41 protein-coding genes (2 of these 41 only partly in view) are annotated in these 57,671 nt (G+C 40.1%); 24 read left to right on the top strand and 17 right to left on the bottom strand.

Going from position 1 to position 57,671, the window contains the following annotated elements:
• Together I6J02_RS01005 and I6J02_RS01000 are read right to left on the bottom strand one after the other, a co-directional pair.
• A protein-coding gene (locus I6J02_RS01005) for a S9 family peptidase (RefSeq protein ID WP_201680000.1) crosses the window boundary here: on the bottom strand, window positions 1-633 show its start. Its footprint begins 1,545 nt before the window's first position; the window shows 633 of its 2,178 coding nt (coding positions 1-633); its start codon is at window positions 631-633; its stop codon lies beyond the left edge, outside the window.
• A gap of 78 nt (window positions 634-711) precedes the next feature.
• The gene (locus tag I6J02_RS01000; protein WP_201679999.1) at window positions 712-1,452 is read right to left on the bottom strand and encodes a DUF1080 domain-containing protein; all 741 of its coding nucleotides are present in this window, start codon (window positions 1,450-1,452) and stop codon (window positions 712-714) included.
• Window positions 1,453-1,535: 83 nt separating this feature from the next.
• Between I6J02_RS01000 and I6J02_RS00995 the strand changes: the two genes are divergently transcribed.
• Together I6J02_RS00995 and I6J02_RS00990 are read left to right on the top strand one after the other, a co-directional pair.
• Window positions 1,536-1,901: a dihydroneopterin aldolase gene (locus I6J02_RS00995; RefSeq protein ID WP_201679998.1), complete on the top strand. Its 366-nt coding sequence runs from the start codon at window positions 1,536-1,538 to the stop codon at window positions 1,899-1,901.
• 413 nt (window positions 1,902-2,314) lie between these two features.
• A complete protein-coding gene (locus I6J02_RS00990) occupies window positions 2,315-2,758 on the top strand; it encodes an Hsp20/alpha crystallin family protein (RefSeq protein WP_201679997.1) in 444 nt (147 codons plus the stop codon).
• Window positions 2,759-2,880: 122 nt separating this feature from the next.
• Here I6J02_RS00990 and I6J02_RS00985 read toward each other — a convergent pair whose 3' ends face one another.
• The 3 genes from I6J02_RS00985 to I6J02_RS00975 all read right to left on the bottom strand — a co-directional run bounded on the left by I6J02_RS00985 (window position 2,881) and on the right by I6J02_RS00975 (window position 4,082).
• Window positions 2,881-3,168: a hypothetical protein gene (locus I6J02_RS00985; RefSeq protein WP_201679996.1), complete on the bottom strand. Its 288-nt coding sequence runs from the start codon at window positions 3,166-3,168 to the stop codon at window positions 2,881-2,883.
• A 2-nt stretch (window positions 3,169-3,170) separates the two neighbouring features.
• Window positions 3,171-3,530, bottom strand: coding sequence for a DUF2085 domain-containing protein (locus tag I6J02_RS00980; RefSeq protein WP_201679995.1), 360 nt, complete (start codon window positions 3,528-3,530; stop codon window positions 3,171-3,173).
• A 108-nt stretch (window positions 3,531-3,638) separates the two neighbouring features.
• Window positions 3,639-4,082, bottom strand: a complete 444-nt coding sequence (locus tag I6J02_RS00975; RefSeq protein WP_201679994.1) for an acyl-CoA thioesterase — start codon at window positions 4,080-4,082, stop codon at window positions 3,639-3,641.
• A gap of 157 nt (window positions 4,083-4,239) precedes the next feature.
• Between I6J02_RS00975 and I6J02_RS00970 the strand changes: the two genes are divergently transcribed.
• Window positions 4,240-4,743, top strand: a complete 504-nt coding sequence (locus I6J02_RS00970) for an RNA polymerase sigma factor (protein WP_201679993.1) — start codon at window positions 4,240-4,242, stop codon at window positions 4,741-4,743.
• Window positions 4,727-5,371 (top strand): hypothetical protein, encoded by a 645-nt coding sequence (locus tag I6J02_RS00965; RefSeq protein ID WP_236582243.1) that lies wholly within the window; start codon window positions 4,727-4,729, stop codon window positions 5,369-5,371. Before I6J02_RS00970 ends, I6J02_RS00965 begins: the two co-directional genes overlap by 17 nt.
• A 107-nt stretch (window positions 5,372-5,478) precedes the next feature.
• Here the strand turns inward: I6J02_RS00965 and I6J02_RS00960 are convergent, their stop codons facing one another.
• The 6 genes from I6J02_RS00960 to I6J02_RS00935 all read right to left on the bottom strand — a co-directional run bounded on the left by I6J02_RS00960 (window position 5,479) and on the right by I6J02_RS00935 (window position 20,896).
• Window positions 5,479-5,907 (bottom strand): SRPBCC domain-containing protein, encoded by a 429-nt coding sequence (locus I6J02_RS00960; protein ID WP_201679992.1) that lies wholly within the window; start codon window positions 5,905-5,907, stop codon window positions 5,479-5,481.
• A 150-nt stretch (window positions 5,908-6,057) separates the two neighbouring features.
• Window positions 6,058-6,579, bottom strand: a complete 522-nt coding sequence (hemG, locus tag I6J02_RS00955) for a menaquinone-dependent protoporphyrinogen IX dehydrogenase (protein ID WP_201679991.1) — start codon at window positions 6,577-6,579, stop codon at window positions 6,058-6,060.
• A gap of 164 nt (window positions 6,580-6,743) precedes the next feature.
• The gene (locus tag I6J02_RS00950; RefSeq protein WP_201679990.1) at window positions 6,744-7,646 is read right to left on the bottom strand and encodes a PorP/SprF family type IX secretion system membrane protein; all 903 of its coding nucleotides are present in this window, start codon (window positions 7,644-7,646) and stop codon (window positions 6,744-6,746) included.
• A 106-nt stretch (window positions 7,647-7,752) separates the two neighbouring features.
• Window positions 7,753-9,096, bottom strand: coding sequence for an MBG domain-containing protein (locus I6J02_RS00945; RefSeq protein WP_201679989.1), 1,344 nt, complete (start codon window positions 9,094-9,096; stop codon window positions 7,753-7,755).
• Window positions 9,097-9,129: 33 nt separating this feature from the next.
• Window positions 9,130-18,717, bottom strand: a complete 9,588-nt coding sequence (locus tag I6J02_RS00940) for a BspA family leucine-rich repeat surface protein (RefSeq protein ID WP_201679988.1) — start codon at window positions 18,715-18,717, stop codon at window positions 9,130-9,132.
• A 922-nt stretch (window positions 18,718-19,639) separates the two neighbouring features.
• Window positions 19,640-20,896 (bottom strand): DEAD/DEAH box helicase, encoded by a 1,257-nt coding sequence (locus I6J02_RS00935; RefSeq protein ID WP_236582242.1) that lies wholly within the window; start codon window positions 20,894-20,896, stop codon window positions 19,640-19,642.
• 161 nt (window positions 20,897-21,057) lie between these two features.
• Here I6J02_RS00935 and I6J02_RS00930 point away from each other — a divergent pair, with 161 nt between their 5' ends.
• Window positions 21,058-22,365, top strand: a complete 1,308-nt coding sequence (locus I6J02_RS00930) for a putative oxidoreductase C-terminal domain-containing protein (protein WP_201679986.1) — start codon at window positions 21,058-21,060, stop codon at window positions 22,363-22,365.
• Window positions 22,366-22,431: 66 nt separating this feature from the next.
• Here I6J02_RS00930 and I6J02_RS00925 read toward each other — a convergent pair whose 3' ends face one another.
• A complete protein-coding gene (locus I6J02_RS00925) occupies window positions 22,432-23,703 on the bottom strand; it encodes a DUF819 domain-containing protein (protein ID WP_201679985.1) in 1,272 nt (423 codons plus the stop codon).
• A gap of 182 nt (window positions 23,704-23,885) precedes the next feature.
• Between I6J02_RS00925 and I6J02_RS00920 the strand changes: the two genes are divergently transcribed.
• From I6J02_RS00920 to I6J02_RS00910, 3 genes are all read left to right on the top strand, one after another.
• Window positions 23,886-25,166 (top strand): Gfo/Idh/MocA family protein, encoded by a 1,281-nt coding sequence (locus I6J02_RS00920; protein WP_201679984.1) that lies wholly within the window; start codon window positions 23,886-23,888, stop codon window positions 25,164-25,166.
• Window positions 25,167-25,183: 17 nt separating this feature from the next.
• Window positions 25,184-26,257, top strand: a complete 1,074-nt coding sequence (locus I6J02_RS00915) for a Gfo/Idh/MocA family protein (RefSeq protein WP_201679983.1) — start codon at window positions 25,184-25,186, stop codon at window positions 26,255-26,257.
• A 229-nt stretch (window positions 26,258-26,486) separates the two neighbouring features.
• The gene (locus I6J02_RS00910) at window positions 26,487-27,776 is read left to right on the top strand and encodes a WG repeat-containing protein (RefSeq protein WP_201679982.1); all 1,290 of its coding nucleotides are present in this window, start codon (window positions 26,487-26,489) and stop codon (window positions 27,774-27,776) included.
• 102 nt (window positions 27,777-27,878) lie between these two features.
• Here the strand turns inward: I6J02_RS00910 and I6J02_RS00905 are convergent, their stop codons facing one another.
• Window positions 27,879-29,765, bottom strand: coding sequence for an OmpA family protein (locus I6J02_RS00905; protein ID WP_201679981.1), 1,887 nt, complete (start codon window positions 29,763-29,765; stop codon window positions 27,879-27,881).
• 198 nt (window positions 29,766-29,963) lie between these two features.
• Here I6J02_RS00905 and I6J02_RS00900 point away from each other — a divergent pair, with 198 nt between their 5' ends.
• A complete protein-coding gene (locus I6J02_RS00900) occupies window positions 29,964-31,214 on the top strand; it encodes an MFS transporter (RefSeq protein WP_201679980.1) in 1,251 nt (416 codons plus the stop codon).
• Between the two features lie 356 nt (window positions 31,215-31,570).
• On the opposite strand, the gene I6J02_RS00895 is transcribed toward I6J02_RS00900, so the two are convergent.
• Window positions 31,571-32,170: a hypothetical protein gene (locus tag I6J02_RS00895; protein ID WP_201679979.1), complete on the bottom strand. Its 600-nt coding sequence runs from the start codon at window positions 32,168-32,170 to the stop codon at window positions 31,571-31,573.
• Window positions 32,171-32,562: 392 nt separating this feature from the next.
• On the opposite strand from I6J02_RS00895, the gene I6J02_RS00890 reads away from it, so the two are divergent.
• The 6 genes from I6J02_RS00890 (at window position 32,563) to I6J02_RS00865 (ending at window position 40,515) form a co-directional block, all read left to right on the top strand.
• On the top strand, window positions 32,563-33,204 hold the full coding sequence (locus I6J02_RS00890) for an RNA polymerase sigma factor (RefSeq protein WP_201679978.1): 642 nt from the start codon (window positions 32,563-32,565) through the stop codon (window positions 33,202-33,204).
• 93 nt (window positions 33,205-33,297) lie between these two features.
• Window positions 33,298-34,266 (top strand): FecR family protein, encoded by a 969-nt coding sequence (locus tag I6J02_RS00885; protein WP_201679977.1) that lies wholly within the window; start codon window positions 33,298-33,300, stop codon window positions 34,264-34,266.
• Between the two features lie 141 nt (window positions 34,267-34,407).
• On the top strand, window positions 34,408-37,695 hold the full coding sequence (locus tag I6J02_RS00880) for a TonB-dependent receptor (protein WP_236582241.1): 3,288 nt from the start codon (window positions 34,408-34,410) through the stop codon (window positions 37,693-37,695).
• 266 nt (window positions 37,696-37,961) lie between these two features.
• Window positions 37,962-39,326, top strand: coding sequence for a hypothetical protein (locus I6J02_RS00875; RefSeq protein WP_201679975.1), 1,365 nt, complete (start codon window positions 37,962-37,964; stop codon window positions 39,324-39,326).
• Between the two features lie 55 nt (window positions 39,327-39,381).
• The gene (locus I6J02_RS00870) at window positions 39,382-40,188 is read left to right on the top strand and encodes a hypothetical protein (RefSeq protein ID WP_201679974.1); all 807 of its coding nucleotides are present in this window, start codon (window positions 39,382-39,384) and stop codon (window positions 40,186-40,188) included.
• 12 nt (window positions 40,189-40,200) lie between these two features.
• Window positions 40,201-40,515 (top strand): hypothetical protein, encoded by a 315-nt coding sequence (locus I6J02_RS00865; protein WP_201679973.1) that lies wholly within the window; start codon window positions 40,201-40,203, stop codon window positions 40,513-40,515.
• Window positions 40,516-40,612: 97 nt separating this feature from the next.
• On the opposite strand, the gene I6J02_RS00860 is transcribed toward I6J02_RS00865, so the two are convergent.
• The 3 genes from I6J02_RS00860 to I6J02_RS00850 form a co-directional block, all read right to left on the bottom strand.
• Window positions 40,613-41,962 carry a S41 family peptidase gene (locus I6J02_RS00860; RefSeq protein WP_201679972.1) on the bottom strand — a complete coding sequence of 450 codons (1,350 nt, stop codon included), beginning with the start codon at window positions 41,960-41,962 and terminating at the stop codon, window positions 40,613-40,615.
• 61 nt (window positions 41,963-42,023) lie between these two features.
• On the bottom strand, window positions 42,024-42,461 hold the full coding sequence (locus I6J02_RS00855; RefSeq protein ID WP_201679971.1) for an RrF2 family transcriptional regulator: 438 nt from the start codon (window positions 42,459-42,461) through the stop codon (window positions 42,024-42,026).
• 24 nt (window positions 42,462-42,485) lie between these two features.
• Window positions 42,486-42,869: a cupin domain-containing protein gene (locus tag I6J02_RS00850; protein ID WP_201679970.1), complete on the bottom strand. Its 384-nt coding sequence runs from the start codon at window positions 42,867-42,869 to the stop codon at window positions 42,486-42,488.
• A gap of 129 nt (window positions 42,870-42,998) precedes the next feature.
• Between I6J02_RS00850 and I6J02_RS00845 the strand changes: the two genes are divergently transcribed.
• The 9 genes from I6J02_RS00845 to I6J02_RS00805 form a co-directional block, all read left to right on the top strand.
• On the top strand, window positions 42,999-43,391 hold the full coding sequence (locus tag I6J02_RS00845; RefSeq protein WP_201679969.1) for a group III truncated hemoglobin: 393 nt from the start codon (window positions 42,999-43,001) through the stop codon (window positions 43,389-43,391).
• Window positions 43,392-44,072: 681 nt separating this feature from the next.
• Window positions 44,073-47,945: a hypothetical protein gene (locus I6J02_RS00840; RefSeq protein WP_201679968.1), complete on the top strand. Its 3,873-nt coding sequence runs from the start codon at window positions 44,073-44,075 to the stop codon at window positions 47,943-47,945.
• A gap of 48 nt (window positions 47,946-47,993) precedes the next feature.
• On the top strand, window positions 47,994-49,070 hold the full coding sequence (locus I6J02_RS00835; RefSeq protein ID WP_201679967.1) for a hypothetical protein: 1,077 nt from the start codon (window positions 47,994-47,996) through the stop codon (window positions 49,068-49,070).
• Window positions 49,071-49,090: 20 nt separating this feature from the next.
• Window positions 49,091-50,035 (top strand): gliding motility-associated C-terminal domain-containing protein, encoded by a 945-nt coding sequence (locus I6J02_RS00830; RefSeq protein WP_201679966.1) that lies wholly within the window; start codon window positions 49,091-49,093, stop codon window positions 50,033-50,035.
• A gap of 655 nt (window positions 50,036-50,690) precedes the next feature.
• Entirely contained in the window at window positions 50,691-51,227 is a 537-nt protein-coding gene (locus I6J02_RS00825; protein WP_201679965.1) for a hypothetical protein, read from the top strand.
• Window positions 51,228-51,505: 278 nt separating this feature from the next.
• Complete coding sequence (locus I6J02_RS00820; protein WP_201679964.1) at window positions 51,506-52,108, top strand: RNA polymerase sigma factor; 603 nt, start codon at window positions 51,506-51,508, stop codon at window positions 52,106-52,108.
• Window positions 52,109-52,169: 61 nt separating this feature from the next.
• The gene (locus I6J02_RS00815; protein ID WP_201679963.1) at window positions 52,170-53,273 is read left to right on the top strand and encodes a FecR family protein; all 1,104 of its coding nucleotides are present in this window, start codon (window positions 52,170-52,172) and stop codon (window positions 53,271-53,273) included.
• An 86-nt stretch (window positions 53,274-53,359) separates the two neighbouring features.
• A complete protein-coding gene (locus tag I6J02_RS00810; RefSeq protein WP_201679962.1) occupies window positions 53,360-56,710 on the top strand; it encodes a SusC/RagA family TonB-linked outer membrane protein in 3,351 nt (1,116 codons plus the stop codon).
• An 11-nt stretch (window positions 56,711-56,721) separates the two neighbouring features.
• Window positions 56,722-57,671 carry the 5' portion of a RagB/SusD family nutrient uptake outer membrane protein gene (locus I6J02_RS00805; protein WP_201679961.1) on the top strand. It continues 634 nt past the right edge of the window, so the window shows 950 of its 1,584 coding nt (coding positions 1-950); the start codon lies at window positions 56,722-56,724; its stop codon lies beyond the right edge, outside the window.

Here is a 57,671-nt window from a genome sequence, read left to right as displayed (position 1 = left end):
CAGCAGGCTGGTGTTGTCAGGACTCCACCACATCCCTTTATTGATGCCAAATTCCTGACGATGGGTGTAGTCACTTCCGTTCACAATGCCGGCATCCTTATCGTTGGTTACTTCTGTTACCTTTCCGGCAGCATCCGAGATGACAATGTTGTTGTCAATCAGGTAAGCCACTTTCGAGCGATCAGCTGTAAGCTCCTTATTATTCCCTTTCGCATCACTCCCGATCAGCTTATCGATGCTTTTGGATTTGATATTATACGTCAGACTGTACGATTTTTCTTTACCGTCTACTTCCAGAGATAAAGTATTTTCATCCAGCCAGCTATAATTATAGGGAAACATTCTCAGCGCTATTGTTTCGTTTGGAAGCTTGCTTTTAAGTGCTTGCTCCAGATCAGATTTGGGTAATAATACCTGCTCTTTCCAGTTGTCGGACGCACTTTTGCTGATCAGATTCTGGTAGGTAGGATCGAGGTATGTAATGCTGTTTGTGTTGGGAATCCAACGGGGACTTACTATAGATGCAGGTGCATAGGTACGTGGACCAAAGACTGTTTCTTCTAAATTTAAATTCCTTTGGCCATATACCGCAGTGCTGCCGGCCAAAAGAAATAATAATGCAATTCTTCTCATTGATATGTGTTATGGAAGGTAAAATTATAGATTAAGGAAATAAAAACCTAAAGTTGTATAGAATTGTTGCAACAACTATTATAAGTTGCGTATCCATATATTACGATAGCTCACGAGATCACCATGATCTTGCAGCACGATAGGTCCTGCTCCGTGTGCCTTGAGTTTGGGAAGACCTATATATTCTGTCGTTCCTTCAATTTCTGTATTATTTTGGACCAGTATTCCATTTTGAAGTACAGTTACACGTGCTTTGCTGATCAGCATTCCGTCGTTATTAAACCGGGGTGCGGTATATATAATATCATAGCTGTGCCACTGACCTGCATCTACACGGGATTCTACCAGGGGGGGACGTTGCTTATAAATACTGCCGGCTTGTCCGTTGACATATGTCGGATTATCATTGTTGTCCAATACCTGGATTTCGTACAGCCCCTGTAAGAAAATTCCGCTATTTCCTCTTCCCTGACCTTTACCCTTAACAGTAAGCGGACTACGCCATTCTATATGCAGCTGGAAGTCATTGAACTTTTCTTTTGTCTGTATGTTTCCGGATGAAGGTTTTACTGTAAGTACATTGTTCTCAACAGACCATGTAGCTGTGCTTCCTGGTTTGTTTTCAGACTGCCACTGACTCAGGTCTTTGCCATTGAACAGGATTACAGCATCTGTGGGGATGCCGTTTTCAGAAGTAACTATTCTTGGTTTCGGATTATAGTATTCTGTGTCTTCAGGTTTGAATTGCGTCTGTGAAAATGCAGGCGGTAAGGAGAGACTTAAGCAACAGATGCTGAGAAGAACGGGATATTTTTTCATCAGTATAATTTGTTTTTATAATTTTTGGTAGAGCAATGATAAAGATATTTTTTCAAACGAATAAATATTTTTAGGTTTGCTACATGGCTACACGTATACAGACTATTGCGATCAATGATGCCCGGTTTTATGCTCCTGTTGGTTATTACGCAGAGGAAATTGTGACTGGAAACGAGTTTTTAGTCGATATTGAAGTGAGCTATCCTTATAAAGTACAGTCGGAAGATGAACTTGCAAATACATTGAACTATGAACAATTGTATGCTGTAGCTGCAAAGGTAATGAAGCAAAAAAGAAAGTTAATAGAGTCCGCAGTTGAGGAAATACTTGAAACGATAGTTTCTCAATTTGATTTTGTTGAGCAGGTGAATGTTTCGATTACCAAGGTTAATCCTCTTTTCGGCGGAGATCGGGCTAATTCCCGAATAGCACTCTCTTATTCCAAATAAAACGATACAATATTATCTTCAGGTGGCGCGAGTGCGTCTCAGTTGGTGAGGACACCAACTGACGCAAGTGTGGCTGGCGGGAGCGTGTCGCTCGTGTCCTCTATTAATCTATCACTTTCCAACCTCTCTGCCCTTCGGGCATCTCTCCTTAGAAAGGAGAGAAGTGGGATACCGAAGGCAATGCTGTTATTTTTTATAATCATTTAACTTTATCAACCTGAGCTGGTGCGAGCGTGTCGCTCGTGCCTTTTTTACACGGTTCAGCATTAATCAAAAGTGTTAAACGACAAAATGTCATTAAGTCGAGAGTTTAAAATGACATTTTGTCGTTAATTAAATTGATTTTCGAAGTGGTACAGCATTTGAATAAGTTGTAGAAAAACAAATAGAAAAATTAAAAGGAGGACAACATTATGGCATTATTAAAATTCCCTACAAAAGCAGTAAATACAGATGCAGTAAATCCATTTGTAAATTCAGTTTTCGATAATTTATTTAACGATTCCTTTATTACAGATCGATTGGTGACTCGCGTTCCGGCAGTGAATATTGCAGAAGCAGAAGATTCTTTTCAAATTGAACTGGCTGCTCCGGGATTGCAGAAGTCTGATTTTAAGATCAATGTAGATAAAAATATGATGACTATCTCTGCTGAAAAAACTTCAGAGACAGAAACAGAACAAAAATTATTCAGTAAAAGAGAATTTAACTATTCATCCTTTACACGTTCCTTTACATTACCTGATACTGTAGATTACAGCAACATTGACGCTTCTTATGAAAATGGTATTTTGGTTGTACGAGTGGGTAAGAAAGAAGAAGCAATTGTTGCTAAGAGATTGATTGAAGTAAAATAATAAGATTAGTTTTTTTAGGTTATGTGAGTGCCGTCATGCAAAATTTGCATGGCGGCTTTTTTAATGAAAAAAGACGGTTCATTTACTGAACCGTCTTTTTAATTTTTTGGATCCCAGTTCTACTATCCACCCATTACTGAACCTAAACCTCCAAGTACCATAGAGATAATGTTCAATATAATACCTACTACCACACCATAGATCGCAAATTTACATGCTGATTTTGCCTGAACAGGGGCTTCATCCTTCTTTATGAAATAATAAATGGCACCAAACAAAGGAATACAAAAAGACAGAATTTTTAATCCTGTAGACAAGTCTTCCTGATTTTGTTGGTTAAAAGGATTGTTAAACTGATTTGGGTTTTGACCTTGATTTGGGTCAAAATTTGGTGTGTTTTGATCTTCCATGGTTAATTATATTTAATGATTAATTTTATTCCTTCTAATATCAATGCTCCGATTGCTCTTCCAATAATGGCGCAGACAGCCATTGTTCCAACGCCGGCCATAATCCCGGTGATAAAGCGAAGCGTATTATTACTTTCTCTGTTGCAGTAGGCCTGAGTCAAACCGTCAATAATTGTCGGTAACATGCATAATACCGCAACCCAAAAATTCATGGTGATTACGCCAAATACAAATAAAAAAGTGGATAGATAACCGAGATGGATGCCCGTACAGCGTGCACAAACAGGAAATTGCTTGCCTTTCCAAAAAAAAGATCGCTCAGGTTTGCGATGGCAAAAAGTAAATTCCAGCTTGGTTTTCATGTTCAGTTTAGTTGTAAATGTATGTAGTGTGAATCAATTATACAGTGAATTTAATGAATTAATTTTCTTTTTAAGCCTTAAAAATAAATTTTTTTGATAAATAAGATATTATAACGGATCAATCTCCTCATAATCATCGGCTTTCGGTACATGTTGCATAAAAACGTACCATTCCTCAGGAATATTGACCAGTTTACGTGCTTTTATATCTAACCATGCACCATCTACGTTGACAGTAGCTGCTTTTGTTCCATCTTCCTTATAGACCTCATGTCTGAAGGAAAATCTTGCATTGGCCAGATTAAATCTGGTCAGTACTATTCTTACAGAGACATATTCATCCAGTCTGACTTCTCTGTGATAGATCAATTCTTCTCTGAACAGGATAGGACCAATGCCATTTGAGGCAAACTGATCCAGCGACAGACCTATTTTTTTGAGCATATTACTACGTGCCTGAGCGCAAATGTCGGCATATGCCGAATGGCGCATATGTCTGTTCGCATCTATCTGTGCCCATATTACCTGACCTTCATAAAATGTGTTTTCCATGTTTACACTAACTTGAAAAATGATTGTATTGTTTGCTAATTCCTGAAATTAAAGAAAAATAATCTTTTTTTTTAATTCTGTGTAACGTTTTTCAATTTGCGTTACTAATTGATTAAAATTGACTAATCGTTCAGTAAAGATTAAAAAGTATCCTAAAGTGAAAGAGAGAGAATCCGAATTTCTTACTTTGATTGAAAAAAACAAAGGCATCATCTATAAGGTGGCCAGAATGTATATGGATGATCCGGATGACAGGAGCGATCTTTCTCAGGAGATTATTTTTCAACTCTGGAAATCTTTTGATTCTTTCAAAAATGCAAGTCAGTTTTCAACCTGGATGTACAAAGTCGCTATTAATACGGCCTTGGTATATTTCAAAAAGGACAAACGCAAACAAGACCGTATACCTCTGGAGACTTACCATGACATAGCCGATGAGCAGGATCATGAGCAAAAGGAAGAGCAGCTGGCTATTTTTTACAAAGCTGTTCAGGAGTTAAATCAGGTTGAGAAAGCATTGATTTTTCTATTTCTGGAAGGGCAGAGCCACCGGGATATTGCAGACAATCTGGGGATATCGGAAGTCAATGCAAGGGTGAAACTGAATCGTACAAAAGAAAAAATACAGCAGATCATTAAAAAATATGAATATGAATTTTGATGAATTAAAAAAACAATGGGATGATCAGTCTTCTGAACAGGTGGAGATCAACCCAGATCTGAATCAATATAAAGCAGTCGATAATGTATTGGCTAAGGTCCGTAAAAATGTGAGGTATGAATTTATCACCTGGATTGTAGCCATGCTATTTTTACTTGTGGTACCTTTGATCGAACTTTATAAGATAGAGGGATATGCCCGGTTTGCATATTACCTTATCTTTTTTCAGATGCTCTTATCGAGTATGGTGTATTATCGTCGCTTTTTTTATTTCTACAAAAGTGCCAGTCAGTCGGAAGTGCTTAGCTCACGTGAAAACCTGCTGAAGATGTATTATGATCTTAAGTTTGCGATCGATTCATATAAGACGACTTCCTATGTCATGATACCGCAGGCACTTATTATGTATATGATTATGCTTTCCAACGGAAAATTTGAATTCTGGTTTAATAAATTATATCATATCGGTAGTACGTTGACTCAGGATACTAACTTTATTGTATGGTTTGTCCTTTCCGCAATCGTAAGTATTGCTTTAGTGATTTTTATAATCGAAATAATGAGCTATTCTTATTATGGTAAGCATCTGAAGGAGATCAAAAAAATACTGGATCAACTGGAGGACTGAGCTGAAGGATCAGATTTGTAGTTTTATTTTCAGGAGTAGCTCTAAAAAGTAAATGGCGGCTACCGTTCGAGATCTCCGCCATTAAAGTTTTGCATAGGTTATTGTGTTCAGATGTTATTCAAATATGATTTTAGCGATTTATGGAGGATTTCATGCCAACCTTTTTCGTAATTTACAGGAAGAAATGCCTCTCCGCCATCCGCAAAATTCTCAAGTCCCTCATGTGTAAGTGTTAACAGTGTACCTTGTTCTTTTTGTTCCAGCTCCCAGGTCAATATAGATATTCCTTTGCTATGGCTGGGATGAGTCCAGCTGTGCATTAGTTTTTTATAAGGTATTACCTGTTGTACTACAGCAAAATGATGAAACTCATTTTTACCTCCCGGTTCATAAAAATCAAAAGAACATCCTGGTTCTGCCTGAAAATCCGGGATATCAAAATACCAGATTTTCATAGCTTCCTTGTCTGTAATCGCATTCCATATCTGCTCAACAGATTGGGAATAAATGATTTGTATAACCACCTTAGCCTTCATCTCTATCTAATACCCTGAAAATGATATTTTGTTTGAGGCAGATGAAAATAAATTTATAATTAATGTGTTTAGGTTCTTACGCTATAACCGGAGTTGAGTTAGCAATAAATGTTGTTAATATGTAAAGGGTTAGATTATTTATCTGACTCTTTACATATCAGATAGCTTATTCCCAAATTTTGTAACTTCATTCCAGTCTGTATATTCTATATCAGTTTTTGAGCCAATCGGACCTTTTGTTATCAGCATGATTAACTTTATCATAAGACGATCCCCGAAGTTGTATAATTTATAATTTAGTCTTCCTGCAAAAACACCAGTTAATTGTGGTTTCCACGTTATAGAGTCAAGAAATTTGATAACATATGGATTGGTATCTGCTGTGCTTTTCTCTGTTTTTCGTGCTACAAGGTTTACCGAAATAAATGCTGTTTTTTTATTATTCAAAACCTGAGAATTGTTCTGAATAAAATCTATTATATGCTCATTATGCTTACCATATCTTATACTGGAAGCGATCACAATTTTATCATAAGTTGTAATACTTTCAGTCAGATCCTGAATTTGAAATAAATCTACCACGTGCTCTGCAGGTACTAATATATTCTTTAACGCATGACAAATCTTTTTTGTCTGCCCATCTACTGATGAATAAATAATTGCAGTCTTCACTGATTTTTTGAATTATCCCAAACAAGTGTTAGCAAGTCAGTACTTAAGTCTAATATCTAAGTGAATAAATATACAAATTACTTTAAAGCATCAATTATCAGTAGGCTGTTTAATCAATAAAAGGAAGATAATATGACGGGAAGACAGATCAGATTATTTTTAAATTACAATATGGAGAAATTATCTTTTCCAAAACGTATAGCAATTCCAAGTTCATGGGTGCTATTGGTAATATATCTGTTCAGATCTTTGTTTTTCAGATTTTGCTGATAACTGTATCCTATACGTAATTTGCCCAGATTGAACTCTGCCATACCCATCAGATCTCCGCGCTGGCGATAACCGGCACCAAGTCCGATCTTTGTATCAACATAGAACATCGCTGAAGCGTCAAACAGTAAGCCGGTCACCTCTCTGTAACTTACTAGCAGATTGGGACGAAGCTGAAATCCTTCATTCAGCGCAATTATCAACCCGCCGGAAAGGTAAAATGTATTATCTTTTCCAAACTGACGAACATATTGCGAATCTTTGGCTCCAAAGATTGCTTTTGGCATCGAAAATCCAAAATAGTACCGATCAGGAGATATTAATGTAGCGGAAAGTCCATATAATAATGTTCCGTATTGTACATTCTGAAAAGCAGGATCTCCTGGATCCAGAGGATTGAAGTTCCCCTGCTGATGAGTATACCCCAGATTGGCTCCTAATCCGATATACTCTGACTCTGAGATCTGTAACCGTTTGGTGAAACTGGCTGACATTTCGCTATTGCGTTCTACCCCAATACGAGATTGTTTTGCGTTGATCCCCATGATTACTCCTGCGTTTCCTACGCCGATATTACCACTGAACCAAAGGCTCTTGGGAGCGCCTTCGAATCCAACCCATTGATAGCGGTATAACATCATAGCGTCACCTTCTCCTTTTTCTAATAAAACATTGTTTGATGGATTAAGGACCTTTCCAAAACTCCCGAATAGGGCAGGGTCGATATATTGTTGTCCTGAGGACAGATTAATAAACAGCAATATAGTTACCACTGTTAGGATATGTTTTAATTTCATATTTCTTTTTTTTGATTTTTTGTTTTTAGATATTCCCAGTCAGAAATTTCAATGCAGATGGAATAAAAAACCGGAAGAACAGTGTATGCTCTTCCGGTTTTGAAGGCTAATAGCGGACAACAAAGTATCCTTTTTCATGTTGCCACTTGTTATCTATTTTGACTTCCAATACATAGAAGTAAGTGCCGGACGGAACTTTTCGGCTTTCTTTTACTCCGTCAAAACAGTTAGTTCCGTTAATGTATCCTTTTATTTTCTGAATCAGATTGCCGTTGACATCAAAGATTACGATCTGATTTTCGGGATATTCGTTGATTCCTTCTATACGCAGGTATTCATTGATACCATCTCCGTTTGGAGAGACTGCTTTGTGCACACGTACAGGAAGTTTTGCTCCGTTTTCATTACGTACTCTGAGTTCACGGATTACAGGATCTGCAGCAATGTAATTGTTATCTCCAGACTGTTCTGCCCTGATAAGTGCAACACCTACACCTTTTACTGTTACTTCCCGGCGACCTGTTACTTCAGCGACTAGTGTATTGTCACTGTAGATTTGTATAGGAAGCGGACTGTTGCTGCTGATATCCAACGTTAATGTGCCGGCATTCCGGTAAACAGGAGAGATTTCATTGAACGTAATAACCTGTTTTGCCTTATTAATATTCAATGTAGCTTGTTGTGAAAAACTATTATAGTTTTCCCCACCGTCTATATTGGCTGTGACAGTATAACGACCTGCAGCGGTCTGTGTATTGCCGGTATAGCTAACTCTGACTCCAGCTGGAAGTGTGCCCGTTATCTGTATGGATTTTGCTGATCCATCATAGGTGAAGGTTTCATCATGAAGAGAAATATTAAATAGCGTCATTTTACCTATGATAAGATCCGCTTTAGTAAAATCGATGTTATAATTTTCACCTGCGTTCAAAGTTCCCTGATCAATTGCATAAGTACCTACATCTTCACCTGCTGTCCGGGTCAGTGTACCAGTGATAATGGATTGATCATCACCGTTTACAAATCCGGTTACAATATAGGTGAGGGCAGGATCAGTTGTTCCATAGAATTTTGTTTTATTGTCTGCAACGATGTTTAAGGTTGCTTTGGTAATGGTAAAAGGAGCTTCTTTATAAGTAATGTCATAGCCTTTTCCATTTAAAGTTCCCTGCTTAATAGCATAAGTACCGACATCTTCGCCTGCTGTTCTGGTCAATGCACCAGTAATAATACTTAAATCATCCCCGTTTTCGAATCCGGTTACAGTATAGGTCAGTACCGGACTGGCTGTACCATATACTTTTGTTATAGCATCAGCAACAATAGTTAATATCCCTTTGGTAATGGTGAAATCCGCACTGGTGTAACTAATATTATAATTTACTGTTGTTGCTAAAGTTCCTTCTGTGATGGCATAAGTACCTGCAGCTTCACCTGCCGTTCTTGTCAATGAGCCTGTAATAATGGATTGGCCATCCCCGTTTTAAAAACCGGTTACGGTGTAGGTGAGTGCAGGATCTGCAGTACCGTATCGTTTGGTTTTAGCATCTGCAATGATATTCAGTGTTGCTTTTGTTATGGTCAGGTCAGCACCGGTGTACACGATGTCATAGTCCGCTGTTGTTGACAACGTTCCTTGTTGAATCACATATTTCCCTACATCTTCACCTGCTATTCTGGTCAATGAGCCTGTGATAATGGATTGGTCATCCCCGTTTTCAAAACCGGTTATGGTGTAGGTGAGTGTAGGATCTGCAGTACCGTATCGTTTGGTTTTGGCATCTGCTGTGATATTCAGTGTTGCTTTTGTTATGGTCAGGTCAGCACCGGTGTACACGATGTCATAGTCCGCTGTTGTTGACAACGTTCCTTGTTGAATTGTATATGTACCGACATCTTCACCTGCTGTTCTGGTCAATGCTCCTGTGATAATAGATTGATCATCACCATTCTCCAATCCGGTTACGGTGTAGGTGAGTGCAGGATCTGCAGTACCATATCGTTTGGTTTTAGCATTTGCAATGATGTTCAGCGTTGCTTTTGTTATGGTCAGGTCAGCATCGGTGTACACGATGTCATAGTCCGCTGTTGTTGACAACGTACCTTGTTGAATTGTATATGTACCTACGGCTTCACCTGCTGTTCTGGTTAATGAGCCTGTGACAATGCTCATATCATCACCATTCTCCAATCCGGTTATGGTGTAGGTGAGTGCAGGATCTGCAGTACCGTATCGTTTGGTTTTAGCATCTGCAATGATATTCAGTGTTGCTTTTGTTATGGTCAGGTCAGCACCGGTGTACACGATGTCATAGTCCGCTGTTGTTGACAACGTTCCTTGTTGAATCACATAATTACCTACATCTTCACCTGCTATTCTGGTCAATGAGCCTGTGATAATGGATTGGTCATCCCCGTTTTCAAAACCGGTTACGGTGTAGGTGAGTGCAGGATCCGCGGTACCGTATCGTTTGGTTTTAGCATCTGCAATGATATTCAGCGTTGCTTTAGTAATTGTGAAATCAGCACCTGTATAAGCAATATCATAGTTGTTACTTATTCCCAACGCTCCTTGTTGAATCGCATAATTACCTACATCTTCACCTGCTGTTCTGGTCAATGAGCCTGTGATAATGGATTGGTCATCCCCGTTTTCAAAACCGGTTACGGTGTAGGTAAGTGCAGGATCGGCGGTGCCGTATCGTTTGGTTTTAGCATCTGCAATGATATTCAGTGTTGCTTTTGTTATGGTCAGGTCAGCACCGGTGTACACGATGTCATAGTCCGCTGTTGTTGACAACGTTCCTTGTTGAATCGCATATTTCCCTACATCTTCACCTGCTGTTCTGGTCAATGAGCCTGTGATAATGGATTGGTCATCCCCGTTTTCAAAACCGGTTATGGTGTAGGTGAGTGTAGGATCTGCAGTACCGTATCGTTTGGTTTTGGCATCTGCTGTGATATTCAGTGTTGCTTTTGTTATGGTCAGGTCAGCACCGGTGTACACGATGTCATAGTCCGCTGTTGTTGACAACGTTCCTTGTTGAATCGCATAATTACCTACATCTTCACCTGCTGTTCTGGTCAATGAGCCTGTGATAATGGATTGGTCATCCCCGTTTTCAAAACCGGTTACGGTGTAGGTGAGTGCAGGATCGGCGGTACCGTATCGTTTGGTTTTAGCATCGGCAATAATATTCAGCGTTGCTTTAGTAATTGTGAAATCAGCACCTGTATAAGCAATATCATAGTTGTTACTTATTCCCAACTTTCCTTGTTGAATCGCATATTTTCCTACATCTTCACCTGCTGTTCTGGTCAATGCTCCTGTGATAATAGATTGATCATCTCCGTTTTGGAATCCGGTTACAGTATAGGTTAATACCGGATCAGTAGTACCATAGACTTTGGATTTGGCATCAGCAACGATGTTTAGCGTTGCTTTGGTAATGATAAAATCCGCGCTGTTGTAGGTAATGTTATAATTTTCAGCATTTAATGTTCCCTGATTGATCGGATAAGTTCCCACTGCTTCGCCTGTTGCTCTTGACAATGTGCCTGTCAGTACCGTTTGGTCATTAGTATATACAAATCCTGTAGCAGTATAGGTCAATAACGGATCTGCGGTTCCATATACTTTTGATAAGGCATTGGCTGTGACGGTTAAGTCTGCCTTATTGATGGTCAGTTTAAAGATAACGTCCATTGCCGGGTCATATGTTGCATCTCCGGCTTGTTTGGCTGTAATATTGACTTGTCCTGCTTTGTTGATTCTGATTTTCCATTTATTACCATCTGTTGCATCCTGAAAAGCTTCTGCTATGCTTTTGTCAGCAGAGACATAACTTACCTCAAGACCTGAACTTGCTGTTACATTGGGTATAAAGGGCGTATCTCCGTAGGTTTTGACTATATCATTTGCCGTAATGGTCTGTGGTAGTCCACAGCTTTGTCCGCTTGGACTGTCTCCGGTAATGGTCCATCCTTTGGTGCCAGTAAGCAATGTTCTTGCTGCTTCGGCATTGGTACCGTATTGTATGCCCTGTGCTCCCAGATTACGCCCTGAAGGTGTGTTTGCATTATTTGCCCAGCCCACAAGGGTCAGGGAGTAGTTCTGGCAATCTAATGCGGAATTATCGAACATATTGGCCATATTTACAGCAGCATTTAGTTTCCATTTGCCAAGATTTTGGTTGAATATAGCCGCTCCGTTAAACATGTAACGCATATCAGTTACATTGTGGGTGTCCCAGTTATTGATATCCTGATTGAACATAGAACTATTGCGAAACATCCAGCTCATATTGATTACATTTTGGATGTTCCAACTGCCAATGTTTTGATTGAATTCCCAGGCATCGCTAAACATAAAACTCATATTAGTTACATTTTGCGTATTCCATCCGCTGATATTCTGGTTAAAAGCCTGTGCATTGGAAAACATAAAACTCATATCGGTGACCTTTGCTGTATTCCAGCTGCCTATATTCTGGTTAAAAGCCCGTGCATTGGAAAACATGCTGTTCATATTGGTCACATTAGCTGTATTCCAGTTGCCTATATCTTGATTAAAGACTTTTGCTTCCTCAAACATGCTGTACATGCTAGTTACATTAGCTGTATTCCAGTTGCCTATATCCTGATTAAAAAGGCTTGCAGAATCAAACATTGCTGCCATATCGGTTACATTTTCCGTATTCCAGTTGCTGATGTTTTGGTTAAAGGCGCGGGCATTGTTAAACATAGTGGACATATCGGTTACATTAGCGGTATTCCAGCTGCCTACATTTTGATTGAATGCTCTGGCACCTTGAAACATGCCGCTCATATTAGTGACCTTCGCTGTATTCCAGCCGCCTACATCTTGGTTAAAAATGGTTGCTTCATTAAACAGATAGAACATATCCGTAACATTCACTGTGTTCCAGCTACCTATATTGACAGGACCATTGAGTGAGGAACATGATTGAAACATACGGGACATATCGACAACGTTGCTGAAATCGGGTACATCTGTTGCGGTAATATTTAGATTATGACAGTCGAGAAATGCATATCTCATTGTACTCCATTGTGCCGTACCCCATTGGCTTATATCAATTAATTTTAATCGCTCAGGGTTCAGTTGCAGGTCCCTGATTTTAATAGCTTTGAGATGCGCAGGCTTTAGGTTAAGGGTGACAATTTCGTTTGCCGGCAAGTTTGAAATAGCAACTTCGAAAGTGCCTGCTGCAATTGTTCCGCCGCCTGTACTGCCTCCTGATGCCATCCAAAAATAGTCTATTGACCCGCCCGGAGATGTGGTTGGATAAAATTTGATTGTATTAGTGCCGGAACCAGGTTTACTCATATCCCAAACGGTAACAAAATCTCCCGTTGTATCAGTAATAGTAAAGTCTGCTCCTGTATAGGCAATGGTGTAATTGTCATTACTTACTGTTCCCTGTTCAATGACATAAGTTCCTACAGCTTCGCCTGTTGTTCTCTTTAATAAACCATTAAGCACTTTCTGGTCATCACCGTTTACAAATCCTGTAGCGGTATAAGTCAATACAGGGTCTGCTGTGCCGTATTCTTTTGATTGGGCATTGGCAGTAACAGTAAGTTTTGCCTTGTTGATGGTCAGTTTAAAGATGACATCCGATGCCGGATTATAAGTCGCATCTCCGACTTGTTTTGCCGTGATATTAACTAGTCCTGCTTTGTTGATTTTGATTTTCCATTTATTGCCATCTGTTGCATCCTGAAAAGCTTCGGCTATGCTGTTGTCAGCGGAGACATAGCTTACCTCAAGACCTGAACTTGCTGTTGCGTCAGGCCCAAAAGGCGCATCTCCGTAGATTTTGACTATATCATTTGCCGTAATGGTCTGTGGTAGTCCACAGCTTTGTCCGCTTGGACTGTCTCCGGTAATGGTCCAGCCTTTGGAAGTGGTAAGCAATGTTCTTGCCGTTGCGGCATTAGTACCATATTCTTTGAGGGACGCTCCCAGATTACGTCCTGAAGGCGTATTGGGGTTGTTTGCCCAACCTTGTAGTGTAAACGAATAGTTTTGGCAATCCAATCCGGAATTGTCCAGCATATTGGTCATATTAACTGCAGGGTTGAGCTGCCATTTACCGAGGTTTTGGTTGAATACGCCCGCTCCGTTAAACATGGAACGCATATCAGTTACCTTGCCTGTATTCCAACTGCTTATATCCCGGTTGAAAGAAGTTGCATTAGTAAACATCTCAGACATGGAAGTTACATTTGCTGTATTCCAACTGCTTATATCCCGGTTGAAAGAAGTTGCATTAGTAAACATCTCGGACATGGAAGTTACATTTGCTGTATTCCAGTTATTAATATCCTGATTAAAAACGGGAGCTAGGAAAAACATCCTATACATGGTGGTTACCTTCGCCGTATTCCAGTTGCTAATGGGCTGGTTAAAAGCAGCGGCATCGTAGAACATAAAACTCATGTCTGTTACGTTTCCGGTATCCCAGTTTCCGATAGGCTGGTTAAATACTTTGGTCAGATAGAACATATAACTCATATTGGTCACCTTTGCCGTATTCCAGTTGCTAATGGGCTGGTTAAAAGCAGATGCACCGAAGAACATAGCACTCATGTTGGTTACATTTCCGGTATTCCAGCTTCCAATAGGTTGGTTAAATACTTTGGCACTACTGAACATATTCATCATATTGGTCACTTTTTCCGTATTCCAGCTGCTAATATTCTGGTCAAAAGCCATCGCTCTCTGAAACATATTTGACATATTGGTTACATTTGCCGTATTCCAGTTGCTGATGTTTTGGTTAAATACTTTAGTATCACTGAACATATAACTCATATCGGTTACTTTTTCTGTATTCCAGCCTCCAATGTCCTGGTTAAAGGCAGATGCACTTCTAAACGTGCCATTCATATTGGTTACCTTTTCTGTATTCCAACCTCCTATGTTTTGATTAAAAGCATCAGCTCTGTGAAACATATTCGACATATTGGTTACGTTTGCCGTATTCCAACCTCCAATGTCCTGGTTAAAGGCAGACGCTATGTTAAACATGCTCCTCATATTGGTTACGTTTGTGGTATTCCAATTGCCAATATTTGCAGGGCCGTTCAGGGTTTTACATCCAGTAAACATCTCACTCATATCGGTCACGCTGCTGAGATCGGGCTGGTCGGTCGCCGTGATGTTGAGATTTTCACAGCCTGAAAAAGCACGTTTCGTGGTTTCCAGTTTGCTAGTACCCCACTGCACTACTTCTATAAGTCGTATTGCATCAGGAAGGCTATTAGCACTGGGACTGGATAATGAAATTGCCATGCTAAACGCTTTGAGATACGTTGGATCTATACGCAGTGTGATGATCTCGCCTGCCGGTAATCCGGTTATGGAGGCGGCGGCTGTTACGGTACCACTACCACTACTACCACCTGATGACGTCCAGGTATAAGGTACCAGAGAACCGGAAGTATTTATATAGAATTCTAACTTGTTATTACCACTACCAGACTTGCTCATGTCCCATTTGGTGACAAAATCTCTTTTTGCAGCAGTAATGGTAAAGTCTGCTCCTGTATAGGCTATGCTGTAATTATCATTACTTAATGTTCCTTGTCCAATGGCATACGTTCCTATAGTTTCTCCTGTGGTTCTCGTTAATAAACCGTTAAGCACTGTCTGATCATCACTGTTTACAAATCCAGTTGCAGTATAAGTCAATACAGGGTCTGCCGTGCCGTATTCTTTGGACAGGGCATTGGCTGTAATGGTTAATGGTGCTTTACCAATGGTGAGCTTAAAGATGACATCCGATGCCGGATCGTTAGTCGCATCTCCGGCTTGTTTTGCCGTAATGTTGACTTGTCCTGCTTTGTTGATTTTCAGTTTCCATTTGTTACCGTCTGCGCTGTCCTGAAAGGCTTCTGCAATGCTGTTGTCTGCTGATAAATAGCTTACCTCAAGACCTGAACTTGCTGTTGCATTAGGTATAAAAGACGCATCGCCGTAGGTTTTGACCATATCGGTAGCTGTAAGGGTTTGTGATAGTCCACAGCTTTGTGTACCCGCCATGTCTCCGGTAATGGTCCATCCTTTACTATTGGTAAGCAATATTCTTGTTGCTTCGGCATTAGTACCGTATGTTTTTCCGGCTGCTCCCAGATTACGTCCTGAAGGTGTATTGGGATTGTTTGCCCAACCGTTTAGTGTAAACGAGTAGTTCTGGCAATCCAATCCGGAATTGTCCAGCATATTGGCCATATTGACGTCAGGTTTAAGCTGCCAGGCGCCAAGATTTTGGTTGAACGCACTTGCTCCGTTGAACATCGATCTCATAGCGTATACCCTTTGCGTATTCCATCCGCTGATGTTCTGATTAAAGGATGTTGCATTCTCAAACATCATAGTCATAGAACCTACATTTGCTGTATTCCAGTTGCTGATATCCTGGTTAAAAGAGGTCGCATTCCTAAACATAGCGCCCATATTGTGGGCCTGGCTGAGATTCCAATTGCTGATGTCCTGATTGAATTCTGTTGCATCCTGAAACATAAAATCCATCATGACTAACTTTGAGGTGTTCCAACTACTGATGTCCTGATTAAATTTTGTTGCGCCTAAAAACATAGCTTGCATATTGTTTACGTTTGCTATATTCCAGGTGCCGATGTTTTGATTGAAGATTTTTGCTCCGTAGAACATATAGGACATTCCAATCACATTCGACATATTCCAACTGCCTATATTAGCAGGGCCGTTTAGTGAGATACATCCTTCAAACATCCAGCTCATATCGGTAACTTCGCTGAAATCTGGTATATCGGTAGCTGTGATATTGAGATTTTGAGCAGTTTTAAATGCAGCGTACATTGTACTCCAGGTTGCGGTACCCCACTGTGCAACATCAATAAGACGCATATTATCTCCTCCAGAAATGGAAAAGGCCTTGAGGTTGTCTGGTTTAAGGTTTAAGGTAATTTTCTCGTTTGCCGGTAAACCACTAATGACAACATTCTTACTGTCTGCCGGAATTGTCCCGCTACCAGTACTGCCTCCTGATGCTCTCCAGAAATAGTCTATTGATCCACCTGTAGAGGTATTGATGTAAAACCTGATAGCAGTACTACCAAATTCAGACCATACGGTGACAAAATCTCTTTTTGCAGCAGTAATGGTAAAGTCTGCTCCTGTATAGGCTATGCTGTAATTATCATTACTTAATGTTCCTTGTCCAATGGCATACGTTCCTATAGTTTCTCCTGTGGTTCTCGTTAATAAACCGTTAAGCACTGTCTGATCATCACTGTTTACAAATCCAGTTGCAGTATAAGTCAATACAGGGTCTGCCGTGCCGTATTCTTTGGATAGAGCATTGGCTGTGACGATTAATGGTGCTTTACCAATGGTCAACTTGAAAATTACATCTGTAGCCGGATCGTTAGTCGCATCTCCGGCTTGTTTTGCCGTAATGTTGACTTGTCCTGCTTTGTTGATTTTCAGTTTCCATTTGTTACCGTCTGCGCTGTCCTGAAAGGCTTCTGCAATGCTGTTGTCTGCTGATAAATAGCTTACCTCAAGACCTGAACTTGCTGTTGCATTAGGTATAAAAGACGCATCGCCGTAGGTTTTGACTATATCGGTAGCTGTAAGGGTTTGTGATAGTCCACAGCTTTGTCCGCTTTGTCTGTCTCCGGTAATGGTCCAACCTTTGGTTGTAGTCAGTCGTATTCGGGCTGCTTCGGCATTGGTACCGTATTGTCTGCCCTGTGCTCCCAAATTACGTCCAGAAGGAGTGTTTGTATTGTTTGCCCATCCGTTTAGTGTAGATGAATAATTTATACAATTCATTCCTGAATTGATTAACATTTCAGTCATATCCACATTTGGATTTAACTGCCAATTGCCTATATTCTGATTAAAAGCAGAGGCTTCTGTAAACATATAACCTAAACGGATTACTGAGGAAACATCCCAACGGCTTATATCCTGATTAAAAGACCTGGCAAGATTAAACATGCCATGCATATTGGTGACTGCTGCAGTATTCCAATTACCTATAGGTTTGTTAAAAGATGTTGCTGAGTCAAACGTCCCCAGCATGTTGGTTACAGATGAGGTATTCCAATTGCCAATATCCTGATTAAAATTTTTGGCACCGGCAAACATAATATACATATTAGTTACTGCAGCAGTATTCCAGTTGCCAATGGGTTGATTAAATGCTGTGCTATAACAAAACATTCCACTCATATCTGTCACTTTATGTGTATCCCAACTGCTGATGTTTTGGTTAAAGGCTTCTGCATTTCTAAACATGTAGCTCATATTGGTTACATTTGATGTACGCCAATTGCTGATATCTTTATTGAAAATCAATGCATTAGCAAACATTCCGCTCATATCGGTAACATTTTGTGTATTCCAGTTTCCTATGTTTTGATTGAATGTGCGGGCATCCTGAAACATTGACTCCATATTGGTCACGTTTGTCGTATTCCAATTGCTTATATTTTGATTGAATGATCTGGCAAGACCAAACATATAACTCATATTGGTCACGTTTGCCGTATTCCAGCTGCTAATATCCTGATTAAAAGCAAGGGCAACTTCAAACATGCCCTGCATATTACGGACACTTGTTGTATTCCAACTACCAATGTTCGCAGGACCGGTCAGCGATTGACAGTTTCTAAACATATTTCGCATAGAAGTTACTGCGCTCAAATCAGGCGTGTCAGTAGCGGTAACGTTGAGATTGACACAATCGTTAAAGGCATTTTCCATTGTGGTCCAGGTTGCATCACCCCATTGGGTAATGTCGACAAGACGTCGTATGTCATTGCCTCTGTTGGCAGCAATAGAAATGGCCTCTATTTCAGAATCGATGCTTAATGTGATGATTTCGCCGGAGGGCAGACCTGTAATCAAGGCTGAGTTATCTGTTGCCAATGTTCCACTGTCACTACTGCCATCCGATGCTGTCCAGGTATAACTGACCGGTTTATTCTGCCAGGTAGTAATCCCAAAACGCAGGCTGGTTGAAGTACTTGGGCTTCCGGAAGATTTGCTCATATCCCAAACGGTAATAAAATTCTCCGTTCCACCGGCCAGGGTTTGCGTTCTACCTTGTGTTGCAGGAAAACTTGTGGTTTTGGTCTGTATGTCTGCGTTAATTAATGTTAGAGGTGTTCCAAAACTTTTTATGCTTGTAAGAAGTAAAAGGAAGAATACTGCTTTTTTAATATTGAAAATAGTCATAAAGTATACAGATATCTTTGGTTGCTCCCATCGTTCAGATAAGGAAAATGGAATGAAGTGAAATGAATATTTTTTTTGAGTGCACTAAAAATGACCGTGATTTTAATGCGGTATTTTCTATGTAATAATAGTGTAGCTTTATCTGAAAAGACTTGCTTTGCTTTTGAAAATGTAATGCTTCCCTAACGTTTTTCGTATGACTTATCTCCTTGTGTTTTTCAGATTTTCTATTTGAATTGGGATTTATATCCGAGTGAATACAACTGCCTTTAACAAATGGTATACTGTTATATGAAAGAGCATCCGGTTTCCCTTTTTTTAAACTATATTTTGTATGTCTTTCCATATGTTTCGAAGAGGCTAAACCTGATTTTTTTTCTGTTAGGTAAGCAACAAAAGTTATATCGATCGATACCTTAGACAGAAGAGATAGTTTTATACCTAAATATGATGCTGTATTTTGTTAGTGAAGATCATTTTAGCGTATATTAAATACACTTTTGTTTTGCAAAAATAGGGTGGTGAGGATTTTTATAATATTCGAATTGATTGTTGTATTGTTCTTTAAGTACAAAATTTGGATAATCGAATGCGAAGTCAACAGACTTTTATTCGTTTCAATCTAGCTGTTGAGTACAGATAAAAATACCGTTGTATAGGTGTGGCGTAAACATAAAAAAAAGAAGCCCGACCAATTTTTACGATTGGTCGGGCTTCTGTTATGGCGTATGAATTCTTAGTCTTTTGTTTTAAATTTTCCTCTTCTGAAGGGTTTTTTACTGGCTCCGGATCTGGCTTTGCTTCTGTTTTTGTCTGTAGCTGGTTTCTTAGCTGCTTGTCCTGGTTTCTTCGGAGAGATATGTAAGCTGTAAGGATGCTCTTCCACTCTTGGTATTTCCATCCGAATGGATTTTTCAATATCCAATAAGTATGCGTATTCCTCATCATCACAGAATGAAATTGCCTTGCCATCCTTTCCGGCACGTCCTGTACGTCCTATCCGGTGTACATAAGATTCCGGGATATTTGGAAGATCAAAGTTAATCACATAAGACAGATCATCGATATCAATCCCTCTTGCTGCGATATCTGTCGCTACCAGTACGCGAAGTTTGCGATCTTTGAAATTAGTCAGTGCATTTTGTCTGGCTGATTGCGATTTGTTACCATGGATAGCTGCGGCTTGTATGCCCTGTTTTGCCAGATCTTTGGCAATTCGGTCAGCACCATGTTTTGTTCTGGAGAATACCAGCGTATGTTCAATATTTTCGGATTTGAGCAGATGCGTAAGCAGATGACGTTTGTCTGATTTGCTGACAAAATAAACCGACTGCTGTATTTTTTCTGCTGTGGTAGATTCCGGAGTTACTTCTACTTTGCTTGGATCTTCCAGAATATGAGATGCCAGTTTCTGAATCTCTGCAGGCATTGTTGCTGAAAACAACAGTGTCTGTCTCTTTTTAGGAATGATAGAAATCACCTTTTTAACGTCATGGATAAATCCCATGTCCAGCATTCTGTCGGCTTCATCCAGTACAAAATACTCCAGTTGTTTGAGATCAATAAACCTTTGATTGTACAGGTCGAGCAGGCGCCCTGGAGTCGCAATGAGGATATCAATTCCTTTTTTTAAGGCATCACGCTGCGGCTGTTGTCCCACACCACCATATATGACCAGATTACGAATAGGTAATTCTTTGGAGTATGCATCAAAATTTTCTTTGATCTGTATGGCTAATTCACGTGTAGGTGTCAGCACCAGCGTGCGTATTCTTTTTTGAGCAGTCTTTTCTTTGGAATAGGTCAGCATCTGCAGGATAGGAATGGCAAAAGCCGCTGTTTTTCCAGTTCCTGTCTGTGCGCAGGCCAGGAGATCTTTACGTTGAAAGATGATAGGGATTGCTTGTTCCTGAATAGGTGTCGGATTCTGATATCCTGAAGCTTCCAATGCCTTCAGGATAGGTGCTATAAGTTTTAAATCTTTGAATTGCAAATTGTTGAATTTTATAATGCTGACTTTTTTGTCAGTATCAATCAGCTGCAAAGGTAGTTAAAAGAATAACTGTTTTTTGTTTTAAATAAAAATGTAATTTTGGTTCAATTTTTTTGAGACTAATAATCAGCAACATTGATGTCTTTCGCCAGACGGTAATTATGAAACATTTTTTTAAAAATATAGCTTTACTTGTTCTTTTGACCGGAATGATGTCTTGTCAGGAACAGTCACATATCGCACTTGTTGTCATCAATCCTGTGGACAGCACCGTAAATTCGGTAGTCAGTGCTATGGCAGATCAGCTCGATACACTGGTGACAGTCTTTAACCCTTCTCATTCTTCTTCTCTGACAGCGAATCCGGCCTTCCGTGTAGCAGAGATACAGACTACAGATATAATGGGAAAATTGCTATCCGGAACTAAGGCTAATGTTTCCTATTTGGGCGGATTCAATACAGAAAGAGGTGCAATAGGAGAACGATTAACAGCAAATGGCATTGCTGTACTTGCGCAGCAGCCCCTTGTGGCTGGAAAGCAGAGTATGCAACACCTGCAAAATATGTATCGTACTGCCGCTGAGACAAAAGCACTGATTTATGATCTGGTACCTGCACGGTTTTATGAGGAAGCTGTTATTGTCAAAGCATTAGTCGCACAGCAGGAGTTTTCAGGAGGCCTGATTGCAGGTTCTGAAGAGGCTCCGGCAATTGTAATCAACAGACACTTTAATTTTGTAGAGTGGAAACAGGGTGATATGATCCAGAAACCGCTCTCATTTTTTGATGTAAATAAACAGGGAGACGGTTTTGCAGGTCTTGCATCCTATCTTGATCTGGTGAACTGGATTACATTGCCGGAACAAAAACTGGATTATGCTGCGGATGTCAGACTAGTCAAGGCCCGAAAATGGCCTGCCTTATTGAACAGGTATCAGTTTGCGAATCTGACCGGACAACAATCTTATCCTGATGAACTGAAAGCTTATGTAAATCCATATAATGAGCTTGCTGTTTCTTCGAATGCAGAAATTCGTTATCTGCTTCGGGGGAAGTCTGTTGCAGTAACTGTTGCCTGGGATTATGATTCTGAAGAAAGTAAAGGTGATACTTTTGAAGGCGTTCTTCAAACCATTAATTTTACTGTTGAAGTCCGATCCGAAGATCGCCGTAATATCATTTATATAACAGCAAAAGAATCGGCAGATAAGCAGGGTTTTGAGAAAAAACTTCAGGAAACTCTTGCTAAGACCGGTATTCAGGCTGTTAATTTTGAATTAACAGCAGACGGCAAATATAAGATAGTATTACCGGAGGGAAATAACAGAAATCCGGATAAGTATCTCGCAGGTTCTGTAAAGACTTTTGTTAATTATTATCAAAAGGGTGCTGTTCCGGAGTGGGAAACATCTTTTATAAAGGCTAAATATCAATTGATATCTGATGCTGCAAAACTGGTAACTCCTTAAATAAATATAGCGCAGAGCTTAAGTTCTGCACTATATTTATTGAAAACATTCTTATCGAAAATATGGTTACTGAAATAATCCGGAGACATATTGCATCAGTAGTCCGCAGATGTAACCTCCGTATGTGCCTACTGCATACCCTAATACCGCAAGTAATACCCCTACAGGAGCTAAGTATTTGTTAAATGCTGCAGCTACAACAGGAGCAGATGCGGCTCCGCCGATATTTGCCTGACTGGCAACAGCTACATAAAAGAAAGGTGCCTTTATAATTTTTGCCACTCCCAGCATAAGGATAATATGGATCAATATCCACACGATACCTACTAAAAAGAATACAGGATTGTCCAGTAAAGCTTTTATATCCATTTTCATTCCGATTGTAGCGACCAGGATATACAGTAATATAGAGCCCATATTGGACGCTCCGTAATTTTCAAGTTTCCGTACTCTGGTAAAGGAAAGAACCATTCCTATCGTAGTCGCAATAATAATAACCCAGAACGTAATACTTGTCAGGGAATATTGTTCCGAAGCCGGCCAGATTTCTTTAAACCAGGGTCCGATAAAATTACCCATAAGGTGAGCAAGTCCAGTTCCGGCAAAGCCGACGCCTAATACGGTAAACCATTGGGCTACGGATACATCTTTGACTCTTTCTGCAAGGTGAATGGATTCCAGTCTTTGTTCCAGATTTTTGAGAGACGAAGTATCGGCCTTGAAAAAAGCATCTATTTTTTCAGATTTTTGAGCACCGTAGATCAATAATCCCATCCAGATACTGGATATAAGTACATCTACAGCTACCATTTGACCAAACAGAGATTCTGAAGAACCGAAAACTTTGAACATAGCGGCCTGATTGGCGCTTCCTCCGATCCAACTGCCTGCAATAGCCGCAAAACCTCTCCATGTCTCTTCACCGTTAAAATGAAGAATGGACGGAAATATACTGCCAATCAAAGCAATTGCAATAGGACCACCGATAATAATACCGATAGCTCCTGTGAAAAACATGATTAACGATTTGCTGCCCAGTTGTTTAAGTCCCTGAATATCGATACCAATGGTAAAGAAAATCAAACTGGTAGGAAGCAGGTATGTGGAAGCCATCTCATCCAGTTGTGACACCTCTCCATTGATGATATTAAAAGAATTCAAAAGTGCAGGAACAAAGTAGCACAGTACAAGGGAAGGACAATATTTATAAAACTTGGCCCAAAAGCCTTCCTTTTTACTGGAAGTATAAAAGATAAAACCAAGAATTCCCATTAATAAGCCGAATACAACAGCATCATTGGTAATAAGTGGTTGTACAATTGGTAATTTTTCTTCCATGTTGTTTAAAATTGATGATTAGTGGGGTGAAGTTATGTATTATTTGTAACTTATTCATTGATTTAATCTAAAAAATGCATAAAAACGCATGGTTAATTTGTAAAAATATAGTGATGGATATTTGAAATATAGAGTTGTTATTTTTAATGTAACTCTAATTTGTTAATTTTAGAGTTCTATAAATGAATGAAATGAACCAGGACAGAAGAACCTTTATCAAACAAAGTGCGGTCGTGGCTGCATCACTGGCCGCAATTCCACATCTGGGATATGCTACTTCCGCAAAAAAGATCAAAGTAGGTTTGATCGGATGTGGCGGAAGAGGAACAGGAGCTGCTTCTCAGGCTTTAGCGGCAGATCCTCAGGTAGAAATAACGGCATTGGCCGATATTTTCCCGGATCAGTTAGAACATGCACTTACGACACTTCGTGAAATAGATGCTGCGCGTGTACAGGTTGATGATAAAAATAAATTTGTAGGGTTTGATGCATATAGAAGACTTATAAACTCGGGTGTAGATGTTGTATTGCTCTGTTCACCGCCGAATTTCCGTCCTGATCATCTGGAAGAGGCCGTCAAGGCTGGTAAACATATCTTCTGTGAGAAACCTGTAGCCGTTGATATTCCGGGTATTCACCGCGTAAGTAAAGCAGTAGAGCTGGCAAAACTGAAAAAGCTCAATATTGTTTGTGGTTTTTGCTTTCGCTATTCCACACCAAACCGGGAGATTATCAAACAAGTAAGAGCGGGTAGTATTGGAGATGTAAAGGGATTGTCTACTTTTCGTTACGGCGGAGAACTTACATTCAAAGACAGACAGCCCGCGTGGAGTGATCTTGAATTTCAGCTTCGGAACTGGTTGTTCTATACCCGTTATTCGGGAGATATGCTGGTGGAACAAGCCATACACAGTGTGGACTTTATGTCATGGGTGATGAATGACGAACTGCCTAAACTGGTAACAGGTACCGGAGGAAGACAGGCTAAGCCGTGGGATAAATTTGGAAATGTATATGATCATTATGCTGTAGAATATGCTTATTCCGGAGGATTGAAATCTTACCATTTCAGCAGACAGCAGAATGGCACTACATCACGTAATAGTGTCGATGTAATGGGCACACAGGGACAGGTAGATGTCAAACTGATGTCCAGTTACGAAGTGATGGGTGAACATCCGTGGAAATTTACGGGAAGACTCAATAACATGTACCAGACACAACATGATGAACTGTTTGCAGCTATTCGCAACGGACAAGTTATTAATGACGGAGATTCAATGACTAAGTCAACGCTGTTGGGTATCTGGGGAAGAACTGCTGCTTATACCGGAAAAGCGATCAGCTATGATGAAATCATGAATTCACAAGTCGTATTGGGCCCGCATTCTGATGAATTTGACTGGAATATGAAAGTAGATCAATTACCAATTCCACGTCCGGGATTAACAACTTTTGGATAATATCTGAACAGATTTTCATGCGAAAAATCAAAATATTAGTAGTAGGATGCGGTAATATGGGAGCTTCCCATGCACAAGCGTATCATGAGCTTCCTGAGTTTGAGATTGTGGGACTGGTATCCCGTGGAGAGAGTAAATCCGAACTGAATAGCCGCCTGAATGCAAGCTATCCTTTATATGAAGATTATGCAGAAGCTCTTGCTATTTCTCATCCTGATGCAGTTTGTATTGCTACCTATCCTGATACACACGAAACATATGCAATCATGGCTTTTGACTCCGGAGCGCATGTATTTATAGAAAAACCATTGGCCGATACGGTTGCCGGTGCGGAAAATGTCATTGCTGCAGCAGAACGTTCCGGTAAAAAACTGGTTGTCGGTTATATTCTCCGTCATCATCCGTCATGGACAAGGTTTATTGAAACAGGCAGACAGATGGGATATCCACTGGTTATGCGCATGAATCTTAACCAGCAAAGTCAGGGCTATATGTGGGATGTGCATCGTAACCTTATGAAAAGTCTCAGCCCGATAGTGGACTGTGGTGTTCACTATATAGATGTGATGTGTCAGCTTACCGATGCCAGACCATTACAGGTGTCTGCGATTGGGGCAAGGCTTACAGATGATATTCCCGACAATAATTATAATTACGGACAGTTGCAGATTCGTTTTGATGATGGCAGTGTAGGTTGGTACGAAGCAGGCTGGGGGCCGATGATGAGTGAAACAGCCTTTTTTGTGAAGGATGTGATCGGGCCTCTGGGTTGTGTGTCCATTGTAGCTAATGAAGCATCCGGTAACGGACATTCGGATAGTGTAGCCTCCCATACACGCACCGAGTCCCTGCGTGTTCACTATGCCGCTATTGATGATCAAAATAAATTCGTGCGTAAAGATGAATGGATCCACCTGGAAGACGAGCCTGATCATCAGGAACTTTGTAATAGAGAACAGCTTTTCTTTTTAAAGGCTATACAGGATAATCTCGACCTGAGCAAATCTATGCAGGATGCATTGAATAGTTTGCGTATTGCTATTGCCTGTGATGAATCTGTCAAGACGGGGAAGATCGTTAGTTTATCCTAAGAATCTTTGCATTTTCCACTGCTTTCTTCTGCAATAATTTTATGAAATGATGGGTATAGTCTCTTGATTTTCATTTATCAGCATAAGTTTTATAGCCTATACTTAAGACTGATTAAATGAGACTTTAGGATTCTTTCCTGTCTTCATCATTGCTATTTTTCCACAATGTAATTTTTTTTGATCAATTGGTCTGTAATTTGATGAAGAAAGATTGTATTAACTTGTTTTGATGATGAAAATTTCCATTTCTGTATTATTTCTCCTTTTCTTATCCCAAATAAACACGCAGGCACAGACTGATGTGTGGAAAATTCATCTTGAAGCAAAAGGTGCAAAACCTGCTGAATGGTGGACAGAGCGTACAGGACAGTATGTTGCCGAATTTGAACAGAATATTGCAGAAGCATTTTATCCTGAATCAAAACATGCAGATTTTGAAGAAAAAATCTGGATATCAAAAGACAAATCCAGAGTACTAAAGGGAAAGGACGAAGCTCAGTTTATGTATGTGTATCCTAAAAAAGAAGTATACGCTTACCAAAAAGGGGATGATATCATTACAAAAGATATTATATCCGATCCATATCGTATCATTAATGCTTCGGATGTGAAGAATGTAGGAGATGATGTCAGCTACCTGATTATTTCCCCTACAGATGAAGTGAGAGATATTCAGGGATACACCTGCCATAAATATAAGTTAAACTTTGGACAACACGGATTCGGAGAGGTAAACTATCAGGTGTGGTGTGCCAAAGATATTCCTGCATATGGGAGTGATAATCTTCCTTTTGCTAATCATTTACCGGGAGCCGTCCTTCAGTTTGATCTGGATACACAGGATTCTACAGTAGGATTTGCGGCAACTAAAGTTGAAAAAATGAGTGCTGACCCTTCGTATTTTGAATTGCCATCCGAAATGGAAATCGTGGATGTACAGGATACTGGCGACGGACTGTCTTCCGGAGGAGAACTGCTGGCCGTCTTCAACAGCGGTCTTCAGCTACAAGACGGTGTACAGTGGTTTCCGGATAACCGGGACGGAAATGTAGTCATAGGATTAAAGAAGAAAAGCGGAGAAATTCTGTTACCGGCAAATTACCAGACCATAGAAAATATTACAGATGAAGTTGCAGCCGTGACCGATCTGGACCAGAAATACTGGTTGGTACGTAATGATGGCAAGATGCTGAATACATCCGGGTACAATCACTTTCAACCTGTCAATGATCAGGTCTATTCTTATCAGATTGATACTAATTTCGGATTGGCAGATATTGAAGGTAAAATACGTGTTGACAGTCTGGAAGATATGCAACCTCTAAATTCGGAATATGTATTTGCAAAGAAAGACGGTCAGTATGGTGTCATAGATCTGGAAGGAAAGTTTGTCGTTAAACCTTCTTATCAGTCCGTGAAATGGAATGCGGCAGGTGAGCTGAATCTTGTTGAAAAAGAAGGCCAAAATAAGACTACAACTATCTCTGCATCGGACTTTATTGGGAGCTTTACAAAATAGTAGTTTTTGCTTCTGAAGACTGTAGGCATCTATAAAAACTGTAATTGCTTCCTTAATACTTGTTTTAGAAAAAAGGCAGAGCAAATGCTATGCGGATTAATATTATCTTATAATCTTAAATTCAGTTCGTCTGTTCAAGGCTTTCCCTTCTTCAGTATCATTTGTAGCTATGGGTTGATTTGAACCATATCCTTTTGCCAGAAGACGGGTGGCTGAAATACCCTTTACAATTAAATAATCGACCACAGCCTTTGCTCTGTTGTCCGAGAGCGTCTTATTCAGCTGATCATTCCCTGTGTGGTCTGTATGTCCTCCTATTTCTATGCGTACCTGCGGATTCTCCTGTAAAAAAAGAACGAGTGTATTCAGATCACTGGTGGAGGAAGGTAAAAGATCGTATTTGTTTAATGCAAAGAAGATATTGTTCAGTACTACATTTTTGTCCACTTCTATGGGTTTTAATAAGATTCTGGCTTCAAACTCTTCATTCGTATGGCGGGGATCATCCAAAGCGTAGGGTATCGATTCAAACAGATAACCTTTTTCGCGTACATGTACTGCATAGTGATTGCCAATGGGTAAGGTCGCCAGAAACTCTCCGTCGGTGATGTCACTCTGGTCTTCAAATACCAACTGATTTGTGGCGGTATTTGTGACGCTGATACTGGCTTTTACCGGTACTAAAGTTTTTGCATCCAGTACCAGTCCTTTTATAAATGCTACGGGATGCGGACGGTTATGTGCAGGAATCTCAAAACTATAGATGTCCAGCTGTTGTTGTCCGTCTATTTGTGTAGAAAGAAATCCCATTTTGCCATTCATGCTTACATAAAGCGCATTTTGTTCATAATAATTATTTATGGGATGTCCGAGATTAACAGGAGTGGACCACTTATTCAGGGAATCTGATTTGCTTACAAAAATATCTTTACGGCCGAACCCGGGCCATCCGTTGGAAGCAAAGAATAAACTGGTATTATCTGCGTGGATATAGGGTGCACTTTCATCAAAGATCGTATTGATCTTCGGCCCCAGATTAACAGGCGCAGACCATTCCTCTTTTGTATTCAGTGTGCTTTTCCATATGTCATACCCACCAACTCCGCCTGGTCTGTTGCTGACAAAATAAAGGGTACGTCCGTCCGCACTAATTGCAGGTTGAGATTCCCATCCTTTGGAATTGATCGGCGCACCGAGGTTATATGGCTCGCCCCAGATTCCGTTTTCTTTTTTTGATATGTAGATGTCACAGCTACCCATTCCGTTTGGCCAGTTACAACCCGTGAAAAACAAGTATTTACCATCAGGTGAAATACAGTGTGCCCCTTCATTAAATTGATCTGAGTTAATGTGGCCTGTTAATTTTTTAGCCTGAGACCATAGTTTTCCATCGTACTGACTTTCGTAAAAGTTTTCCTGATTGGCTGTTTTACGCGTGAAAATAATAGTTTTGTTATCGGCAGTCAGCTTAGGAAAATATTCATCATCTGTAGAGTTGATCGCATCGGATAATTTATTCATAACAAAGGTTTCCGGAGAAGAATAAGAGAGGCTAAAATTACAGTCTGCTATGTATTTATTCACTAACAAAGCACTTCTGTCGGCTAGTTTTACTTTAGTTTTATAGGTTTCCAGGTAGTTCAGAGCTTCCTTGTAATGGCCTGTGAAAAGGCTGGACTCGCCAATTCCAAAGTAGGTCAGCGGAGTTAGTTCAGGATCTGTCTGCAACACTTTTTCATACATCTGGCGGGCTTCTTCATACTGATCTGCTTTGCGATAGAGATCTCCGAGAGTCTGATAAGCAGATGCAAAATTACCATCAATTTTTACAGCTTCCTTCAGGAGTTCTATTGCCGGAGGATATTCTCCTTTTTGCAGGTGTCTGTTAGCAGATGTATAGAGTTGTTGTGCTTTTGCATTTCCGGAAGGTTTTTGAGCAAAAGTATATCCAAAGACACATATAAAAATCAGGACAAGACTGTAACGCATATATAACTCTATTCAATCTGTTAAAGATAATTAAATTTTGCTGATTGATAAGGGGGTGTATTTTGATAACCGCATGGGTGATAACTTTAGCGTCTATAGTTTGTACTGTTGAATCAATCCTGTTACAATTTGTGAAACCATCCTTTAAAGGCTATCTTAGATGTATAAACCTTAATCATCTGCAGTTCTCTTTTTCTTATGGATATTTCATTGCGTATTCGTCTTTCGGTCATGATGTTCTTAGAATATGTGATAAAAGGTGCATGGTTTGTTACTTTAGGGACGTATCTGGCCAAAAATCTGCAGGCTACAGGGCTTGAGGTTGCGAATATTTTTTCTACACAATCGCTGGGAGCCGTTCTTGCACCTTTCTTTATAGGATTTGTGGCAGATCGTTATTTTAATGCAGAACGCGTACTGTCTATATTACATTTAATTGGTGCGGTACTGTTATTTATGATGTATAAGTCGTCAAGTGCAGCTGAGTTTTATCCATATGTATTTGTTTACTTTATCGCTTATATGTCTTCTCTGGCATTGACTAATTCTATTTCTTTCAGGCATCTGAAAGACGCAAAAAAGCAATTTCCGGGTATTCGGGTTTGGGGTACGGTGGGCTGGGTGATTTCGGGGGTAATCATAAGTTATATTTTTCACTGGGATAGTCCTGATGCGATAGCAAGTGGAGCATTGAGTTATACCTTTCTGCTGGCGTCTTGCTGTTCACTACTCTTATCTGTGTTTAGCTGGACATTACCTAAAACACCTCCTGTAGCAAAAAATAAGGATAAATCATTCCGTATAACAGATGCTATGGGACTGGAAGCTTTAGGATTACTGAAGAATAAAGGTTTTCTGATATTTTTCTTAACAGCAGTTGTGATATGTATCCCGATATCTTTCTATTATCAGAATACAAATCCTTATCTGGTAAGTGTAGGATTGCCCAATCCTACGGCTAAGATGGCTTTGGGGCAATTGTCGGAAGCGCTTTGTCTTTTACTTATTCCTTTCTTTTTTGCCAGGTTTGGTTACAAAAAGATGATTCTGATTGGTATTTCTGCCTGGATACTGCGTTATCTGTTGTTTGCTTTCGGAAACGGAGATGATTTGTCTTATATGTTGATCATCGGCATTGTACTTCATGGTGTATGTTATGATTTTATGTTTGTAGTGGGGCAGATTTATACGGATACAATTGCCGGTGAACGTTACAAATCCTCAGCTCAGGGATTGATCACAGTCGCAATGTATGGAATAGGGATGTTGATTGGCTTTTGGGTTGCGGGTTATATTTCAGATTACCTTAAAGCTGTATATGTATCTGATTTCTGGTGGTATTTGTGGATTACCCCTGCGGCAATAGCTGCAGGATGTCTTTTGATTTTCGCCGTCTTCTTTAAAGAAAAAATGGGAGTCGCTAAAGATGAAGCTGCCGAAGTTGTATAATATTGTTTAACAGTTTTAACCGCATCATAAGGCAATCCTTCACTGCGTCAGTTGGCGTCCCTGCTGACTTTTTTATTAATTAACGTGAATTTTGGGTCTTATTTTAAAATATAGGGTAGCACTAAGTAGTAGAAGCATATGCTTGTCATATCAGTCTTTAACCTCTCTCCCGGTAAACCGGGATCTCTCCTTAAAAAAGAGAGAAGAACTTGTTCCTGAACCGATAAAAGTAGCAGGCACAAGCGGACGCTTGCGCCAGAAATGGGGTATCCCCGCTGACTATTTCTGTTATACTGATTTACATAAGTATTATAATAAGGAGTTGCTGAAACAGCTCCTAAAAGAATTATCTTTTCTTAGTTCTTTTCGATTTCATTTTCCAATAAATCAAACAGAGGCTGAACCATCTGTGTAATATGTGAACCGTTGAAAATTAAAAACGGAATTTTATTACTTAGTTTTGATAAGGTGGTGGAGCTTTCCGGATAGGGATGGCGTTCGTTCCACTTGATAATATCACTCAGATGTAACAATACCTGTCTTAAATTTTCATAATCTGTGAAACGTTGAAAATCCATTCTGTTTTTATTGAACAATCCGATTTCGTCTGCAAGTTGAAGCAGATTCTGAGTTTTCTGCTTGAGTGAAGCTCCTTGTACCCTTTGACTTCTGGGATAAGAAATTGTGTTGTGTGCATTGTCAATCATACCATTCAGCCCTATTTCAAGAGCTATACCGAGATGATAATAGGCATTGATAGATGTCTTTACAAATGCAGTATTGTTAATGTCCATATGTACCCCTGAATCATAATTATCCATCCTGAGCTTTTCCAAAAGCATATATGCAACAAGTTTTGATATGCGGTAATACTCCCGCCAATGAACGGGCTGGTCTAAAGATACAACGCTGTTGAAATATTGTTTTAAGGTTGAATGTTGGTTATATGTATCCATAGGTCATATAATTTTTTACATATGTAAGTTACGTATAAATTCTTTAAAATGAAAAAAATATACAATTAATATTTTTTTTTATTTGTAGCTAAGTTTGAGCACAGCTTTAACATATGGAGAACAAGTTAAATCATACAGACAGATCAATTTTAAGCGTTAGATATCATAGGTGGGATTACTGCGCTTTGATGGGGGATAGTAAGCGAGCTTAATTAGTTATGAAATTACTAAAATAATGCATACTGACAAGATATTTTAATGATTGAAACAAGTATGTTACAATGTGTCGCTGTGTTTTTTTCTTGTTATTTTCTTCTGTCCTTATCTTCATATCGTCTTCGTCCTGACTGCTATATAATGTATACGGTATGATTTTTTAATATTGGCTTAATATGAATATTTTACATTTGGAGCATATGCCTGAAACAAGACGTTTACATCAGCAATGGTTGGTCTCCGTCAGAGAACAAGACGACAGATCTGCATTTGCCGAAATCTACCATTGTTATTGGAGAGAACTGTATATCCATGCTGTAAAACGTCTTCGCGATGAGCAGCAGGCAGAAGACATTCTTCAGGAGTTGTTTGTTCAGTTCTGGGAGCGACGGTCTGCTTTAGATACCGAAATGAATCTGCGTGCATATCTCTATGGTATGCTGAAATTTAAACTCATAGATTTTTTTAACTCCAATAAAGCTCAGCAAAAGTTGTTGGATGGACTAGCTGCGCATATGTTTGATTATGTACAGCAGCATCCGGAGGAAATGGAGACTTATCTTGCCATGGAAAAACTATTGGAGGAGGAGCTGGAAGCAATGCCTAATAATATGCAGCAGGCCGTATTGTTACGCTGGGAACATTATAGCATTAAAGAAATTGCCAGAAGACTTAATCTATCTGAGCAAACCGTAAAAAACAATTTAACCGAAGCTACCAAACGTCTTCAGAGGGGACTGACTGCCCGGTCAAAAGATGTATACGGCCCTCTTTTTTTACTTTTTGTGCAATCCTTGCAAGAATGGCTCAAACCTTAGGTAGCTGTTCATAATTCTTTCATATAACCTTAATGATTTATTGAAGTACTTTTTATCCTTTTTGCTGACATACAGATAAAAGGGACAAAAAAAGTGAAAACTAAAATATTCAACTTATTGATACAACGGTATCGGGACGGAAGTGCCACGGCTGACGAACGTCAGTTTGTCGATCGTTGGTATGATCAGCTTGACCGGGAAAAATTTTCGGAACATAGCATATCTGAAAATCTTCAACATCGTATATACGGAGAAATCTGTAGTCATATTGACGGTGCTACTGTACGTCAGGTAGGATCTATGATCTCCTGGAAATTTGTTGTCAGTATTGCAGCCAGCGTCCTCCTCTGTCTCGGTATTGTGTGGTGGATGACAGCTCAGGATCAAACTCCTTCACATTATATTGCGACCACTCCGGAAATAAGAGTTTTTGAAACTATAGCGGGCGAGCGGAAGCAGGTATTGCTTCCGGACAGTTCAGTCATCACCCTAAACAGTATGACCCGGGTTAAGCTGGATGTAGCAAGTTTCAATAGAACAAACAGAAAGCTCGAACTTTCATATGGAGAAGCATTTTTCGAGGTGAGGCGTGATACATTAAGACCTTTTATTGTTACTTCAGGAGCGCTGCAGACTCAGGTACTGGGTACTTCTTTTACGATCAGGTCTTATACAGATTTGCCGGAGCAGACTGTAGCTGTATTTTCAGGCAGAGTGCAGGTAAAGCATCATGATCAGATGCTTGGGGTATTAACCAAAGGTCAGCAGATCCGTTACGATAAATCAAATGACAACAGTACAACAGAATCATTTGACCTGGAAAACAGAAACGCCTGGATTACGGGTAAAACATATCTGAACAAGGCTTCATTCGAAGAGCTTGCGCTTACCATCCGAAATAATTACGGAGTAACCTTGCAGACTACAAATCCTCGTATAGCGGATCAGCAGTACACACTGTCCATTCAGAAACAAATCTCTCTGGACGATCTCTTGGAGGTCATCACGACTGTACACCATAATAAATTCAGGAAGGAGGGCGATATCGTGATGGTTTATTAAATCAAAAAAGAGTCAACGACTGCCATCGTTAACCCTTTTCGCACAGGATCGCTCCTGATTTTAAAACTGTACTAAAAACCGTGAAGTCATTAATACATAATCAAATTTATGCAATTTAATTTATACTACCTCAAATTTATAATGAGAACCCTATTACTCTCAGGCCTGATGATGGTATTCCTTATGGAAATGTTACTGGCCAACAGCGTAAATGCCCAATTACTAAAAAAGAAAATTACGATTTCTGTGCCGGCAAAGAATATGTCCGAAGCATTAAAACATCTGGAAGGTCAGCAGATATTTATTGCCTATGATCCCGGTAAATTGAATCTGGATCAAAAAGTTACCCGTAGCCGAAAATTTGTAAACAGTACAGTAGAGGAAGTGCTGAAGCATATCCTGTCAGGGGCCGGAGTCGGCTATAAGGAGGTAGGGAGCTATATTATGCTTGAGCCGTTGGTTATTCAACAACCGGGACGAGTATCGGGACGTATTCTTGATGAAAGGGGATTGGGCTTGCCAAATGCGACAATCAGAATAGTTGAATTAAACCGTAATGCACAGAGTGCAGTAGACGGAAGTTATTCGTTAAGAATTCCATCAGGAAAGTATACCTTGGAAGTGAGTTACATTTCCTACCAGACACAGCGTATCAGTAATGTGCAAGTGCAATCGGGTGAAATTACAGCCTTAAATATCGCTATGGTGGCGCAGACTGCTCAATTGGCAGAGGCTGTCGTGAATACTTCATTCAAGAAGGCATCAGTGGCCGGACTCTATGCTGCACAAAAAAATGCAGCATCGGTTACGGACGGTATTTCAGCAGAACAGATTGCCCGCACTCCTGACAATGATATGGGGCAGGTGCTGAAACGTGTGACAGGTCTGACCACAGTAGACAATAAAAATGTCGTGGTAAGGGGGATGTCTGAGCGGTATAATCAGGCGATGCTTGACGGAGTAGTGATACCGAGCACATCCATGAATAAGCGTAATTTTTCTTTCGATATCATTCCGACAGAAATGGTAAGTAATGTAGTTGTAAACAAGACTGCTACACCGGATATGTCATCTGAATTTTCGGGTGGTCAGGTATCCGTAAATACGCTGGATATTCCGACGCAAAATTTTACTTCTATTCAGGTGGGAACAGGAACGAATTCGCAAACACTGGGTAAGGATTTTTATCATCTCGGAAAGCGCTATAACAGTGAATATATCGGGTTTTACAACTCTTCTGTCAAGCTGCCTGACGGAATGACTCCCTGGTACTGGACCTCGGGTGTAGAAGTACCTCCTCCGGGTATTCCGGGGCAGACAGATGACCTCACATTATTACCTAATGATCCACGTCCGTACAGTTCACTTGATGCTATTGCACAGTCCAAGCGTTTGAGTGCTGAACCTCTCAGGCTGAATAAATATAAGGGAATGCCCAATCAGAACTACCGCTTTTCATTAGGGCGTGTATATGATTTGAATAACGGAATGAAACTTGGCTTTGCGGCAAGTGCTAATATCCGAAATGAGCAGAATATTGTAAAGTTCAACAATATAAGAAGCTCAAACCGCGGCGGATTTCATTTTATAGATAGTGTAGGACTGGGGCAGAACGGTGCCGGTACTTCCTATCGTTTCAACAGCAGCAGCGGTCTTGTTGCTAACATTGGATTACAAGGGAATGATTTCAAAATATCTTCCAAGAATATGTATGCCCGTACCTACAATTCGAACTATAATGAGGCTATCCGATTGAATTATGAGGATCTTATGCAAGCCCCGTTTAAAGAGCAGTATCAGTTGCCTGAAGCGATGTCTTTGCAACAACATCAGCTGAATATAGAATATCTCTTGCCCTGGTCTGTCAAAATGGAAGCGATGGGAGCTGTCAATAAGATCGAACAGCAGATTCTGGATGAGCGTAAGTTAAGATACAGATTGACAACTATTATTGACGGTCAGCCTTATTTTCAAACTCCAAATGTACGCTTGTCCTCAGAAGTAGGAGGAGATAATCTGTCCAGAGATTCACGTATGTGGACAAATGTAGATGAGACGGATTACAACTGGAAGTTTGATTTCTCGAAAAAATTCGCCTCTGGAGGAAACATCAGTACCTTGGTTAAATTAGGGTATCAGGGCTGGTCGAAAAACAGATCTCTGGATGTATTCCGAATGCTGCCTGCTGCTGCAAGGGGCAGTGTTATTGAACAACCTTATGAAGTCATCCTGGATCCTCAAAATATAGGTAAAGAAATCAATCAGGCGTACTACTGGGCGGAGAATATTAATGGCCGGATTTTCAACGGAGATATGAAAAATCATGCCGGTTATATCATGGCTGATCAGAAGTTATGGCAAAAATTGCGTCTTGTATATGGCGTACGTATGGAGTATTACCGTCTGAATAATCAGCAGGCCGAATATTGGGACAGAACTTCAGGTATAGTCAATAAATATCTGGAGTACAGGGATCTGGTTGAAGATAAAAATTGGAGAGCATTGCCTTCTGTTAATGCAACATATAGCGTGACGGATGATTTCAATGTCCGTGCAAGTTACTCGCGGACAGCCATACGTCCCGATTTCAGAGAAACTTCCTTCTTTGGTTTTTATGATTATGAACTGGATGCGAATATCTCAGGCGGACTCATGACTTCATCGTTAGTAGATAATACCGATATCCGGTTGGAGTGGTATCCGGGTGCCGGAGAAATTATCTCGCTGACAGGATATTATAAACATCTGGACAAACCTGTGGAGCTGGTGATGGATCCGAGACTGAATACACAGAAATACTTCGTCTTTGTCAATATGGAATCTGCACGCAATCTGGGTGTTGAAATGGAGGTACGTAAAAATCTAAGCTTTGTGTCTTCTCAGGAATGGTTATCTAAATTTTTTGTATATGCCAACGGTACCCTGCTGAAATCTTCTGTTAAGACACTTAGTCCGTGGTACATAGATGCTAATCAGGATAATGCATTAGTACAGGCCAAAGGTGCGGATCAGGATCGTCCGTTAATGGGGCAGTCTCCATGGTTGTTGAATCTGGGATTGAGTTATTGGGGAGACTATTATGGTGCTACCGCCAGTTATAATCAAAGAGGGCCTCGTACCAATCTGGCTAATACCAGTCCGAATCTGGTTGAATACGAACTTGCTCCGCGTCAGCTGGATTTTCAGATATATGCCCGCTTATTCAAAAAGAAAGCAGAAATCAAATTTAATATGGCTAACCTGCTTAACGAATGGACACGATTCTATACGAATACCGAAGCCTATGAAATGATAACGCCTGGAAAAGAAGCTGATGGTTTTCGTTTGATTAAAGGAGATAATAATTATAACAAAGATGACGGAGATACCATTACCTACCGTAAACAGGATGGTCGTCGTTTTAATTTGTCTTTTACCTACAATTTTTAGGAATAAATATGAAGGCCATCTTGAAAGGTGGTTAGAAATAAAAAACAGGCTTGCGCGAGGCAGGCAAAAAATAATAATCCTGTGATCCTCCTATGAAGAATAAGTTCCGCGAATTGTCAAACACACAATCGGGAAGATAAGTAAAAACTAAAAAAGGGTGAAGGGATTATGCAAGCTATACTACTGAACGTTATTTGCTGTCCGGCTCAGTAGCATAGTTCACAAATTGTCTATAGGCAGCAAAGTTATTAAATTATTAACAAAGCATGAAAAAGTTTTTATTCGCGGCATCTGTATGCGCAATCGCATTAGCCTCATGTAACAAAGACAACCTGGCTCCACAGGCAGACTTCAAAGCGGGTCTACCGGCTAAACCTCAGGCACACGTTCCTGTAGATGTAAATGGTTTGATCACTAAATCATTTCTGTCAAAAGATACGGTATGGTTGATCGATGGTGTTTCTTTTGTAGCACCCGGACAAACGCTTACAATTGAAGCAGGTACTTTTCTTACTTCAGGTAATGTGAAATCTTATAATGACGAGGTATACGGTGCTCAAAATATCCGTGGGGTATTAGTTGTACCTAAAACAGCTAAGTTGAATGCTATCGGTACTGCTGCTGCTCCGATTGTATTTACGTCTCCTAATGCTTCGGGTAGCCGCAATCCGGGCGATTTTGGTGGTGTGATTATGTTGGGTAATGCGACAACTAACCAACCGGCTACTACACGTATCGAAGGTGTACCTGCGCCTATAGGTGTAGATGTAACTTACGGAGGAAGTAATCCTGCTGACAATTCCGGTACCTTGAAATATGTGCGTATTGAGTTTGCAGGTTATAACCTGACTGAAAACAATGAGATCAACGGTCTGACTTTAGGTGGTGTCGGTAACGGAACTACTTTGGAAAACATTCAGGTATCTTGGGGTAAAGATGACGGTTTTGAGTTTTTCGGAGGTACTGTTAATGCGAAATATTTAGTAGCTTCTTCAAATGACGATGATGATTATGATTTTGATTTCGGATATACCGGAACTATTGAGTATGCATTGTCTCTGAAAGATCCTAACTCTACTAACAGTACTTCAAGTGGAAATTCTGATTCTAATGGTTTAGAGTCTGATAACAATGGAGCAGGTGATGCTACAAGATTGCCATTGACTAATCCTAAATTGAGAAACTTTACATTCCTGGGTATTAAAGACGCAGCTGTTGCTACTACTAAACTTAAGTATGGTAACCGTTGGAGAAGAGCTTCTTCACTGGATATCGAAAATTCAATCATCGCCGGTTATGCTACAGGAGCTAGTTTCGAGAGCATTTCAGGAGGTAATTTCAGTAACAACGTCGTACACGGATATGCAGCTGCATTCAATGGCACTGCTCCGGGATCAGGCAACTCGACAACAGTTTCTTCTGATGCAACGTCTTATCTGGCATTAGCAGGTGGAACTAATATTTTCTACCCTGTATCAGGCGGATTTAATCCTTTTGTTTTACGTCCTACAGCTACTTCACCAGCTTACGGTACCGGAACTTCATACAAAGGAGCTATCGATCCTGCTGTGACGAATCCTTCTCAGGTGTGGACATTCGGATGGACTCAGTTTTCTCCGAAAACATATTAATCATAATCTATATAGCCTGTCGAAAACTGCTTCGGCAGGCTTTATTTAACTGTATATGAATAGAAAAATAGTTTGCTTTTTATTACTGATCTCTGTATTAGTAATCACAGGTTGTCAAAAAGGTGAAGAAATCAATTCGTTCACTGCATTAAGTACGGTTCAGTTTACTCACAAACAAGCTGAAGGATATGAGATAAAAATAGGTAAGGAAACTATCCCTTTTAATATTTTGAAAAAAATAATCAGGAGTGATTCTGTAGAAGTCAGCGTAGTAAGTCTGGCATCAAAGACAGAAGTGTTGAAGCAATATATAAAATTAGAAGAAAATACAAACAAGTTTACATTGTTAAAAATGGATCCGGCTGACGAACAAACGGTCGTACTGATGAAGGGGAATGGCGAGATTGAAGGAGTGTTGCCGGAGCCGGGTAAAATCAAAGTCAAATTTGTCAATTACAATAAAGAACTGGCTCCGAATGAAGAAGCTATACATCTGGTATTTCAGGAATTAAAAGAATTTGACTTTGGAATGTTTATGTCGGTATATTATGATATCAGTACAGATACGGTGTTTAATGTAAGCAGAAAAGTGCCTGCAGATTATACTGTACTTCCTGTTAAGAGTCCTCCAGTCAGGAGCTCTGATTATGTAGGGAGATTTCTGGTATTGAAAGCAGATAAAAAACCATTATTAAAAGAGGGAGAACCTGTATATCTGTATTTGGAGAGTTCAAATACATCTGCAGGTATTTTTATATCAACGATTCCTGACGGAGTAATTTCTAAGAAGGAAGATTATTTCGATACCTGGACTCCTTCTCCGGGATGGTCATATCCATTTAATAATTTTTTGATTAAATAAAACGGAAAAAATATGAAGGGAATTAATTCGCTCAAACACCAGCAGATGAAACAGGTATTGGTGGATCTCGAACATTTACTGCGATCAGAGCATGAAGTGTCTACAGCTTATGATATCAAAAAAAGCCGTGAATCACTTGTTGCCTTACATCAGCAGTACCGGGATACATTGAATTTACTGGAAGTAATTATCAAAAAGTATGAACAGGAGTCATACCGTATCCGTACTGCTTATCTGGCAAGACCTGTTCGTCGTTTGCAAAGAACTCCACATGCTGTGGTAGATATCCGTCAGCTGGTCAATACGATTAATTCCCTGGCTAAATAATATTAAAATTTTTTGGGTAAAGGTTGATGATGGGTCATTTTCTTAAGGAGATGGCCCTGTTTTATTTTGGAAAGGAGAATATGCTGTGAGCAGCATATTATTCAGAAAGAATAAGAGGTTTGTGTTGTTTAGGATCTGAGTGGTAAAGTACCTGGCCTTCTAAACTGATGGCGGCCTTTTGCAAAGATGTATTCCGGGAGGAGGAGGTTCTGCTGAGGACAAAAGCTACGTATGGATCCTGTTCGGATCCGAAAGGATACAAGGGTAAAGAACTGTGCTCAGACAGGTTAAATTGCGGTATCAGTCCTGCGTTGTAATCACCTTTGTTGTTTTTGTTATACAATTTGTAGACCAAAGGAAGAATATGCCAGCTTTCTGCAGAGCCATTGATATTGTCTGGTGAAGTCAACGTGACAGAGGCCATATCTTTGCCCATGGTCGTCTCTCCGATATGTATAATTTCTATGTATGGACTTAAGTTGTTGATTAGTAATTCTGCTGCTGAAGCTGTATAGGAAGTGCTTAAGATGTAGATTTTGCTGAGCTGAAGACTTTTTGAATGCAGGTCCTCTGCAGTAAAGCTGTATCCGTCCGGTTGTCTGCTGAGTGACTGTGCAAAACTCATACGCTGTACACCTAAGGAAGCATTGCCCTGATACATAAGGAAAATATCATTGGCCTGTACCTTTGCCAATAGCAAGGAACAAAACGCAGCAAAAGATACCTGTCCTCCTGCATTGTAACGCATATCCAGTATTAAATCCGTTATTTTTTTCTGTCGGAAGTCATCCACAGCCCGTATAACATCGTAAGCTCCGCTGAAGTCGAAGTGACTAAGGTACAGATACCCATAAATGTTGTTCTGCTGTTGTATGATACGCTGTGTGTATACTACTGGCTGAGCAATGTAAGCAGAAGCCAGTTGTAGAGTTTTCCCCGAGTGCAGTGTTAACCGGAGCGTATTTCTGCCAAGAGCTTCCTGTGTAAGGTCTGAAACATTAGCAGGTGTAAGAAGTTGATCATTCCATGTTGTGATCGTATCTCCACGGGACAGTCCGGATTGCTGCGCCTGAGAGTAAGGCACTACCTGACTGACTATATGGTGAATAGTTCCGTTTTGAGAAATCTGGATGAAATCAAAACCAAAAGTATTCGCCAGCGTATTTCCGTAAGTATCCGTGTTTTTGGTTTGTAAGATTGAGGAAAAATGATCCTGGGGAACCAACAGTGATTTGAAGTATATATCAGGTGAGGTTTCATCCGTCTTGCCGGAGGGAATTTGATTGCTCCAGTAGTAGTATTGTTTCATCTGCGACATGATCCATTGATTGATGGCTTTATTTGTTCCGGCAGGGGCAGGAGCATCTTCTTTTTTACAGGCTGTAAACAGACTGGCCGCAAATGTAAAAAGTATGAAAGTAAGACGAAGAGGAGACAGACTTTTCATGTATTAAAGTTAATGAAGTTGTGTCTTCTTCCATATTATGTTTTGGTTAACAAAAGGTATCTTATTTTGACAATGTAAAATTACCTTTAATCAGATCTGTGTTAAACTGTCCTATGCTTGTTTCTTGTAACATGACAGACAGCTTTTTTCTGATCTTTTTGAAATGGTGATGTAAAGGGCATGGATTTTCTTTAGAGCAATAGTCGAGTCCCATGGCGCATCCTTCAAACAACTGTACGCCGTCAATACTCCTTACAATATCTGCCAGTGGTCGTTTTGTATCTTCCGGTTCCATATAAAAACCGCCGTTCGGACCTTTTGATGATCGGATCAGCCCTTCTTTACTAAGTTGCTGAAGTATCTTTCCCAAAAAAGCTTCAGGCGATTTGATAGCCTCTGCAATTTCACGAATGCCGGCCTTTTCTCCTTGCTGACTGGACTGTGCAATATACATAACTGCCCGAAGTGCGTACTCACAGGTCTTTGAAAAAAATCCCATTTTTATAAAATCCTTGCGTTTATATTATTCACTTGTATTTATGACTTTCTCAATACGTTTTGCTGTATCTGAATGACTGATGGAGAGTCTGATGACTGTATCTTCAGTTGCTGTGAGATCATGTGGTATATGACCTTCCAGTCCGATCATATCTCCACTTTTCATTTCATAGGTTTCAGAAAGTATACCAAGTTTGATTGCCCCCTGTAACACATGAATAACTATAGGAAACGGACTTTTGTGCGTTTTCATAACTTGGCCGGCCCGCATGCTGATACGTATTTCCTTAATAGCTGAAGTTTCCAGAATCACCTTGATGTCCGGTTTTTTTGAACTGTATTGCAGGTTCTCAAAAATGGATCGGATAGCATTATGATATTCGGTTGATTTATCGTTGTGAATAGTCATGATCTGTTATTTTTAAAAGTTCTTAAAGGTACATAAAATAATAAAAGATAAAAAAGTCTTTTATTATTTTTACCTTTGTTCTGTCAAAAGAGATTTTACATTTTATATTGTTAAATTAAGAATAAGACTATGGCAAAGCAGGATATTACAACGATGGAAGATATTAAATTGTTGGTAAATACATTTTATAGCAGGGTGCAAGAGGATATGCTAATAGGGCCTGTCTTTAATAAAATTTTGGATGGTCGCTGGGAGGCGCATCTGGAAAAAATGTATGGTTTCTGGCAGACGCTTTTACTGGATGAGCACACCTATTTCGGAAGCCCGTTTCCTCCGCATGCGACATTGCCTGTTGATGCGGCTCATTTTGATGCCTGGCTTAATCTCTGGAGTCATACTGTCCGGGAGTTTTTTGAAGGAGAGAAAGCGGAAGAAGCTGTTCTGCGAGGAGAGAAAATGGCAACAATGTTTCTTTCTAAAATCACCTATTATCGAAATACTAATGCGAAGCCTTTAAGCTAGGCAGAACAGATTATTCATAAAATATCATGCTGGATTTAGTTCAGTATCCTTACCTATTTATTGCTTTTGATGATTAAAGAAGTCGTCAGAGCAAGTTGATAATTTACTTGTCTTCCAACCTCCAACCTTTAGCCGGAGCTGCTCTATTGCCGTTTTAATCTTTTCCGGGAATGCTGACTAAAGCTGCATTTCAAAATTTTCCTCTTCAGATAAAGGCTGATTTTACCATTTGCTTTTCGATACTCTTTTCGGTTGTTATAATGTAAGTGTAAATCACGGTCAAATTTTACGCTTATTTTTTAGTTTTCATTCTGTGGGTCTATTTCCTTGGGCTGCTTTGTTACATATTAAATTATTGTTATTATCCGATTAGGAAATGAAGTTTCATCTTTAAATTTCATGTTCTTAATCTTATCGTGTTAAAAATACACTATTTAATAACCTAATTGGATATTATAATATTTTTAACATAATTAAAATCCAATTGCTTAATTAGTTGTTAAAATATATATTCTTTGTTTATTTAAATCAAAGTTTATATTTTACATTTGTAGTGGAATGTAAGTATAAGGCTTTAGGGTTAGGTGTCTTTTTCTTGTATTCCGGCCTACTTCTATGAAAAACATTATACATCCTAACCTAAATACGTTTACGCTTTAGTAAAACACATCGTCATTACCTATGAAGTTGAAATGGTGTTATCTGATCTGTATCCTTGCATTGCTATTCTATGGAATGGCGGGGACAGCGTATGCACAACGGGTATATGCCACTGCTCAATTGAATTCGGCAGGATCAAATAGTTCAATTTCTGCAGCAACAAACTCTATAGATACTGACTATACAAATTCGACACTTATCACTGTTCCAGGCTTGATTGGTGGAGCAAGTTGGCAACAACTGATTTTTCCTTCCACTACAGTTCCTGCCGGATCAACTGTCTTCATTCGTTTGTCTTCCGGAACGGGACTTCTTGGAGGAAATATATCCTATCAAGCGTATAAAAATGCTACTACATCAGTAGCAGGAACAACTGCTGTTACTACAACAGCAAATTTCACAGATAAGAATGGAAATAGTTTTATTGCAGTAACTTCTTCCGAAGCTTTTAATGCGGTGCGCATAACAATTAGCGGAGGTCTGTTAGCGACTACAAGTGCCAATATATTTTATGCCTTCTATGAACCTCCGAATACAAATTGCAGCACTATTGCCGGAACATCTACCCGCGTTACAGGAGTAGCATTGTTAGGAAGTATTTCAAATCCTGAATATGCTATAGACGAATCATTAACAACTGCCTCTAATTTCGCTGGAGGCTTATTGGGAGTTGGAAGTGAACTTATACAGATGGTTTATTTTACCAATAAATCAAATGTCAATGATGAAGTAAGTATTACCTTTTCTGTTCCACCTGCACCTCTGCTGGCACTTGGATTATTTAATAATGTTACTTTAAATGTGTATAATGGGACTACTTTAGTTTCCACAGGAAATGTAGGAAGTCTCCTTAGCCTTGATTTATTATCCTTGCTCCGAAATGGCAAACGACAGACAGTATCTTTTAAACCTACTTCTACATTTGATCGTGTAGAGGTCGTATATGCAACTGGTGTTGGATTGCTTAATAATTTTAAATTGCATGAAGTTGCACGTACCCCGGCAAAGCCTACAACACCGGTTGCTTATCCAAGTGTAATAAATGCTTGTGATGGAGAAACTGTAAACATTTCTGCCAGCTCGGCTAGTTCGGGGGCAGTCCTCAAGTGGTACAAGGATAGTATTGGAGGTACACCAGTAAGAACAAGTACATCCAATTCAGATGTTTTTTCGCCTACGGTTACCTATACTCCGGGAGTTGATACGACATTTTATTTTGTAACTTCTTCCTGGAGTACAGGGTGTTATGCGCAATCTCAAGAAGTAAAAATTGCGGTCTTAGTCCATCCTAAACCTACAGTTCCTATCATTCCCAATGTAATAACCTGTGCCGGTACTTCAGCCACACTTACGGTCAGTTCTCCAGTTGCGGGCATTGGCTATCGCTGGTATACGGTTGCTTCCGGAGGAACAGCATTGACAACAGCAAATAGCTATACCGTTGCTAATCCAGCGGCTACGACTACTTATTATGTAGAAGGATATAATTCGACTACAGGCTGTGTGAGTGCACGTACGGCAGTGACTTTGACTGTGAATCCACTGCCGGCAGCTCCTACGATTCCCAATGTGACGACTTGTGCCGGTACTTCAGCCACACTTACAGTTGGTTCTCCAGTTGCGGGCATTGGCTATCGCTGGTATACGGTTGCTTCCGGAGGGACGGCTTTGACAACAGCAAATAGCTATACCGTTGCGAATCCTACAACGACAACCACTTATTATGTAGAGGGCTATAATTCGACTACCGGCTGTGTGAGTTCACGTACGGCAGTGACTTTGACGGTGAATCCGCTACCGGCAGCTCCTACGATTCCCAATGTGACGACCTGTGCCGGTACTTCAGCCACACTTACGGTCAGTTCTCCAGTTGCGGGCATTGACTATCGCTGGTATACGGTTGCTTCCGGAGGGACAGCTTTGACAACAGCAAATAGCTATACCGTTACGAATCCTACAACGACAACCACTTATTATGTAGAGGGATATAATACGACTACCGGCTGTGTGAGTGCACGCACAGCAGTGACCTTGACGGTGAATCCGTTGCCAGCAGCTCCTACCATTCCCAATGTGACGACCTGTGCCGGTACTTCAGCCACACTTACGGTCAATTCTCCAGTTGCGGGCATTGGCTATCGCTGGTATACGGTTGCTTCCGGAGGGACGGCTTTGACAACAGCAAATAGCTATACCGTTGCGAATCCAACAGCTACAACCACTTATTATGTAGAGGGATATAATTCGACTACCGGCTGCGTGAGTGCACGCACAGCGGTGACTTTGACCGTAAATGCTTTACCTGCAGCTCCGACAATAGCCAATGCAACCACCTGTGCCGGTACTTCAGCCACACTTACAGTTAGTTCGCCAGAAGCGGGTATGAGTTATCGTTGGTATACGGTTGCTTCCGGAGGGACGGCTTTGACAACCGCAAATAGCTATACCGTTGCAAATCCTACAACTACAACTACTTATTATGTAGAGGGATATAATTCGACTACCGGCTGCGTGAGTGCACGCACAGCGGTGACTTTGACCGTAAATGCATTACCTGCAGCTCCGACTATTCCTAATGTGACGACCTGTGCCGGTACTTCAGCCACACTTACAGTTAATTCGCCAGAGGCGGGAATTAGCTATCGCTGGTATACGGTTGCTTCCGGAGGAACAGCGTTGACAACAGCAAATAACTATACCGTTGCGAATCCAACAACGACAACCACTTATTATGTAGAGGGATATAATTCGACTACCGGCTGCGTGAGTGCACGTACAGCAGTGACTTTGACGGTGAATCCTTTACCTGCAGCTCCGACTATTCCTAATGTGACGACTTGTGCCGGTACTTCAGCCACACTTACAGTCAGTTCTCCTGTTGCGGGCATTGATTATCGCTGGTATACGGTTGCTTCCGGAGGAACAGCGTTGACAACCGCAAATAGCTATACCGTTGCAAATCCTACAACGACAACCACTTATTATGTAGAGGGATATAATTCGACTACCGGTTGTGTGAGTGCACGCACAGCGGTGACTTTGACTGTAAATCCGCTGCCAACAGCTCCTACAGTGCCGGGAAAAGCTACTTGTCTCGGAACTGCAGCGACGTTATCTGTCTCGTCTCCGATAGCAGGAGCGACCTATCGCTGGTATACAACTTCTACAGGTGGATCTTCTTTCTTTACGGGGACGGATTATACTATTACTAATCCTACAGTTACGGTGACGTATTATGTAGAAGCATCAAATGCCAGCTGTGTGAGTACTTCACGTACAGCTGTTACGCTGACCGTCAATCCTTTACCTGTAGCACCAACAGTGCCGAATACAGCGACCTGTTCAGGCACGTCAGTGCTGCTGTCTGTAAGTTCTCCGGTGGCCGGAATTACCTATCGCTGGTATTCTTCAGCTGGCGGAGGTACGGTGTTGAATACGGGACCTAATTATATTATTTCTAATCCTACTGTTACGACTACTTATTATGTCGAAGCTTTTAATGAAACAACAGGTTGTGCGAGTTCTTCCCGTACTGCTGTGACTTTGACAATCAATCCTTTACCATCTATAACATTGTCTCCTTCTCCGAGAATTTGTGAAGGAGATATACATGCATCCCTGCCTTATGTGGTCGCCAATGGCGGTAATCAATATAAAATCACCTGGGATCCGGGTACACCTGTTTCTTTCCAAAATGTAACCAGCTGGACAAATCTTACTGGAAGTGCTATCACGGTCAATGTTCCGGCAAATGCTTCATATGGTGTCTATACAGGTAAGGTGTCCATTTACAATTCGGTAAATGGTTGCGAAGGATCATTACAGTCTTTTAGTATCAATATATATCCCGCTCAGGGTAAGCCGCATTTAACTATTCAAAATATTGTCAATTAAATAACTATGGAAAATCAACAAAATATTAACATCAATTAAGTAATCAATATGAAAAGAAAAATTCAAAAAATAAGAGCCGGCGTGATCGCTTTGCTTTTATGTTCAGGAACAGCTGTATGGGGGCAAAGTATCAGTAACCCGCCTTTAAATGTAGGACCTTCCACTTCTGTTACAGATGCAGGTCGTGTTACTGCTATTACTCCGGTACTGACCAATGGTACTTCGGCTTACGAAACTGTCAACTCTGTTTTGTTTTATAATCCGGCAACCAATGGTCCGTCTCTGACACTGGTAGCTGCGCTGAATGAAGATGTGAGTGTATTGCCTACACCTCGTACAGCATTAAGATTTACGAATTATACCTGGTATTATATGGGTACTTCAGGCACAGCGGCAGCTTCAGGTGCTGCATTTAATCCAAGTTTAGTTGCCGGAGGTTATTCTGTGGCACAAGACGGAAGTACGGATAACAACAAATTACCGTTGACCGGTTTGACAGAGGGGTATCACTACTTTAAAGTGCAAGGTGTTGTAAACCCTGATAATGCTCCTGTAGGTGCGCTTTGTACACCGCAGGAAGAGGTCTTTGTAGTATATGTATTGCCTCAATTGAATATTGCTTCTGCCGGGGTATTAGCTGGCGGAGCTACAGATTTTGCCTTTTGTGAATCTGAAACTTCTGGCTCTAATACACAAGCCAAAGTGCAGGTGACGGCTACACCTTCTTTTGTGACCAGCGGACTTACTCCGGCTGTAACTGATTTTACCATTAACTACCGTTGGTATGCAGTTAAAGTAGATGCTGCCAATGCTCCTTTGGCTGGTGCAAGTATTGATGATGCTAAATTCGACCCAAGTACTTTAACGGGGGTAACTGCATTGACCGGCACTGCTAATTCTATTTTCCCGCAGATATCAGCTTTCGGAAAGTACAAAATTCTCGTAGAGGCGGAGTATGCCATTAAAGACAGAAGTAACGGGCTGTCTGCTGATGATCCGGCTAACCGTAACAGACCTTATGTAATCTACAGGGATTTTGCGGTAAACGGAGCAAGCGATCTGATTATTACAGTAACACCTACACCAGGTAAACCACATATTACTATCGAGGCAGTCACAGACTAACCGATATAAATTAATACAAGATGCTACGTCTGTCCGGATATATTTTATCTTTTCTAGTTGCCCTGTTGCTTCTCTTTTCAGAAGCAACGGCGCAACAGGGACAGACTTTGCATATTGTCAAAGGGAAAAAAGTTACTTTACGGGCCGATGCCGAGCATGCGCTTTCTTATATCTGGTTTAAGAACAATGAACCTCTTAATGGATTCCATGATCAGCGAATTATTGTGACAGAAGCGGGAATTTATACGGTTATTGCTCTGGGTGAAGGCTGTAATTCGGATCTTTCTGATCCGGTTGAAATCATTGTTGATCCGTTTGGAGAAGATGTGGAGGTAAATCTCGAAATACGTAATCTTCCTGATGCAAATACCGTAATGGTAGGACGTAATTATAATTATCAGCTTATGGTGCTGAATAATGGAAATAAAGCTGCACATGAATTGACCATCACATTTAATATACCACGTGAAATTGAATATGTAGGTCCAACCGGTACCTATCCGGGAGAATTGTTTTATCAGGCAAACAACAGACAGCTGATATGGAAAATAAGTGAGATGGAAGCCGGAGGGTCTGCTTCTCTCTGGATAAATGTAGAAGCTATTTCTGAAGGAAATGCTATTACTATGAGTAAAGTCACCTCCCGCGAGAGGGATACAGCGATTGAAGATAATCAGGCCAGCTCAACGGTTAATATTGTATTCCTGAATATTCCTAATATTATTACTCCTAATGGTGATGGAAAGAATGATTTCTTTGTTATCAAAGGATTGGATACTAATGCAAGAAATAAACTGACTGTTTTCAACAGAATGGGTAATGAAGTTTACCGTTCTCATCAGTATCAGAATGACTGGAGTGCTGTAGGGCTCAATCAGGGTACCTATTTCTATATCCTGGAGGTAGAATTGCCGAGCGGGAAAGTACATGTCAATAAAGGCTATATCACTGTGATAAGGTATTAATTCCTCTTAATACGGCCTGTTCAGAACCTTAATTTTATTCCTTATATCGCATCGGATTTTTCGATATGAAATTTATATTCATCTTTTTGAAAATACAACCTGTGGTTGTGGCGGAGGTCAATTTTAATAGCGATGTTTGCTATGTTTATAAAATGTTCTGACCATCGTCACATTAAGAATAGTCATAATCTCGGTGCGTTGGTTTTTGTCCTACGTCTGTGCTTCCTCGGTGCATAAACCGCACAGAATCGATTTAGGAAATAGCAGAAGGAGTAGAGATAACTCCTCCTTCTGCTTATAAAATGCTTCATTATGGCTGACTTTTCTTTTCAGCTTTCCGTACTTATCTTTTTTAAATTATAACCTGAGGTTGTGGTGGACATCATTATTAATGTCGAATTTTGTAGTGTTTATAAAATGTTCTGATATGTTATAGTATGTCAATAGTCATTTTGATGATATTGATTTCAATCATGTGCATTCTTTGGGTGGATACGCAATTCAGGACTTTAAAAAATGGAGGGATAAGAAAGGGGAGAATAGCCTCCTCTTTTTCCCCTCTTTTTAAACAACAGATTGAAAATATGGTATTTTTATTTTTTAAATCTGTAAGCAATTATTAATTCCTACTATCTGAGACCATTATGTAATCGATATGCAAAGTATTCTTACCATGAGTATAACAGGAATTATTTGTTATTTCCTGTATCGATTTATTAATAAGTCATCTTCTGCAATGGAAAGTATGGAAGATGGTAGTTTTGTGATGCGTGTACATCCTGTACATGTATATCTGGGGTATTTTTGTCTGATGATGTGTGCCGGAATTGTAGGAGGGGCAGTATATGATTATGGCCGTATGGATATGACCGAGATGACCTTTGCAGTCATTCTGCTTTTGATCTTTGGTGTATGTGGTGTTCATAGCCTTTCTCTGTATTATTTCCATAAGGTGCAGTATAATCATGTATATATTATGTGTTACAGTAATCTGGGTAAGATGCAGATAGCACATTGGGATGATATTATTGATGCAACTTATAATCCAGTATTGGGATACATCAAGCTTTTTACACGGGATAAAAAAACACTGATACTCTTCCATCATCTCAAAGGCATTATCTTGTTTCACCAGGAATTTGTGAACCGTAAACCTCTGGTAGCCGGGAAGGTAAAGCTGGAAAAAGCCTGACTGATTAATTTTTTTAAATTATAACCACAGGTTGTGGTGGCATTATTATTTTATAACGAGTTTTATGGTGGTTTATAGTTGAGTGTTCTGACCACGTATGTAAAGGTGAACAGGTGGACCGGAACATAGAGAAGGTAAATGAAGAGGAGGTGTCCCCCTCCTTTTCCCTTCTTTATTTAAATGGTAAAAGATTTTTTCCTTCCCCATGCTTCTTTTTTCAAATTATAAAATATTTATATCTTTGGATTTCATGCACAAATTGTATTGTGTTTATTGTTATGCCAAAGGAAACTGATTATAACCTGCTTTCAGATCAACAATTAATGATTTTAATTGGTCAGGATGATTATGCCGGTTTTACAGCCTTGTACCTGCGGCATATTCAGGAACTCATACAGTATGCCAGACGTCTTCATACGGATGAAGAGGAGGCTAATGATTTTGTACAGGAAGTATTTGCTTCCTTGTGGATGCGCAGACATGAACTGCGTCTGGATACACCTCTAGCCTGGTTGTATATGTCTGTGCGCAAGCAGATGCTATATAGCCTTCGGAAACAAAAAACCAGGGACAAATACATCGAAAATTTAGCAACCTATCTCAATCCCTTTTATGATCCTGTTCTGGATGTTATTCAGGAAAAACAAGTTCGGGATTTTATCGAAAGAGAAACGGCTAAGCTGCCTCCTAAGATGCAACAGATCTTTCGGATGAGCAGACAGGATTTTCTTTCACACAAAGAAATTGCCGAAGAACTTCAGTTGTCGGAAAAAACGGTTAAGAAGCAGATCAATAATGTCCTGAAAATCTTTCGTTCGAAGATCAGTCCGAGACAGGCTGAAGTGATCGTAATTATCAGTTATCTGCTATCCGAAAAATAATTTTATTTTTTCTACTCCCTAAGGCAGACTTGTGCAACATCATTGTGTTAGTTCGCCAATTATGAATGATAATACTATAGATATACTAATAGAGAAGTATGCCAATAATACATGCTCTGAACAGGAGAGAATGCTGTTAGAGTTATGGATAGAGACACTTCCCGAAACGGATAAAGTTGTGCTGTCTGCAGAACAAAAGCAATTTCTATGGGAACAACTGGATGCTAAAATCTCTTCTTCTACTGGCAATAAATCTATATACAGAAGTCTGAAGCGTTACCTGCCATATGCGGCGGCAGTTCTTATCATGAGTATGGCCACACTTTTTGTATGGCAGACACGAACCGGACAACAGGAAACACCGGTGAAAATAGCGGATAAGGTTGTACCCGGATCGGATCAGGCTACATTGACACTTGCTGACGGACGCAAAATCGAGCTCACAACTGAACATTCAACATTGGCTTCAGGCATAACTATTCAGAAAACTGCCGACGGTCAATTAAAATATGTAGTACAGAGAGGTGTAACAGGAGGCGAATATAATGTAATTGAGACACCTAGAGGGGGGCAATTCCTGATTGAGCTTTCAGATGGTTCAGAAGTGACACTCAATGCGGCGTCCTCGCTTCGGTTTCCGACAGATATGTCTGATGGCGATCTCCGGAAAGTAGAGCTTAAAGGGGAAGGCTATTTTGCTGTCGCAAAAGATAAAAAGCGTCCTTTTATTGTTCAGAGTAACGGACAGGAAATCAAAGTTCTGGGGACAGTCTTTAATGTCAATACCTATGATCTGTCTAATAATATCACAACCTTACTGGAAGGTAGAATTCAGATCAATAATCAAAAAATACTTACACCAGGTCAACAGGCACATGTCAAAGGCAAGGATATCTTTATCAGTCAGGTTGATGTAGAAGACTTTGTTGACTGGAAAAATAATGAATTCGTATTCCAGGATGAATCGTTACAATCTATTCTGAACAGAGTGTCCAGATGGTACAATGTAGATGTACAATATGCTAAGGAGGGGAGCAGGTACATCACATTCAGCGGTAAAATATCCAGATACGCTGAAGTAGAAAAAGTGCTTGAACTACTGCAGAGTACAAGTACATTGAAATTCAAAATTATAAACCGAACAATTATTGTAAACCAAAATTAACGCTTATGGGCTGATAGACGACTAATTACCAGATTTCACACAATTATACTCTTTAAATAACCAATTTAAATTACTTCTTAAAAATCATGAGGTTAAATATTTTTAAACTAGCCCGGGCTATGTGCGTGGCTTTAATGGTCACCTATTGCTCTATTTCGGCTGCCGGACAAGGCGTAGTGACCCTTAAAAGGCAGAAAATACGAGCATCAGAACTTATTAAAATTATTAATAAGCAGACAGGATATAATATCTTATACTCTAATCAGATCTTTAATGATAAAAAAATACTTAATGTAGAATTTGATGAGGCAGATATTCATAAAGTAATGCATATTCTGCTTGATCAATCCGGTCTTCAATATAAGATCAAGGATAATACTATTCTGATTAACCAAATATCTGAACCGGAGGAAGCTTCTTTATTTAAAAATGCTAATTCGTTTCAGCAAGGGGTGTCCGGAAAAATTTCGGATGATAAAGGGCAGCCTTTACAGGGAGCTTCAGTGTCTATAAAAGGAACTAACATCGGGATATCTACGGATGCAGAAGGTCGTTTTACGTTGGCTCAGGCCAAAGTGAATGATGTACTTGAGATACGTTTCATAGGTTATCAGGCCAAAAGTTATACGATTACCTCTACAGCTCAGCCTATAGAATTGTCCCTCGCAGCAGAAGATAATATGCTGGATGCCGTGGTCGTGACTGCCTTAGGTATAAAGCGGTCGGAAAAGGCCTTGAGTTACAATGTTCAACAGGTGAAGGAAGACGATCTGACACGTGTTAAAGATGTAAACTTTATCAATGCGCTTTCAGGAAAAGTAGCAGGTGTAACGATAAACAGTAGCTCTTCCGGTATCGGAGGTGCCAGCAAAGTGGTTATGCGCGGATCAAAGGCTATCGATCAGACCAATAATACATTATATGTAATTGATGGTATTCCTATTCATAACTACAGTGGGGAAGAAGGTAAAGAATTCAGCTCATCAGGGACATCAGAATCTATTGCGGACATCAATCCGGAAGATATTGAATCCATGTCTGTACTGACGGGAGCCGCTGCCGCAGCTTTATACGGAAGTCGTGCTGCCAACGGAGCAATAGTCATCAATACTAAAAAGGGAAAAATAGGTAAAACTACACTTTCTCTGTCCCAGAATACGGAAATATTAGATGCTTTTGTGTTACCTAAATTCCAGAACAGATTTGGTACGGGAAGCGGCTTGTTTCAGAATACAAATGATAGAAGCTGGGGTAAACCGCTCAATTCCTCTAACTTTATGGGGTATTCTCCCGATAATGACTATTTCAAAACAGGAGTTATTGCGACCGAGAATATTTCATTTTCTACCGGAAATGAAAAAAATCAAACCTATGTATCTGCTGCGGCAGTCAACTCGGAAGGTATAATTCCGAATAACAAGTATGACCGTTACAATTTTACATTCCGTAATACTTCAAAGTTTTTAAATGATAAGATGACATTGGATGTAGGAGGGAGCTATATCAAGCAGCAAGATCAGAATATGACTAATCAGGGGACCTATTCGAATCCTCTTGTGACGGCTTATCTTTTTCCTCGCGGCGACGATTGGAATGATATCAAAATGTATGAACGGTATGATACTCAGCGTAAGATATATACCCAATACTGGCCACAGGGACTGAATGAATTTACAGGACAAAATCCATACTGGATTAATTACCGTAATCTGCGCAATAATAGTAAGGACAGATATATGCTTAATGCAAATCTGGAGTATAAAGTGTTAGACTGGCTGAGTCTTGCAGCGCGTGTACGCATCGATAACGCGGATACTGAATATTCTGAAAGATTATACGCTTCTACAAATACAACACTTGCTGAAGGATCTGAAAATGGCTTGTATGGTATAAAAGAAATAAAAGACAAGCAGTTGTACACTGATTTTATGGCCAACATCAATAAGACATTCAATGACTTTTCTTTGCAGGCTAATGTGGGGGCTATTTTGACTGATGCCCGTCAGAATTTTATTCAGAACCGGGGTCCTATACGGCCAAACGGTATTCCGAACAAATTTAATATTGCGCAGTTAGATTATGAAAACACCAAACATCGGGATGAAGGATGGCGGGATCAGACACAGTCTATCTTTGCGAGTGCTGAACTGGGGTACAAAGGAGCATATTATCTGACATTGACCGGAAGAAATGACTGGGCTTCTCAGCTTGCCGGTCCTAAGTCTAAGGCAACTTCATTTTTCTATCCTTCTGTCGGAACTTCAATAATTCTTTCCGAGATATTTTCTATGCTGGAGGAAATCGAATACCTGAAATTACGCGGTTCATTTGCTTCTATTGGTTTACCTTTTCCACGCTTTATTGCCAACCCTGTATATGATTGGGATGAAACAATCCAGCAGTATAAGGATAAAACTAACTATCCTATGACGGATCTGAAACCTGAGCGGACAGATTCCTGGGAATTGGGTATTTCTACTCGTTTTCTCAAAGGTTTTAATCTTGACCTGAGTGTATATGATACGAAGACCTACAACCAGACTTTTGACCCTAAAATCTCCGTGTCTTCTATGTACACTACATTGTATGTACAGACCGGAAGTGTGAGAAACAGAGGGATAGAGCTGGGATTGGGATATCAAAAACAGTGGGGTGATGTAAATTGGGCTTCCAATTATACCTTCAGTGCCAACAGAAATAAGATTCTGGAACTGGTACGCAACTACCAGCATCCGGAGACCGGAGCTATTATTAATAAGGACCGGCTGGATGTAGGAGGTCTTTCTCAGGCACGCTTTATTTTGAAAGAAGGAGGCACACTTGGTGATATGTATTCGTTGTCAGATCTTCAACGGGATAGCAATGGCGATATTTATATCGATCAGGATGGAAGAGTAGCGGTAAACAACAAAGCTGGTGATATCAAATTAGGTAGTATTTTTCCGAAAGCCAATATGGCCTGGAGAAATGATTTCTCATGGAAAAATTTCAGAGCCGGATTTATGTTTTCAGCGCGTCTGGGAGGAATCGTTTATTCTGCGACACAAGCTGCCTTAGATCAGTATGGAGTATCTGAAGCATCTGCTGTGGCAAGAGAAAACGGTGGTGTCATGCTTAATGGTGGCGATTTGGTAGATGCAGAGACCTGGTATACAACCATAGGAGGTAAAAGCGGATTGCCGCAATACTATGCATATAGTGCAACAAATGTGAGATTGCAGGAAGCAAGTATTGGTTATACTATCCCTAAAAATCGTTTTTGGAATCTTGGAGAAGTATCACTTACACTGGTAGGACGTAATCTTTGGATGATTTATAACAAGGCACCATATGATCCTGAATCTACGGCAAGTACAGGAAATTATTATCAGGGTATTGACAATTTTATGACGCCAAGTACAAGGAATGTTGGGGTTAATGTCAGACTTAAATTTTAAAAGAGATCGATATGAAAATTAATAAATCACTCGCAATATATCTCATTGGTGCTATGCTGATTCTGCAATCCTGCACCAAGAGTTTTGAAAAGTACAATACTGATCCGAAAGGTTCGACTCAGGAAGAAGTAGAACGCGATGGCTATATCCTTGCCTCAGCGTTGACAGGTATGCAGGCCTGGGTAGTGCCATTGGATGTAAATACCTGCCAGTTTACCGAATGCCTGCTTGGCGGTTCTTACGGAGGGTATCTTTCAGACTCCAATAATGGCTTTAATGGCAAAAATTTTGCAACCTATAATCCGGAAGAAAACTGGCTTAGAGTACCGTTCAACGATGTAATTCCAAATATTTTTATTCGGAATGTAAAGGTGAAAAGTGTGACTCAGGATCCTATTCCTGCAGCGGTAGCCGATATTATTAAGGTACTATCTATTTCAAGAGTTTCCAGTATATATGGCCCTATTCCATATTCAAAAATAGGTGCGGAGGGTGCATTGAATGCTCCTTACGATTCCGAGGAAGAGGTTTATACGAAAATGTTTGCTGAACTGGATGCCGCGATTGCTGTATTAACACTACGCCGTACCGAGAATTTTACACCTAAGGCTGATATTGTTTTTGGAGGAAATGTGATTAAGTGGGTCAAATTAGCAAACTCCTTAAAGTTAAGACTGGCTATGCGTATTCTGTCTGCTAACCCCACGCTGGCAAAAACTAAGGCTGAGGAAGCAGTACAGCATGAAATAGGTCCTATGGTCTCAAATGATGATAATGCATTTGCACAGCCTGTTACTAAAAATCCGTTCAGGGTAGTGATGTATGAATATAACAATGGAGATTCCCGTATTTCGGCAGATATTACTTCTTATATGAATGGATACAAAGATCCTAGACGTGAAAAATATTTTACCGTATCCACATTTACCGGAAATATTACAAACGGATATATAGGGTTGCG

The organism is Sphingobacterium spiritivorum (assembly GCF_016725325.1).
Lineage (GTDB): Bacteria > Bacteroidota > Bacteroidia > Sphingobacteriales > Sphingobacteriaceae > Sphingobacterium.
Note: the sequence above shows the minus strand (reverse complement) of the source record. Positions and strands in the feature narration are given on the sequence as shown.

Bases quoted from the DNA above. Each gene is read 5' to 3' on its own strand.
- I6J02_RS00810 (WP_201679962.1), top strand. From the start codon at position 53,360: ATGAGGTTAAATATTTTTAAACTAGCCCGGGCTATGTGCGTGGCTTTA.
- I6J02_RS00865 (WP_201679973.1), top strand. From the start codon at position 40,201: ATGAAGGGAATTAATTCGCTCAAACACCAGCAGATGAAACAGGTATTG.
- I6J02_RS00965 (WP_236582243.1), top strand. From the start codon at position 4,727: ATGAATATGAATTTTGATGAATTAAAAAAACAATGGGATGATCAGTCT.
- I6J02_RS00960 (WP_201679992.1), bottom strand. From the start codon at position 5,907: ATGAAGGCTAAGGTGGTTATACAAATCATTTATTCCCAATCTGTTGAG.
- I6J02_RS00870 (WP_201679974.1), top strand. From the start codon at position 39,382: ATGAATAGAAAAATAGTTTGCTTTTTATTACTGATCTCTGTATTAGTA.
- I6J02_RS00915 (WP_201679983.1), top strand. From the start codon at position 25,184: ATGCGAAAAATCAAAATATTAGTAGTAGGATGCGGTAATATGGGAGCT.
- I6J02_RS00905 (WP_201679981.1), bottom strand. From the start codon at position 29,765: ATGCGTTACAGTCTTGTCCTGATTTTTATATGTGTCTTTGGATATACT.
- I6J02_RS00880 (WP_236582241.1), top strand. From the start codon at position 34,408: ATGAGAACCCTATTACTCTCAGGCCTGATGATGGTATTCCTTATGGAA.
- I6J02_RS00920 (WP_201679984.1), top strand. From the start codon at position 23,886: ATGAATGAAATGAACCAGGACAGAAGAACCTTTATCAAACAAAGTGCG.
- I6J02_RS00815 (WP_201679963.1), top strand. From the start codon at position 52,170: ATGAATGATAATACTATAGATATACTAATAGAGAAGTATGCCAATAAT.
- I6J02_RS00860 (WP_201679972.1), bottom strand. From the start codon at position 41,962: ATGAAAAGTCTGTCTCCTCTTCGTCTTACTTTCATACTTTTTACATTT.
- I6J02_RS00855 (WP_201679971.1), bottom strand. From the start codon at position 42,461: ATGGGATTTTTTTCAAAGACCTGTGAGTACGCACTTCGGGCAGTTATG.
- I6J02_RS00985 (WP_201679996.1), bottom strand. From the start codon at position 3,168: ATGGAAGATCAAAACACACCAAATTTTGACCCAAATCAAGGTCAAAAC.
- I6J02_RS00950 (WP_201679990.1), bottom strand. From the start codon at position 7,646: ATGAAATTAAAACATATCCTAACAGTGGTAACTATATTGCTGTTTATT.
- I6J02_RS00820 (WP_201679964.1), top strand. From the start codon at position 51,506: ATGCCAAAGGAAACTGATTATAACCTGCTTTCAGATCAACAATTAATG.
- I6J02_RS01000 (WP_201679999.1), bottom strand. From the start codon at position 1,452: ATGAAAAAATATCCCGTTCTTCTCAGCATCTGTTGCTTAAGTCTCTCC.
- I6J02_RS00990 (WP_201679997.1), top strand. From the start codon at position 2,315: ATGGCATTATTAAAATTCCCTACAAAAGCAGTAAATACAGATGCAGTA.
- I6J02_RS00850 (WP_201679970.1), bottom strand. From the start codon at position 42,869: ATGACTATTCACAACGATAAATCAACCGAATATCATAATGCTATCCGA.
- I6J02_RS00825 (WP_201679965.1), top strand. From the start codon at position 50,691: ATGCAAAGTATTCTTACCATGAGTATAACAGGAATTATTTGTTATTTC.
- I6J02_RS00840 (WP_201679968.1), top strand. From the start codon at position 44,073: ATGAAGTTGAAATGGTGTTATCTGATCTGTATCCTTGCATTGCTATTC.
- I6J02_RS00830 (WP_201679966.1), top strand. From the start codon at position 49,091: ATGCTACGTCTGTCCGGATATATTTTATCTTTTCTAGTTGCCCTGTTG.
- I6J02_RS00845 (WP_201679969.1), top strand. From the start codon at position 42,999: ATGGCAAAGCAGGATATTACAACGATGGAAGATATTAAATTGTTGGTA.
- I6J02_RS00895 (WP_201679979.1), bottom strand. From the start codon at position 32,170: ATGGATACATATAACCAACATTCAACCTTAAAACAATATTTCAACAGC.
- I6J02_RS00980 (WP_201679995.1), bottom strand. From the start codon at position 3,530: ATGAAAACCAAGCTGGAATTTACTTTTTGCCATCGCAAACCTGAGCGA.
- I6J02_RS00875 (WP_201679975.1), top strand. From the start codon at position 37,962: ATGAAAAAGTTTTTATTCGCGGCATCTGTATGCGCAATCGCATTAGCC.
- I6J02_RS00930 (WP_201679986.1), top strand. From the start codon at position 21,058: ATGAAACATTTTTTTAAAAATATAGCTTTACTTGTTCTTTTGACCGGA.
- I6J02_RS00995 (WP_201679998.1), top strand. From the start codon at position 1,536: ATGGCTACACGTATACAGACTATTGCGATCAATGATGCCCGGTTTTAT.
- I6J02_RS00910 (WP_201679982.1), top strand. From the start codon at position 26,487: ATGATGAAAATTTCCATTTCTGTATTATTTCTCCTTTTCTTATCCCAA.
- I6J02_RS00835 (WP_201679967.1), top strand. From the start codon at position 47,994: ATGAAAAGAAAAATTCAAAAAATAAGAGCCGGCGTGATCGCTTTGCTT.
- I6J02_RS00900 (WP_201679980.1), top strand. From the start codon at position 29,964: ATGGATATTTCATTGCGTATTCGTCTTTCGGTCATGATGTTCTTAGAA.
- I6J02_RS00975 (WP_201679994.1), bottom strand. From the start codon at position 4,082: ATGGAAAACACATTTTATGAAGGTCAGGTAATATGGGCACAGATAGAT.
- I6J02_RS00940 (WP_201679988.1), bottom strand. From the start codon at position 18,717: ATGAGCAAATCTTCCGGAAGCCCAAGTACTTCAACCAGCCTGCGTTTT.
- I6J02_RS00925 (WP_201679985.1), bottom strand. From the start codon at position 23,703: ATGGAAGAAAAATTACCAATTGTACAACCACTTATTACCAATGATGCT.
- I6J02_RS00890 (WP_201679978.1), top strand. From the start codon at position 32,563: ATGAATATTTTACATTTGGAGCATATGCCTGAAACAAGACGTTTACAT.